Annotated in this window: 50 protein-coding genes and 1 pseudogene (1 of these 51 cut by a window edge); 32 read left to right on the top strand and 19 right to left on the bottom strand. The window is 71.3% G+C overall.

What is annotated here, in order from left to right; genetic code table 11:
- Nucleotides 1-556: the end of a hypothetical protein gene (locus ABZW18_RS17280; protein ID WP_356188105.1), read on the top strand. 602 nt of this gene lie to the left of the window's left edge; 556 of the gene's 1158 nt are visible here — the last part of the coding sequence; its start codon lies off the left edge, out of view; it ends in the stop codon at nucleotides 554-556.
- Nucleotides 557-652: 96 nt separating this feature from the next.
- On the opposite strand, the gene ABZW18_RS17275 is transcribed toward ABZW18_RS17280, so the two are convergent.
- Nucleotides 653-1795: an NADH-quinone oxidoreductase subunit D gene (locus ABZW18_RS17275; protein ID WP_356188103.1), complete on the bottom strand. Its 1143-nt coding sequence runs from the start codon at nucleotides 1793-1795 to the stop codon at nucleotides 653-655.
- Nucleotides 1796-1837: 42 nt separating this feature from the next.
- Here ABZW18_RS17275 and ABZW18_RS17270 point away from each other — a divergent pair, with 42 nt between their 5' ends.
- Both ABZW18_RS17270 and ABZW18_RS17265 read left to right on the top strand, forming a co-directional pair.
- A complete protein-coding gene (locus ABZW18_RS17270) occupies nucleotides 1838-2485 on the top strand; it encodes a PH domain-containing protein (RefSeq protein ID WP_356188101.1) in 648 nt (215 codons plus the stop codon).
- A gap of 146 nt (nucleotides 2486-2631) precedes the next feature.
- Nucleotides 2632-3945: a PH domain-containing protein gene (locus tag ABZW18_RS17265; protein ID WP_356188142.1), complete on the top strand. Its 1314-nt coding sequence runs from the start codon at nucleotides 2632-2634 to the stop codon at nucleotides 3943-3945.
- Nucleotides 3946-3988: 43 nt separating this feature from the next.
- On the opposite strand, the gene ABZW18_RS17260 is transcribed toward ABZW18_RS17265, so the two are convergent.
- Nucleotides 3989-5002 (bottom strand): SAM-dependent methyltransferase, encoded by a 1014-nt coding sequence (locus tag ABZW18_RS17260; RefSeq protein WP_356188140.1) that lies wholly within the window; start codon nucleotides 5000-5002, stop codon nucleotides 3989-3991.
- A 318-nt stretch (nucleotides 5003-5320) separates the two neighbouring features.
- Nucleotides 5321-5578, bottom strand: a pseudogene (locus ABZW18_RS17255) (hypothetical protein); the annotation flags it as partial.
- A 122-nt stretch (nucleotides 5579-5700) separates the two neighbouring features.
- On the opposite strand from ABZW18_RS17255, the gene ABZW18_RS17250 reads away from it, so the two are divergent.
- The gene (locus ABZW18_RS17250; protein ID WP_356188099.1) at nucleotides 5701-6897 is read left to right on the top strand and encodes a sensor histidine kinase; all 1197 of its coding nucleotides are present in this window, start codon (nucleotides 5701-5703) and stop codon (nucleotides 6895-6897) included.
- A gap of 77 nt (nucleotides 6898-6974) precedes the next feature.
- Nucleotides 6975-7649: a response regulator transcription factor gene (locus ABZW18_RS17245; protein WP_356188097.1), complete on the top strand. Its 675-nt coding sequence runs from the start codon at nucleotides 6975-6977 to the stop codon at nucleotides 7647-7649.
- Nucleotides 7650-7695: 46 nt separating this feature from the next.
- Here ABZW18_RS17245 and ABZW18_RS17240 read toward each other — a convergent pair whose 3' ends face one another.
- Entirely contained in the window at nucleotides 7696-8847 is a 1152-nt protein-coding gene (locus ABZW18_RS17240) for a beta-eliminating lyase-related protein (protein WP_356188095.1), read from the bottom strand.
- A gap of 448 nt (nucleotides 8848-9295) precedes the next feature.
- Between ABZW18_RS17240 and ABZW18_RS17235 the strand changes: the two genes are divergently transcribed.
- The 12 genes from ABZW18_RS17235 to ABZW18_RS17180 all read left to right on the top strand — a co-directional run bounded on the left by ABZW18_RS17235 (nucleotide 9296) and on the right by ABZW18_RS17180 (nucleotide 19743).
- Complete coding sequence (locus ABZW18_RS17235; protein ID WP_356188093.1) at nucleotides 9296-10204, top strand: DUF2520 domain-containing protein; 909 nt, start codon at nucleotides 9296-9298, stop codon at nucleotides 10202-10204.
- A 2-nt stretch (nucleotides 10205-10206) separates the two neighbouring features.
- Entirely contained in the window at nucleotides 10207-11415 is a 1209-nt protein-coding gene (panC, locus tag ABZW18_RS17230; protein ID WP_356188091.1) for a pantoate--beta-alanine ligase, read from the top strand.
- Entirely contained in the window at nucleotides 11412-11627 is a 216-nt protein-coding gene (locus tag ABZW18_RS17225; RefSeq protein WP_356188089.1) for a hypothetical protein, read from the top strand. Before panC ends, ABZW18_RS17225 begins: the two co-directional genes overlap by 4 nt.
- Entirely contained in the window at nucleotides 11624-13546 is a 1923-nt protein-coding gene (locus ABZW18_RS17220) for an L-aspartate oxidase (RefSeq protein WP_356188087.1), read from the top strand. Before ABZW18_RS17225 ends, ABZW18_RS17220 begins: the two co-directional genes overlap by 4 nt.
- A complete protein-coding gene (nadC, locus tag ABZW18_RS17215) occupies nucleotides 13543-14595 on the top strand; it encodes a carboxylating nicotinate-nucleotide diphosphorylase (protein WP_356188085.1) in 1053 nt (350 codons plus the stop codon). The genes ABZW18_RS17220 and nadC overlap by 4 nt, the downstream gene beginning before the upstream one ends.
- Nucleotides 14595-15392: a type III pantothenate kinase gene (locus ABZW18_RS17210; RefSeq protein ID WP_356188083.1), complete on the top strand. Its 798-nt coding sequence runs from the start codon at nucleotides 14595-14597 to the stop codon at nucleotides 15390-15392. Before nadC ends, ABZW18_RS17210 begins: the two co-directional genes overlap by 1 nt.
- A gap of 117 nt (nucleotides 15393-15509) precedes the next feature.
- Nucleotides 15510-17129, top strand: a complete 1620-nt coding sequence (locus tag ABZW18_RS17205) for a hypothetical protein (protein ID WP_356188081.1) — start codon at nucleotides 15510-15512, stop codon at nucleotides 17127-17129.
- Between the two features lie 104 nt (nucleotides 17130-17233).
- The gene (locus ABZW18_RS17200) at nucleotides 17234-17977 is read left to right on the top strand and encodes a hypothetical protein (RefSeq protein ID WP_356188079.1); all 744 of its coding nucleotides are present in this window, start codon (nucleotides 17234-17236) and stop codon (nucleotides 17975-17977) included.
- Nucleotides 17978-17994: 17 nt separating this feature from the next.
- On the top strand, nucleotides 17995-18195 hold the full coding sequence (locus ABZW18_RS17195; RefSeq protein WP_356188077.1) for a hypothetical protein: 201 nt from the start codon (nucleotides 17995-17997) through the stop codon (nucleotides 18193-18195).
- Nucleotides 18196-18346: 151 nt separating this feature from the next.
- Entirely contained in the window at nucleotides 18347-18742 is a 396-nt protein-coding gene (locus tag ABZW18_RS17190; RefSeq protein ID WP_356188075.1) for a BlaI/MecI/CopY family transcriptional regulator, read from the top strand.
- Nucleotides 18743-18751: 9 nt separating this feature from the next.
- Nucleotides 18752-19270 (top strand): amino-acid N-acetyltransferase, encoded by a 519-nt coding sequence (locus ABZW18_RS17185; protein ID WP_356188073.1) that lies wholly within the window; start codon nucleotides 18752-18754, stop codon nucleotides 19268-19270.
- A 134-nt stretch (nucleotides 19271-19404) separates the two neighbouring features.
- Nucleotides 19405-19743 (top strand): Lsr2 family protein, encoded by a 339-nt coding sequence (locus tag ABZW18_RS17180; protein ID WP_356188071.1) that lies wholly within the window; start codon nucleotides 19405-19407, stop codon nucleotides 19741-19743.
- Here the strand turns inward: ABZW18_RS17180 and ABZW18_RS17175 are convergent.
- Nucleotides 19674-20312 carry an SCO3374 family protein gene (locus ABZW18_RS17175; RefSeq protein ID WP_356188069.1) on the bottom strand — a complete coding sequence of 213 codons (639 nt, stop codon included), beginning with the start codon at nucleotides 20310-20312 and terminating at the stop codon, nucleotides 19674-19676. The genes ABZW18_RS17180 and ABZW18_RS17175 overlap by 70 nt on opposite strands.
- A gap of 433 nt (nucleotides 20313-20745) precedes the next feature.
- On the opposite strand from ABZW18_RS17175, the gene ABZW18_RS17170 reads away from it, so the two are divergent.
- Nucleotides 20746-23271, top strand: coding sequence for an ATP-dependent Clp protease ATP-binding subunit (locus tag ABZW18_RS17170; protein ID WP_356188067.1), 2526 nt, complete (start codon nucleotides 20746-20748; stop codon nucleotides 23269-23271).
- 90 nt (nucleotides 23272-23361) lie between these two features.
- On the opposite strand, the gene ABZW18_RS17165 is transcribed toward ABZW18_RS17170, so the two are convergent.
- Nucleotides 23362-23961 (bottom strand): hypothetical protein, encoded by a 600-nt coding sequence (locus ABZW18_RS17165; RefSeq protein ID WP_356188065.1) that lies wholly within the window; start codon nucleotides 23959-23961, stop codon nucleotides 23362-23364.
- A gap of 206 nt (nucleotides 23962-24167) precedes the next feature.
- Nucleotides 24168-27404 (bottom strand): NACHT domain-containing protein, encoded by a 3237-nt coding sequence (locus tag ABZW18_RS17160; protein WP_356188063.1) that lies wholly within the window; start codon nucleotides 27402-27404, stop codon nucleotides 24168-24170.
- A gap of 536 nt (nucleotides 27405-27940) precedes the next feature.
- Here ABZW18_RS17160 and ABZW18_RS17155 point away from each other — a divergent pair.
- Entirely contained in the window at nucleotides 27941-28666 is a 726-nt protein-coding gene (locus ABZW18_RS17155) for a M23 family metallopeptidase (protein ID WP_356188061.1), read from the top strand.
- Nucleotides 28667-28690: 24 nt separating this feature from the next.
- On the opposite strand, the gene ABZW18_RS17150 is transcribed toward ABZW18_RS17155, so the two are convergent.
- Nucleotides 28691-29275, bottom strand: coding sequence for a helix-turn-helix domain-containing protein (locus ABZW18_RS17150; RefSeq protein WP_356188059.1), 585 nt, complete (start codon nucleotides 29273-29275; stop codon nucleotides 28691-28693).
- A 139-nt stretch (nucleotides 29276-29414) separates the two neighbouring features.
- Here ABZW18_RS17150 and ABZW18_RS17145 point away from each other — a divergent pair, with 139 nt between their 5' ends.
- Nucleotides 29415-31013: an MDR family MFS transporter gene (locus ABZW18_RS17145; RefSeq protein WP_356188057.1), complete on the top strand. Its 1599-nt coding sequence runs from the start codon at nucleotides 29415-29417 to the stop codon at nucleotides 31011-31013.
- Nucleotides 31014-31151: 138 nt separating this feature from the next.
- Here the strand turns inward: ABZW18_RS17145 and cseC are convergent, their stop codons facing one another.
- The 5 genes from cseC to ABZW18_RS17120 all read right to left on the bottom strand — a co-directional run bounded on the left by cseC (nucleotide 31152) and on the right by ABZW18_RS17120 (nucleotide 35616).
- Complete coding sequence (gene cseC, locus ABZW18_RS17140) at nucleotides 31152-32513, bottom strand: two-component system sensor histidine kinase CseC (RefSeq protein WP_356188055.1); 1362 nt, start codon at nucleotides 32511-32513, stop codon at nucleotides 31152-31154.
- A gap of 5 nt (nucleotides 32514-32518) precedes the next feature.
- A complete protein-coding gene (gene cseB / locus ABZW18_RS17135) occupies nucleotides 32519-33229 on the bottom strand; it encodes a two-component system response regulator CseB (RefSeq protein WP_356188053.1) in 711 nt (236 codons plus the stop codon).
- Nucleotides 33230-33238: 9 nt separating this feature from the next.
- On the bottom strand, nucleotides 33239-33976 hold the full coding sequence (locus ABZW18_RS17130; protein WP_356188051.1) for a hypothetical protein: 738 nt from the start codon (nucleotides 33974-33976) through the stop codon (nucleotides 33239-33241).
- Nucleotides 33964-34518 (bottom strand): SigE family RNA polymerase sigma factor, encoded by a 555-nt coding sequence (locus ABZW18_RS17125; protein ID WP_356188139.1) that lies wholly within the window; start codon nucleotides 34516-34518, stop codon nucleotides 33964-33966. The genes ABZW18_RS17130 and ABZW18_RS17125 overlap by 13 nt, the downstream gene beginning before the upstream one ends.
- Before the next feature lie 192 nt (nucleotides 34519-34710).
- Nucleotides 34711-35616 carry an A/G-specific adenine glycosylase gene (locus ABZW18_RS17120; protein WP_356188049.1) on the bottom strand — a complete coding sequence of 302 codons (906 nt, stop codon included), beginning with the start codon at nucleotides 35614-35616 and terminating at the stop codon, nucleotides 34711-34713.
- A gap of 486 nt (nucleotides 35617-36102) precedes the next feature.
- On the opposite strand from ABZW18_RS17120, the gene ABZW18_RS17115 reads away from it, so the two are divergent.
- Complete coding sequence (locus ABZW18_RS17115) at nucleotides 36103-36930, top strand: hypothetical protein (RefSeq protein ID WP_356188047.1); 828 nt, start codon at nucleotides 36103-36105, stop codon at nucleotides 36928-36930.
- 76 nt (nucleotides 36931-37006) lie between these two features.
- On the opposite strand, the gene disA is transcribed toward ABZW18_RS17115, so the two are convergent.
- Both disA and radA read right to left on the bottom strand, forming a co-directional pair.
- Nucleotides 37007-38131 (bottom strand): DNA integrity scanning diadenylate cyclase DisA, encoded by a 1125-nt coding sequence (gene disA, locus ABZW18_RS17110; protein WP_356188045.1) that lies wholly within the window; start codon nucleotides 38129-38131, stop codon nucleotides 37007-37009.
- A 66-nt stretch (nucleotides 38132-38197) separates the two neighbouring features.
- Complete coding sequence (gene radA / locus ABZW18_RS17105; protein ID WP_356188043.1) at nucleotides 38198-39634, bottom strand: DNA repair protein RadA; 1437 nt, start codon at nucleotides 39632-39634, stop codon at nucleotides 38198-38200.
- A 364-nt stretch (nucleotides 39635-39998) separates the two neighbouring features.
- On the opposite strand from radA, the gene ABZW18_RS17100 reads away from it, so the two are divergent.
- Complete coding sequence (locus ABZW18_RS17100; RefSeq protein WP_356188041.1) at nucleotides 39999-41714, top strand: sigma-70 family RNA polymerase sigma factor; 1716 nt, start codon at nucleotides 39999-40001, stop codon at nucleotides 41712-41714.
- Nucleotides 41715-41775: 61 nt separating this feature from the next.
- On the opposite strand, the gene ABZW18_RS17095 is transcribed toward ABZW18_RS17100, so the two are convergent.
- Nucleotides 41776-42576, bottom strand: a complete 801-nt coding sequence (locus ABZW18_RS17095; protein WP_356188039.1) for a hypothetical protein — start codon at nucleotides 42574-42576, stop codon at nucleotides 41776-41778.
- 65 nt (nucleotides 42577-42641) lie between these two features.
- Here ABZW18_RS17095 and ABZW18_RS17090 point away from each other — a divergent pair, with 65 nt between their 5' ends.
- From ABZW18_RS17090 to ilvD, 4 genes are all read left to right on the top strand, one after another.
- Nucleotides 42642-43574 (top strand): Ppx/GppA phosphatase family protein, encoded by a 933-nt coding sequence (locus ABZW18_RS17090; protein WP_356188037.1) that lies wholly within the window; start codon nucleotides 42642-42644, stop codon nucleotides 43572-43574.
- Between the two features lie 82 nt (nucleotides 43575-43656).
- Nucleotides 43657-44466: a sugar phosphate isomerase/epimerase gene (locus tag ABZW18_RS17085; protein ID WP_356188137.1), complete on the top strand. Its 810-nt coding sequence runs from the start codon at nucleotides 43657-43659 to the stop codon at nucleotides 44464-44466.
- Nucleotides 44463-45077 carry a TetR family transcriptional regulator gene (locus ABZW18_RS17080; RefSeq protein WP_356188035.1) on the top strand — a complete coding sequence of 205 codons (615 nt, stop codon included), beginning with the start codon at nucleotides 44463-44465 and terminating at the stop codon, nucleotides 45075-45077. The genes ABZW18_RS17085 and ABZW18_RS17080 overlap by 4 nt, the downstream gene beginning before the upstream one ends.
- 418 nt (nucleotides 45078-45495) lie before the next feature.
- Nucleotides 45496-47346: a dihydroxy-acid dehydratase gene (gene ilvD / locus ABZW18_RS17075; RefSeq protein WP_356188033.1), complete on the top strand. Its 1851-nt coding sequence runs from the start codon at nucleotides 45496-45498 to the stop codon at nucleotides 47344-47346.
- 115 nt (nucleotides 47347-47461) lie between these two features.
- Here the strand turns inward: ilvD and ABZW18_RS17070 are convergent, their stop codons facing one another.
- Both ABZW18_RS17070 and ABZW18_RS17065 read right to left on the bottom strand, forming a co-directional pair.
- Nucleotides 47462-48238, bottom strand: coding sequence for a VOC family protein (locus ABZW18_RS17070; RefSeq protein ID WP_356188031.1), 777 nt, complete (start codon nucleotides 48236-48238; stop codon nucleotides 47462-47464).
- A 258-nt stretch (nucleotides 48239-48496) separates the two neighbouring features.
- Nucleotides 48497-51229, bottom strand: a complete 2733-nt coding sequence (locus tag ABZW18_RS17065; RefSeq protein ID WP_356188029.1) for a PQQ-binding-like beta-propeller repeat protein — start codon at nucleotides 51227-51229, stop codon at nucleotides 48497-48499.
- A gap of 142 nt (nucleotides 51230-51371) precedes the next feature.
- Here ABZW18_RS17065 and ABZW18_RS17060 point away from each other — a divergent pair, with 142 nt between their 5' ends.
- From ABZW18_RS17060 to ABZW18_RS17050, 3 genes are read left to right on the top strand one after another with little or no spacing between them, the layout of a single operon-like run.
- Nucleotides 51372-51698 (top strand): hypothetical protein, encoded by a 327-nt coding sequence (locus tag ABZW18_RS17060; RefSeq protein ID WP_356188027.1) that lies wholly within the window; start codon nucleotides 51372-51374, stop codon nucleotides 51696-51698.
- 38 nt (nucleotides 51699-51736) lie between these two features.
- On the top strand, nucleotides 51737-52273 hold the full coding sequence (locus ABZW18_RS17055) for a hypothetical protein (protein ID WP_356188025.1): 537 nt from the start codon (nucleotides 51737-51739) through the stop codon (nucleotides 52271-52273).
- Nucleotides 52242-52553: a hypothetical protein gene (locus tag ABZW18_RS17050; protein ID WP_356188023.1), complete on the top strand. Its 312-nt coding sequence runs from the start codon at nucleotides 52242-52244 to the stop codon at nucleotides 52551-52553. The genes ABZW18_RS17055 and ABZW18_RS17050 overlap by 32 nt, the downstream gene beginning before the upstream one ends.
- Nucleotides 52554-52647: 94 nt before the next feature.
- Here ABZW18_RS17050 and ABZW18_RS17045 read toward each other — a convergent pair whose 3' ends face one another.
- A complete protein-coding gene (locus ABZW18_RS17045; protein ID WP_356188021.1) occupies nucleotides 52648-54057 on the bottom strand; it encodes a M1 family metallopeptidase in 1410 nt (469 codons plus the stop codon).
- A 105-nt stretch (nucleotides 54058-54162) separates the two neighbouring features.
- Here ABZW18_RS17045 and ABZW18_RS17040 point away from each other — a divergent pair, with 105 nt between their 5' ends.
- The 3 genes from ABZW18_RS17040 to proC all read left to right on the top strand — a co-directional run bounded on the left by ABZW18_RS17040 (nucleotide 54163) and on the right by proC (nucleotide 56751).
- Entirely contained in the window at nucleotides 54163-55029 is an 867-nt protein-coding gene (locus tag ABZW18_RS17040) for an ABC transporter ATP-binding protein (RefSeq protein WP_356188019.1), read from the top strand.
- A complete protein-coding gene (locus tag ABZW18_RS17035; RefSeq protein WP_356188017.1) occupies nucleotides 55026-55763 on the top strand; it encodes an ABC transporter permease in 738 nt (245 codons plus the stop codon). Before ABZW18_RS17040 ends, ABZW18_RS17035 begins: the two co-directional genes overlap by 4 nt.
- Before the next feature lie 178 nt (nucleotides 55764-55941).
- Entirely contained in the window at nucleotides 55942-56751 is an 810-nt protein-coding gene (gene proC / locus ABZW18_RS17030) for a pyrroline-5-carboxylate reductase (protein WP_356188015.1), read from the top strand.
- Nucleotides 56752-57001: the final 250 nt, after the last annotated feature.

Raw genomic sequence — 57001 nt, 5'->3', positions numbered from 1 at the left:
CGCCCGTCGCCGCGATCTCGCGGAACGGGAGGCGGAGCAGCCGCAGGGGAAGCACAAGGCGGCCGCCGAGAAGGGTGCCCCCTCTCGAACGGTCGCCACCGACGACGCAACGACGGGGAGCGCGACGGGCAGCACGGCCGGGAGCGCATCCGGCAGCGCGGCCGGGACGGGGAAGCGCACCCCGCCGCCTGCCAACGAGCACCACTCCGTGCCGATTGCCGCCGCCGTCGTGCCGTACACGCCGACGCGCCGCTCCCTCTCCCGGCACGAGGGACGCTTCGACTTCTTCGGCACGCAGGCTGCGGGGGCGGGCGGCCCCGAGTCGTCCGCGTCCGGCCCGGGCGCGGACGACGACTCGCCTGACCACTCGGCTGCTACGGACGCGGCGGTTACGGACGCGGCTGTGACGGACGAGGACGAGGACCTGGCCGATGTCGTCGGGCCTGAAGTCCTCGCCGAGCACGAGGCGGACGTGACGGGTGAGGTCATCGACCTCACCGCACACGACGAGACGGAGCAGATCGACGTCCGGGAGCTGCGGGCCCACTCCTCGTAGGACCCGTAGCGCCCGTGCGCGTATGTCCGTGGGATGCGGGGCGAGGAGCCCATGGCGGGCCGGGCTCCCGACGAAATACCGTTCGGCTACTTGTCGCTATTTGTCGATGTCCCCGACGACGAAGAACAGCGAGCCGAGGATCGCGACCATGTCCGCGACCAGTGTGCCCGGCAGCAGCACCGTCAGCGCCTGGATGTTGTTGTACGAGGCCGAGCGCAGTTTCAGCCGGTACGGAGTCTTCTCGCCCTTGGACACCAGGTAGTAGCCGTTGATGCCGAGCGGGTTCTCGGTCCACGCGTAGGTGTGGCCCTCCGGCGCCTTCAGCACCTTCGGCAGCCGCTGGTTGATCGGCCCCTGCGGCAGCTCCGCGATCCGGTCCAGGCAGGCGTCCGCGAGGTCCAGGGCGTTGTGCGCCTGGTCCAGCAGGCACTCGAAGCGGGCCAGGCAGTCGCCCTCGGTCCGGGTGACCACCTGGAGTACGTCCTGCAGTTCCCCGTACGCGAGGTAGGGCTCGTCGCGCCGCAGGTCGAAGTCGACGCCCGAGGCGCGGGCGATCGGGCCGCTCACGCCGTAGGCGTGCACGGCCTCCGGCGACAGCACGCCGACCCCGCGCGTCCGCCCCCGGAAGATCTCGTTGCCGAGGACCAGCCGGTCGTACACGTCCATCCGGGTCCGGACCTCGGACACCGCTTCCCGCGCCCGGCCGAGCCAGCCCGCCGGAAGGTCCTCCTTCAGCCCGCCGACCCGGTTGAACATGTAATGCATCCGGCCGCCGGAGACCTCCTCCATGATGTGCTGGAGCTTCTCGCGCTCGGTGAACGCATGGAAGATCGGGGTGATTCCGCCCAGTTCGAGCGGGTATGAGCCGAGGAACATCAGGTGGTTGAGCACCCGGTTCAGCTCGGCGAGCAGCGTGCGCGTCCATACGGCGCGCTCCGGGACCTCCATGCCGAGCATCCGCTCGACGGCGAGCACGACGCCGAGTTCGTTGGAGAAGGCCGACAGCCAGTCGTGGCGGTTGGCGAGCATGATGATCTGCCGGTAGTCGCGCGCCTCGAACAGCTTCTCCGCGCCCCGGTGCATATAGCCGATCACTGGCTCGGCGTGCTGGATCCGCTCGCCGTCGAGCACGAGCCGCAGTCGCAGCACACCATGCGTGGAGGGGTGCTGCGGGCCGATGTTGAGCACCATGTCCGTGCTCTCCGCCGCACCGCCGACCCCGACCGTCGTCTCCGTCATAGGGACAGTCTCGCAGCTGCCGCGTCCGCATACGCTGGGGGCATGGATACGGGGACGGGGCCTGAGCCGGAGACGGACAGAGACACGGACAGAGACGCGGTGGGGGACACCGGCGGGCAAGCGGACAGGGACACGGACACTGCCACGGATACCGGTCCGGCCACGGCCACAGCTACGGCTACGGCCACGGCCACAGCCACAGCTACGGCTATCGATGCCGATTCCGATACGGGCTGGACCGGGCTGCCCGGGGGGCTGCTGCGGATGCGGCGGCTGATCCTCGTGAGCACGCTGCCGACGCTCGCGGCGGTGGCAGTGGCGGTGCTGTGGCCCTTGGCCGGGCCGGTTTGGGCCGCGCTCGCCGCCGCCCCGCTGCTGGGGCTCACCGGCTGGGGCTGGCGGCTGCTGGAGCGGAACTGGCGTTCCTGGCGGTACGCAGAGCGCGCCGACGACCTGCTGCTCAGCCGCGGGGTGCTGTGGCGGGAGCAGACCGTGGTGCCGTACGGGCGGATGCAACTCGTCGAGGTCACCTCCGGACCGTTGGAGCGGCGCTTCGGCCTCGCGAGCCTCCAACTGCACACCGCGGCCGCGGCGAGCGACGCCCGGATCCCGGGCCTGCCTCCCGAGGAGGCGGCGCGGCTGCGTGAACGCCTCACGGAGCTCGGCCAGGCCCGATCGGCGGGACTGTGAGCGAGGCGCGGGACGCGGCGGAGGCGCTGGAGGCGGCAGACGCTCGGGACGGGGCAGACGCTCGGGACGGGGCGGACGCGCCGGATGCGGCGGACGCGACGCGGGATGCTGGAGCTGCGCGGGATGTCACGGAGGTACCGGACGGGGTGGAGCGGCGGCTTCACCCCGTCACCCCACTGCGCCGCGCCTGGGCGCCGATCGCCGTAACCGCCGGCGTCGCGGCCCACGACCTGGACCGGGCGCGGCGGTGGGCCACGGAACTGACCGTGGAGGTCGCGCTGCTGGGCCTCGCCGCGCTCGTCCCGGTTGCCTGCGCGTACGGCTTTCTGTCCTGGTGGTTCACTCACTACGCGGTCACCGACACCGAACTGCGCATTCGTACCGGGCTGATCTTCCGGCGCGCAGCGCACATCCGGCTGGACCGCATCCAGGCCGTGGACGTCACCCAGCCGCTGCTGGCCCGCTTCCTCGGCGTCGCCAAGCTCAAGCTCGATGTCATCGGCGCGGACGCCAAGGACGAGCTGGCCTTCCTGAGCGAGGGGGAGGCGCGGGCGCTGCGCGCGGAGCTGCTGGCGCGAGCCGCGGGCATCGCGCCGCAGGCGGTGCGGGAGGCGGGAGAGGCGCCCGTACGGCAGTTGGTGCGGGTCGACCCCAAGACCCTTGCCCTGTCGCTGCTCCTGATGACGAGCTCTTGGCTGGCTCTGGTGGCGGCGGTCGTCGCCCCGCCGGTGGTGTGGTGGCTGAGCGACAGCCTGTGGGCGGCGATCGCGACGGCGCTGCCCTTCCTCGGCGGGGTATGGGCGAACAGCGGCGGCCGTTACATCTCGGAGTACGACTGGACGGTCGGGGAGTCCCCGGACGGGCTGCGGCTCGACCATGGGCTGCTCGACCGCGAGCACGAGACCGTCCCGCCGGGGCGGGTGCAGACCGTACGGATCGTCGAGCCGCTGCTGTGGCGGCGGCGCGGCTGGGTCCGTGTCGAGCTGGACGTGGCCGGTTCCGAGAACAGCGTGCTGCTGCCGGTCGCCGAACGGGCCGTCGCGGAAGAGGTCATCGGCCGGGTCCTGCCGGGCGTCGACCTGCGCGCGGTGACGGCGGCGCTGGAAGCATCGCCGCGGCGGGCCCGCTGGTGCGTGCCGCTGTGGTGGCGGAGCTACGGGTTCACGGCGGACGACCAGGTCTTCGCCGCGGGCCAAGGGGTGTTCTGCCGCTCCCTGGCCCTCGTTCCGCACGCGAAGGTGCAGAGCATTCGGCGGTCGCAGGGCCCTTGGGAGCGACGACGGGGCGTCGCGGACGTCCATGTGGACACCGGGGCCAACAAAACGGTCACAGCCCGCCTCCGCGATGTGTCCGAAGCCGTGACGATCACCAGGGCTCAGGCGGACCGCTCCCGTACGGGCCGCAGGGACGCGCTTCCGGACCGCTGGCTGACGGGCGGTCAGGGCGGTCAGGGCGGTTAGGACGGTTGGCCCGCGTCCTCGGGGGCTCGCTCCAGGGCCGCTCCTACTCCCCGAGTGCGGTGCCGAGGCCGGGGAGGCCGGTCGGCTGTATGCCCTTCGGCTGGAGCAACCAGCCGAAGGCGCCCAGCCCGGCTGGGTCGGTCAGTTCGGCCGCCTCGCCCGCCGAGCCCAGCGCACGCACATACGCAGCCGGGTCGCTCGACGCCAGGGCGAGTGCGGGACGGCGGCCGGTCACGCCGAGGGCGCGGAGCGCGTCCCGCTGGGTCAGGAGAGCCGGTGCCAGGCGATGGGGCGTCTCGTACGGCCCGCAGGCGCGTGCGTCCCCGGGCTGACCGGCCGTTCCGGATCTGCCTGTATCGGTGGGGCCGCCCGGTCGGGACCCGCTTGCTCCGGACCTGTCTGCGCACGCGCGCGTGCCGCTGATGTGATCGGCTGTTCCGGACCTGTCTGCCTGCCGCCCGTCCGTCAGGGACCCGACCGCGTCGAACCCGGCGCCTGCGTCCGCGTCCGCGTCGAACCCTGCGCCTGCTTCCGCGTCGAGCCCCGCGTCCGCCTCCGCGCCCGCGGCCGCGCACGCGTCCAGTGCCACGTGCGCGGTGATGTCGCAGGACCCGTCCGGCGACGGCCGTACCTCCCGCCCGTCCCGGAAGCCGGCCAGCGTGCCGAACGGCGGCCGGTCCGAGCATCCGTGTGCGTAGTCGACGGCCACCGCGAGGCCGCGGTCGAGGGACCGTACGGCTCGCGCCCAGGCGGCGTCCCGCGGGTGGCCGATCTCCGCGCGCAGGCCCGGCTCGCCGCCCAGCGGCCACCACCGGTCGAGCCAGTCCGCGTCGGCGCCGTTCACGCGGTCGCCGAGCCGCTCCGTCCCGTCCGCGGCGACCAGGACCTCGCGCGGCTCGCCCGCAGCGTCGGTCTCGGCCACGGCCACCGGTACGTTGTCCAGCCACTCGTTGGCGAAGACCAGTCCTGTGACCGACCCCGGCTCCGGCAGCGAGGGGAGCCACTCGATGCGCTCGTCGAGTCCTTCGGGACGTGCCGCGCGCTCGACGGCGTACACCTGCAGCCGCTCGATGAGGGCGGGGCGGACGTGTCCGGGATGATCCTGCCCGGAGCCGGAGCCGGAGCCGGAGCCGGAGCCGGAGCCGGAGCCGGAGCCGGAGCGACCAAGCACTGGGCCTGATTCCGGGGATGGGCCACCGGCGGGCGGACCTGCGACCCGGGACAGACCGGCTTCAGGTGGCTGGACCGCGCCCGGGGACGGGCCGGCGGCAGGCACCGGGCCCCCGCCCGGAGACGGACCCGCGGCCGGGGACGGGCCGGCGCCGGCGGACGGGCCCGCCCCGGGGCACGGGTCCGCGCCCGGGGGCGGATCCGCCAGTGCGGCGAGGACACCCGTCAGCAGTTCGCCGCGCCCCGCGCCCACGTCCACCAGCGCCAGCCGTTCCGGACGCCCCAGGGCGTCGTCCACCCGCCGCAGCAGCTCGGCGACGGCCGAGGCGAAGAGCGGGGAAGCATGCACCGACGTGCGGAAATGGCTCGCGGGGCGCTCCCGTACGAAGAAGCCGTCCGGTCCGTACAGCGCCTCTTCCGCGGCCGCCCGCCACCCGCGCCACTGCCCTGCTTCGCTCACCACGCCACCACGGTACGGGCGGGTCCTTGTGCCGCCCCCATCCACCTTGCGGAGTACGCGGAAGCCGCAAGGTTCGACCCTCCGGTTGACCCCGGCACGTACTCCACCTGCTTACGCTGGGTTACGTGCAGCGCCTCTATGATTTTCTCCGCAGGCACCCGACAGGGGTCGACAGCTTCTGGGCCGTCATGCTCCTCGGGTTCAGCGGCTTGTGGCTCGTCTCGGACACCCTCATCCGCGAGGAGCGGATCTGGGCGGTCTTCGTCACGCTCGCGCTGTGCACCGTGCTCGCCCTGCGCCGCCGCGCTCCGGAGAAGATGCTGCTGCTGGCGGCCGGCGTGGGCCTGCTTCAGCTGGTCACGAACGTTCCGCAGAACCCTGCCGACTTCGCCATGCTGGTGATCATCTACACCGCGGCGGCGAACGGCGCCCTGTGGTCCTCCCGGTTCGCGCTGGCCGGCGGCCTCGCCGCTCCCGCCATCGCCAATATCCGCTGGTCGGACAATTACCAGACGGGCTGGCAGAACTTCGTCGTCACGGTCTTCATGACCGTGCCCTTCGCCCTGGCGTGGGTGCTCGGCGACTCGCTCCGTACCCGCCGCGCCTACTACGCCCAGCTGGAGGAGCGCGCCGCCCGTCTGGAGAAGGAGCGCGAGGCGCAGTCCAAGATGGCGGTCGCCGCGGAGCGGGCGCGGATAGCGCGCGAGCTGCACGACGTGGTCGCGCACAACGTGTCGGTGATGGTCGTGCAGGCGGACGGCGCCGCGTACGTTCTGGACGCCGCCCCGGACCAGGCCAAGCAGGCCCTGGAGACGATCTCCGGCACCGGTCGCCAGGCCCTCGCCGAGATGCGCCGGCTGCTCGGCGTGCTGCGCACCGGCGAACCCGGGGAAGGCAGCGACTATGTGCCGCAGCCGGATGTCGGCCAGCTCGACGACCTCATCGAGCAGGTGCGCGGGGCGGGCCTCACCGTGGACTTCAAAGTCCAGGGCAGCCCGCGCCCGCTGCCCAGCGGCGTGGAGCTGACGGCGTACCGCATCGTGCAGGAGGCGCTCACCAACACCCGTAAGCACGGCGGCCCGGAGGCCGGCGCGACCGTCCGTCTCACCTACGGCGACGCCGAGCTCGATCTGCTCGTCGAGGACGACGGGCGCGGGGCGCAGCACGAGCTGTACGAGGACGGCGGCGCGGACGGCCTCGGCCACGGACTGATCGGTATGCGCGAGCGGGTGGGTATGGTCGGCGGCCGGCTCGCCACGGGGCCGCGGCCCGGCGGCGGCTTCCGGATCAGCGCGGTGCTGCCGCTCAGACCGGTCGGCTGAACCCCTGCCGAGGACCCGCCCCGGATCGGCGCCGGCGGCCGTACCATCCAGCACAGCGACGAAAGGGAACACCGCAGATGTCGATCCGCGTGATGCTCGTCGACGACCAGGTGCTGCTCCGCACCGGGTTCCGCATGGTGCTGCAGGCGCAGCCGGACATGGAGGTCGTGGCGGAGGCCGGGGAGGGCGTGGAGGCCCTTGAGGTGTTGCGCACGACAGATGTCGATGTGGTCCTCATGGACGTGCGGATGCCGCGGATGGACGGGGTGGAGACGACCCGCCGCATATGCGAGAGGGAAGAGGCCCCGAGGGTACTGATCCTGACGACCTTCGACCTCGACGAGTACGCCTTCTCCGCGCTGAAGGTCGGCGCGAGCGGCTTCATGCTCAAGGACGTGCCGCCGGCCGAGCTGCTGACCGCGATCCGCGCCGTGCACAGTGGTGACGCGGTCGTCGCGCCGAGCACCACCCGCCGCCTCCTGGACCGCTTCGGCCCGATGCTGCCGAGCGCCGGCACCGAACCGGGGCACACCGAGCTGAAGCGGCTGACCGACCGGGAACGTGAGGTTCTGCTGCTGGTCGCGCAGGGCCTGTCGAACGGCGAGATCGCGGCGAAGCTCGTCCTCTCCGAGGCCACGGTCAAGACGCATGTGGGCCGCATCCTGACCAAGCTGAACCTGAGGGACCGGGTGCAGGCGGTGGTGCTGGCGTACGAGACGGGGCTCGTACGGGCGGGCAGCGGGGGCGCGTAGCAGGCGCTCGCACGGCTTCGCCCGGCTCGGCGGGGGGAAGGGCGGGTCAGCCGCCCGACTTCGGCTCCACTGGTTCGGCGCCTTCGGGCACTTCGGGCCGCTCGCGTTCGGCCCGTTCTGCCCTTGCGGCTCGTTCGACCCGTTCGACTCGCTCCAGGAACCCCGCGACCGCCTCCGCGACATCCGCTTCCGTCCACTCCAGACCGGGCGCGGCGACCGTCAGTTCGGTCTTCGCCAGGCCGGGCACGCCCGCGTCCTCCCAGGTCCGGAAGAGCGTCGTCCGGGTCTCCTCCGCCTGCCGGACCCCGGCCTCGTTCAGGACCTCGGCCGGGTGAGGCAGCCACACCTGGAACTGATGCGTGTGCGGTACGGCCGGGCACTCCGGCAGGCGCGGCAGTTCCCGATCCAGCCCGGCCAGTGCCGCCAGTGCCGCGGGCCACTGCTGGAAGCCCGCCGTAGCGGTGCCGCCAGGCCTTCGACTCGTCGACCAGGCTCTGCGGACCGGCCAGCGCGGCCCCGGACAGACCGCCGAGCGACTTGTAGAACGAGACGTACACGCGCTGTCCGCGAGGGCGGCGATCTCCGGGAGCGCGCGCCTGAAGTGCGGGGCGCACTCCCACAGTCGCGCGCCGTCGATGTGCACCACTGCCTCACGTTCCCGCGCCGCCACCACGACGGCGGTCAACTCCTCCCACGAGGGCAGCACGAAGCCCGCGTCCCGTAGCGGAAGCTCCAGCATCAGCGTGCCGAACGGCTCGTCCAGATCCCGTACCTCCGCGGCCGTCGGCAGCCGCGGTTCGGTCGTCGGATGAACCGTGCGCAGCCCGCTGACCATGGAGAGCGCATCCCGTTCCCACACCTCGGGGTGCGCCAGAGGATGGATCGCCACCGTCGGACTGCCGGTCCGCCCGGCCCAGCAGCGCAGTGCGACCTGCTGCGCCATGGTCCCGGTGGGGAAGAACGCGGCGGCTTCGGTGCCGAGCAGCCCGGCGACCCGGCGCTCCAGCCCGGAGACGACGCCGTTGCCGTAGATGTCGGTCCAGTCGATCAGGTCGTACGAGTCCGGGGCGTGCGCCACCAGCTGCTCCAGCCGCTGGGCGATGGTCTCGCCCGAGGGCCCGCCCGCGAGTATTCGGTCCGACCTGTTCCATGCCGTGAGCCTGCGGGCCGGCTTCTCATCGGCGCTCGTGTCCGTCATGGGCCGATGATGTCGCAGGGGGTCTCCCGCGGGCCCGAGGTTTGTCGGGGTACGGATGCGGGGGCTTCTCGCGGGGGTGTGCCGCCGGGCTGCTGGGACGGAGCGAGCGGGCGGAGTGGGAGCCACCGGAGGAAGTCGGAGGAAGTGGAGGCCGCCGGCGGAAGTGGGACCCGGCCGGAGGGAACGCGAGCCCGCCGAAGGGAGTGGGAGCCCGCTGGAGGGAGCTGGAGCCCGTCGGTGTACGGGACGGGGCTCCGCGGCCGGTTCCGCTGCCTGGCAGACGGGACCCGGCCCCGGCGCCGGGCAACGAGACGGGGCGCGGAGCCGTCTCCGCCCTCCCGCTTGTCCACAGCGCGTGGACAGTTCGGAAGCTCTCGGAAACACTCGCGTAGCATGGCGGGGGAACGTCCGGTACCCCTGGCGGACTGGAACGGAAGGCCGTCCCCGCGTGAACGCACCTCATCACCCAGAGCCCAAGGACCGCCCGGCCCGGCTCACTGTCGGCGTTGTCGGCGCGGGCCGTGTCGGCCCCACCCTCGCCGCGTCCCTCGAGCTCGCCGGGCACCGTCCGGTCGCCGTCTCCGGGGTCTCCGACGCCTCCGTACGGCGAGCGGCCGCCGTCCTCCCCGACGTGCCCGTCGTATCGCCCGCCCAGGTCCTCGAAGCCGCCGACCTGGTCCTCCTCACCGTGCCCGACGACGCCCTCCCCGGTCTCGTCGAGGGACTCGCCGAGACCGGATCCGTACGCCCGGGCCAGCTGCTGGTGCACACCTCCGGCCGCTACGGCGTGGGCGTCCTCGAACCCGCCCGGCGCGCCGGCGGTCTGCCGCTCGCCCTGCACCCGGCCATGACGTTCACCGGCACGGCCGTGGACGTACAGCGGCTGGCCGGCTGCTCCTTCGGCGTCACCGCACCCGAGGAGCTGCGGCTGGCCGCCGAGGCGCTGGTCATCGAGATGGGCGGCGAGCCCGAGTGGATCGAGGAGGCGTCCCGCCCGCTCTACCACGCTGCCCTCGCCCTCGGCGCGAACCATCTGGTCACCCTGGTCGCCCAGTCGATGGACCTGCTGCGCGCCGCGGGGGTGGAGGCCCCCGACCGGATGCTCGGCCCGCTCCTGGGCGCCGCACTGGACAACGCCCTGCGCTCCGGGGACGCCGCACTGACCGGCCCGGTCGCCCGCGGCGACGCGGGTACGGTCGCGGCCCACGTCGCCGAGCTGCGCAAGCACGCGCCGCACGCCGTCGCCGGTTATCTGGCGATGGCCCGTACGACCGCGGACCGGGCGCTCGCGCACGGGCTGCTGAAGCCGGAACTGGCGGAGGACCTGCTGGGGGTCCTCTCGGACGGAGGTCGCTGACGATGTTCGGCAAGCGCGCCGCGGTGAAGGAGCGCCAGGTCCATCTGGCGCGCACCCGCCGGGAACTCGAGGACGTCGAGGACGACTACTTCGAGGACAACACCCGCACCGTCGTGGTGATGACGATGGGCGCCCTCCACGAGGGGCACGCCACGCTGATCCGGCACGCGCGCAAGCGAGCGGGGCGCGGCGGCATGGTGGTCGTCACGGTCTTCGTCAACCCGCTGCAGTTCGGTCCTCACGAGGATTTCGACCGCTACCCGCGCACGCTCGACACGGACGTGGACGTCTGCCGTGAAGCGGGCGCGGACGTGGTGTTCGCCCCGACCGTCGAGACGGTCTACCCGCACGGGCAGCCGCAAGTGCGGCTCGGCGCGGGCCCGATGGGTGAGCGCTGGGAGGGCGCGTCGCGCCCCGGCCACTTCGACGGCATGCTGACCGTCGTCCACCGCCTGCTGCGCATCACCGGAGCCGACTGCGCCGTCTTCGGTGAGAAGGACGCCCAGCAACTGGCCCTGATCCGCCGCATGGTGCTCGATCTGGAGCTGGACGAGGACGTGGAGATCGTAGGTGTCCCGACGGTGCGCGAGGCGGACGGCCTCGCGCTCTCCAGCCGCAACCGCTACCTCTCGGCGGAGCAGCGGGGTACGGCGCTGGCGCTGTCACGGGCGCTCTTCGCGGGGCGTGACGCGGGGCGGCGCGCCGCCGGAGCCGCTGCCGTACAGGGAGCGTCGTACGGGCGCGAGGCGTCCGCACCCGACGGCAGGACGGCCGTCAGCGCCGCGGCGCAGACGCCCGGTGGGGCGGGTGCGCCCAGCGGGGCCGGCCGGTCCGTTGCGCCCGGTGCGGAAGAGCCGGCCGGGGGCCCCGCCGGCGGACGGACACCTGATGCGTCCGCTGCCGACGGGGCGGGCGCCGGTGCCGCTCCCATCGCTGCCGCCGCGTCTGCCGACCCGGACCGCTCCGACTCCGGCGGCCCGGCACCGGTCGCCGAGCCCATAGCCGTACGCGGCGCCGCTCGGGCGGTCCTCGACGAGGCCGCCCGCCTCGACCCGCCGCTCCAACTCGACTATCTGGCGCTGGTCGACGCCGCCGACTTCTCGGAAATCCAGCAGGACTTCCACGGCGAGGCAGTCCTCGCGGTGGCCGCCAGGGTCGGTACGACGCGCCTGATCGACAACGTCCGCCTCCAGTTCGGAGCCGCCCGATGACGCCTCACACCACCCGGCAGCGAGCCCTGGCGGTGGCCGCCGTCTGGGCGGGCGTCCTGCTCTTCGCCGCGGGAAGCCCGTACTTCTGGGCACCGCTCGCCCTGGTGGTCCTCCCGCTCGCGGCGGACGCCGCCCTCCCGGCCGCCGTGACCGCCCGTCCGCGCAGGACGCCGGGCCGGCGGTCCGGCATGCGCCCGGGGAGCGATCGATGACCTCGGCCGAGATAGCCCCGTCGCACGGTGGCGCCGGCTCCGACGGCGCGTCAGCGCCGGAGGCGCAGGCACTCACGCTCCATGCCCCCGCGCCCGGTTGGGCCATCGAGGCCGATGTGGTCGTCGTCGGCTCGGGTGTCGCCGGACTGACCGCCGCCCTTCGCTGCGCCGCCGCCGGGCGGAGGACCGTCGTGGTCACCAAGGCCCGGCTCGACGACGGCTCCACCCGCTGGGCGCAGGGCGGTATCGCCGCCGCGCTCGGCGAGGGCGACACCCCCGAGCAGCACCTCGACGACACCCTCGTCGCGGGCGCCGGACTCTGCGACGAGCAGGCCGTGCGCACACTGGTCACCGAGGGACCCGACGCCGTGTGGCGGCTGATCGGGACCGGCGCGCAGTTCGACGTCTCCGCCGAGACGGGCGACATAGAACTGACCCGCGAAGGCGGCCACCACCGCCGTCGGATTGCGCACGCGGGCGGTGACGCGACCGGCGCGGAGATCTCACGGGCCCTGGTCGAGGCGGTGCACGAGGCCGCGGTCCCGCGCACCGGGAGCGAGGGGAGCATCGAGACCGTCGAGAACGCCCTCGTGCTCGATCTGATCACCGACGCCGAGGGCCGTACCGCCGGAGTCACCCTGCACGTCATGGGCGAGGGGCAGCGGGACGGCGTCGGCGCCGTGCACGCCCGCGCCGTCGTCCTCGCCACCGGCGGCATGGGCCAGGTGTTCTCCGCGACGACCAACCCCGCCGTGTCCACCGGCGACGGCGTCGCTCTCGCGCTGCGCGCCGGCGCCGAGGTGAGCGACCTGGAATTCGTCCAATTCCACCCCACCGTCCTCTACTTGGGGCGGGGTGCGGAAGGCCAGCAGCCGCTGGTCTCCGAGGCGGTCCGGGGCGAGGGCGCGTACCTCGTCGACGCCGACGGCGTCCGCTTCATGCAGGGACAGCACGAGCTGGCCGAACTGGCTCCGCGCGACATCGTCGCCAAGGGCATCATGCGGCGCATGCAGGAGCTGGGCGCCGAGCACATGTACCTCGACGCCCGCCACTTCGGCGCCGACATGTGGGCCGCCCGCTTCCCGACCATCCTGGCCGCCTGCCGCGCGCACGGCATCGACCCGGTGACCGAGCCGATCCCGGTTGCGCCCGCCGCCCACTACGCGTCCGGCGGCGTACGGACGGATCTCCTGGGCCGCACGACCGTGCCCGGGCTGTACGCCTGCGGCGAGGTCGCCTGCACCGGTGTCCACGGCGCGAACCGGCTCGCCTCCAACTCGCTCCTCGAAGGCCTCGTCTTCGCCGAACGCATCGCGGCGGACATCACCTCCGGTGCGCAGGACGGTTCAGCGGAGGCTCGTTCAGCGGAGGCCCGTTCCGTGCAGGCCCGTTCCGTGCAGGACGGTTCGGCGAAGCACGCGTCAGCGAAGGCCCGTTCGGACGGGGAGAAGGCCACGCCACTGCTTCCCCCCGAGTCCCGCTTCGTCATCCAGCGGATCATGACCTCCGGCGCCGGTGTCCTCCGCAGCGCGGAGAGCCTCGCGGCGGCGGCCCTCGCTCTGGAGTCCCTGCACACCGAGGCCGTGGCGGACCTGGACCGGGACGGGAAGACCGCCGAGCCGTGCGTCGAGACCTGGGAGGCCACCAACCTCCTGCTCGTCTCGCGGGTTCTGGTCGCCATGGCCCGCGAGCGCGAGGAGACCCGGGGCTGCCACTGGCGCGAGGACCGCCCCGAACGGGACGACGACAGCTGGCGCCGCCACCTCGTCGCCCGGCTCACACCGGACCGCTCCCTCCTGCTCCGCCCCACCGCCACAGCGCAGCTCCCGCCCGTACGGCCTGCAGCCCACGCCCAGGAACCGAACGCCGCCCCGGCCGCCGACCCCATCTCCCCCACCGCTCCCGAGGAGTGCTCGTGAACATCTCCGACGACCGTCCACCGTCCGTCGACCTCCCGCTGCTCCAGATCGGCGGCCCTCCCGCCGCCGCTGCGGACGCAGGCGGCTGCGGCGACGCGTGCGGCTGCGGGGGCGACGACGAGGGTTACGAGCTCGACCCCATGGAGTGCGGTCTCGATCCGGCGCTCGCGCAGCTGCTCGTCGACGCCGGCCTGGACCCGGTCCAGGTCGAGGACATCGCCCATATGGCGATCGAGGAGGACCTCGACCACGGTGTGGACGTGACGACGGTCGCGACCATCCCCGAGGACGCCGTCGCCACCGGCGACTTCACCGCCCGCGAGGCCGGTACGGTGGCGGGCCTGCGCATCGCCGAGGCGGTCCTCTCCGTCGTCTGCACCGACGCGTTCGAGGTCGAACGGCACGTCGAGGACGGGGACCGGGTGGAGCCCGGCCAACGGCTGCTCTCGGTCCGCACCCGGACCCGCGACCTCCTCACCGGCGAGCGCAGCGCCCTCAACCTGCTCTGCCGCCTCTCCGGCATCGCCACTGCCACGCGCGCGTGGGCCGACACCCTGGAGGGAACCGGCGCCGCGGTCCGCGACACCCGCAAGACCACCCCGGGACTCCGCTCCCTGGAGAAGTACGCGGTCCGCTGCGGCGGTGGCAGCAACCACCGCATGTCGCTCTCGGACGCCGCGCTCATCAAGGACAACCACGTCGTCGCGGCGGGCGGTGTCGCAGCCGCCTTCAAGGCCGTACGGAGCGAGTTCCCCGGCGTGCCGATCGAGATCGAGGTGGACCGCCTCGACCAGATCGAGCCCGTGCTCACCGAGGGCGCGGACCTGATCCTGCTGGACAACTTCACCCCCGAGCTGACCCGCGAGGCCGTCGCCCTCGTCGCCGGCCGCGCCCGTCTGGAGTCCTCCGGCCGCCTCACCCTCGCAGGCGCCCGTACGTACGCCGAGACGGGTGTCGACTACCTCGCCGTGGGCGCGCTCACCCACTCCTCCCCGATCCTCGACATCGGCCTGGACCTCCGCGAGGGCTCCCGGGAGGAGCAGGTCTGATGCTGCTCACCATCGATGTCGGCAACACCCACACCGTCCTCGGGCTGTTCGACGGCCAGGACATCGTCGAGCACTGGCGCATCTCCACCGAAGCCCGCCGCACCGCAGACGAACTCGCGGTCCTCCTCAACGGCCTGATGGGAATGCACCCGCTCCTCGGCGAGGAGCTGGGTGACGGCATCGACGGCATCTCCATCTGCTCGACCGTCCCCTCCGTGCTCCACGAGCTGCGCGAGGTCACCCGCCGCTACTACGGCGACGTCCCCGCAGTCCTCGTCGAGCCGGGTGTCAAAACGGGCGTCCCGATCCTCATGGACAACCCGAAGGAGGTCGGCGCCGACCGGATCATCAACGCGCTGGCCGCCGTCGAGCTCTACGGCGGCCCGTGCATCGTCGTCGACTTCGGTACGGCCACGACCTTCGACGCGATCTCGGCGCGCGGCGAGTACGTCGGCGGTGTGATCGCCCCGGGCATCGAGATCTCCGTGGACGCGCTGGGTGTCCGCGGCGCGCAGCTCCGCAAGATCGAACTGGCCCGGCCTCGCAGCGTGATCGGCAAGAACACGGTCGAGGCCATGCAGTCCGGCATCCTCTACGGCTTCGCCGGCCAGGTCGACGGCGTGGTGGAGCGGATGACGCGGGAACTCGCCGACGACCCCGACGAGGTGACCGTCATCGCCACCGGCGGTCTGGCACCCATGGTGCTCGGCGAGTCCTCGGTCATCGACGAGCACGAGCCGTGGCTCACCCTCATCGGTCTCCGGCTGGTCTACGAGCGCAATATCTCGCGGGGCTGACACCGCCGGTTCGCCCCGGATGCCGCGCCGCCCCCCGTTCACGCGGACGCAACCTTTCCGTCGTCTCACCTGTCTTGGCAGTGACGGGACTTGAGATGACGGGGCGGACGTGGGCGTATGGGTCACCAATGGACGATCCTGCGAGCGGCGACAGCCGTGTCCGCGTTCGCGGCGGCGACCTGCCTCGGGACGGCGCAGGCCAGGGCGGCCGACCCGGCCCTGGTGATCCAGGCCCCCGCCCGGTACTACACGTACCCGGCCGGAGAGGGCCCGCAAGGCGGCGACCTCTTCCTCCTCCACCTCAACCTCGAACGGGCCGAGGGCGAAGAGCCGCTCGCCGAGGATGTCGAGCTGACCATCGACGCCTCCGCCCTCAAGGGCAAGGCCGTCCTGAAGCCCACGAACGGCTCGTGCAAGGACCCGGAGAAGGATCTGGTCTTCAGCTGCTCCTACGGCTCGATCGACGGGAAGACCAGCGTCCAGCCCTTCCACATCCAGGGCGCGGAGGGAGTGAAACCCGGATACGCAGGCCTGATCGAGTACACCGCCACCGCCTCCAACGCGCCGTCGGCCAAGGCGAAGACGAAAGTTTTCATCGACGGACCCAGGCTCGCCGAGCGCAAGCACGCCCCGCTGAAGGTCACCGCCCCCGGCTCGACGGTCGAGGTGACCCCGGGCGTCGCCAACCACGGCCAGCTGGCCGCCGACCAGGGCATCGGCATCAAGCTGTACGGCGTCGACGGCGTCGAAGTGGCCCGCGAGCACAGCAACTGCCACTACAAGACCTGGGCCGGCACCTCCGCGTACTGCCTGTTCGAGACCCCGCTCGAGCCGGGCGCCGCGTACGAGTTCAGCGAGCCCTTCCGCTTCAAGGTCTCGCCCGCGCTGATGTACGGCTCGATCGGCTACAGCACCTGGGCCATCGGAAGCGGTGACCCGTGGGAGTACGAGCAGCCGGAGGACTTCGCCGAGACCGGGTCCCGCGCCCCGCTCACCCTGAAACTCGTGGACGACAAGGGCTTCGAGGACTTCGGCGGCCATACCGAGCTCACCACCACCCAGCACGCGGACTTCCGGGCGGTCACGGGCACCCTCGAGGGCAGGGTCGGCGAAACGGTTCCGCTCACCCTCGGCGCCCGCAACGAAGGCCCGGGCTCCATGGACCTGACCGGCTACAGCAGCCACGGAACCGGCACATACGAGGTCACTCCGCCCGAGGGCACCACGATCACCTCCATCCCCTTCCCGGGCGAGGAGGACGACTGGGCCTGCTCGCCGAAGAAGAAGGGCAGCAGGACGCATGTCTGCGGCATCGACGAGCGCTTCGAGAGCGGCGAACAGGACACTCTCGTGTTCAACGTGCGCCTCGACAGGAAGGTGAAGGGCGCCGAGGGGAGGATCACGGTGACCGACCGTGCCGACTACCCGACGCGTGACACGGAGCCGGGCAACAACACGGCTGCGATCCCCGTGAAGATCACCGGTAGCGACGGGACGGGCGGGGGCCCGGCGGCCGGCGGGAAGAGCGGCGGTCCGGCCTCCGGGGCCTCCGCCGATACGTCCGGCACGTCGGGCGCGGACGCCGGGGCCACCAGCGGCGGCACCGGCACCGGTGGCGGCTCCATGGCCGGTACGGGCGCCGGCGGCATCGGCTCCGTTCTCGGTGCCTCGGCCGTGCTCGCCGTCGCGGGAGCCACCGCCCTGGCGCTCGCGCGGCGCCGACAGGCCCGCTCCTGAACCATCTCTCCGTCGGCCCGTTCCGCCCCCTCCCCGGAACGGGCCGACACCCCCGGTACATACCGCTGAGCAAAATTTGTCCGCTTAGCACTTAAAGTCGGTTCATGCCCACGCCATACGGTTCCCGCGGCGCCATGGCGTTCAGCGCCGATGAGCTGCGCGTCCTGCGCCGCGCCCTTGCCATCGCCCTGCAGCCCGCCCCCGGCCCTCCCGCCTCCGGCCGGGAGGAGGAGGTCCAGGAGCTGTTCCGCCTGACCGAGGCCGTGGACGAGGCGGTCCGCGAAGGCGGCCGACTGCGTGCCTTCCTCCTCGCCGACCTCGCCCGCTACCGCGCCGCTCTGCCCGGGGCCGCCATCGGCTATCTGAAGCGGCTCCAGGGCGCCCTGTCCGACGGCCACCTCCCCGGTGCGGACGACCTCGCCGCACTCCGTACGCTCTGCTCCGGCCAGGCCGGCGGGGCGGAGGCCGAGCGTCGGCGTGTGCTGTTGCACCGCTGCGAAGTGCTGGCCGAGCAGTCCGTGCGGGACCGGCTTGCGCGGCGGGCGCGGGCGTCCGGGCCGGCCCGGACGCAGCCCGCTCCGGCCCGGCTGGTCGCGCTGCCGGGCGGCCGTGCCGCCGACGAGCCGGCGAAGCCGAAGCCGAAGCCCAAGCCGAAAGCAGAGCCGAAGTCCGAGCCCGAGAAGGAGCCCGAGGACGAGCCCCGGACCAAGCCGGAGAAGTCCCCTGGTCCGCCGTCCCCGGCCGAGCATCCGGGCCGCCCGGTGCCCACTCCGGCCGAGGTCTTTCCGCCGCGGCGCCGCACCACGGGCCCGCCGGAGCGCCGCCCCGAGCAATTGGTCGCGGGCTGACTGGCTATTCTGGGCCCATGGAATACGTCTCCGCGCTGCTGCCCCCCGTGGTCATGGCCATTGCCTTCACCGCGCTGGTCGTGACGATCGTGAAGAGCCAGGGCGGCGCCAACAAGGCCAAGGAGGACGCCGCGGTCGACGCGGTGCTCGCGGATGCCGAGAATGCGCACGTGCGGGTGCCGCGACAGGTTCCGACGAGCGGCGACGCCCGGGCCTGAGTGGCGTTCGAGGGCGGCCCAAAACGGGCCGCGTCAGTGAGCGCCGGCTGAGCGTACGAAGGCGCACGACCGGGAACAACCGTCCCGGCCGTGCGCCTTTTTGTCATGCAAATCAACCGGCATTGTGGACATCTCCCACTATTATTCCAATGTGGTTCGACGATTGGGTGACCTCGAAGACGCGGTGATGACACGGGTGTGGCAGTGGAACCGGCCGGTCACCGTTCGAGAAGTCCTGGAAGACCTTCAGCAGGAACGCTCCATCGCTTACACGACGGTCATGACCGTAATGGACAACCTGCATCAGAAGGGCTGGGTCCGCCGGGAAGCGGAAGGCCGCGCCTATCGATATGAGGCCGTCTCCACCCGTGCCGCGTACTCCGCCGCACTCATGAACGAGGCGTGGTCCACCAGTGACAACCCCGCAGCCGCGCTAGTCGCCTTCTTCGGCATGATGTCGGCGGAACAGCGGGAGGCGCTCCGGGACGCGATGCGAGTCGTACAACTCGACGATCCCGATGAGAGTCCGCCGGACGCGGGGCGATAGCGTCCGCACATGTCTCCGGTATCAAAAGAGGTCACAGTACGGCGCGCGAGGACGAGCGATGTGACCGCGGTGCGCGGGCTCATCGACGGGTACGTGAGCGCCGGGATCCTGCTCGACAAAGCGACGGTGACTCTTTACGAGGACATCCAGGAGTTTTGGGTCGCCGAGCGCGACGAGGACGCCGAAGTCGTGGGCTGCGGCGCTCTCCACGTGATGTGGGAAGACCTGGCCGAGGTACGCACGCTGGCCGTGGATCCGCGGCTGAAGGGCACCGGCGTCGGCCACCAGGTACTGGCCAAGCTGCTGCAGACCGCACGCTGGCTCGGTGTTCGGCGAATTTTCTGCCTCACCTTCGAACTCGACTTCTTCATGAAGCATGGTTTCGTCGAGATCGGGGAGACGCCGGTGGACGGGGATGTCTACAGCGAGCTGCTGCGTTCCTATGACGAGGGAGTCGCCGAGTTCCTGGGCCTCGAACGGGTGAAGCCGAACACTCTGGGCAACAGCCGGATGCTTCTGAACCTGTGATCCACAGATCCCTATGTCCGAAACGCGCACGTTTCCCGCGCTGATGCGCTGCTGAACCTCACCCGGGGGTTTGTGTTTTTCCCGGAAAGGCGGTTTCCTTTCCGCGTACTGCTTTTTCGATGAAAGGGAATCCAGTGGCACAGAAGGTTCAGGTCCTTCTTGTCGATGACCTCGACGGTGGCGAGGCGGACGAGACTGTGACGTTCGCGCTGGACGGCAAGACCTTCGAGATCGACCTCACCACCTCCAATGCGGACAAGCTCCGCGGGCTGCTCGAGCCGTACGCCAAGAGCGGTCGTCGCACCGGTGGCCGTGCCGCCGCCGGTCGGAGCAAGGTGCGTTCGGCTTCCGGAGGCAGCGGCCAGGACACCGCGAAGATCCGTGCGTGGGCGAAGGAGAACGGCTACAGCGTCAACGACCGCGGCCGCGTCCCGGCCGAGATCCGCGAGGCATACGAGAAGGCGAACGGCTGAGCGCACGAAGCGCGCAGCAACCGGGCCCGGTGGACCTCTGTTGCCACCGCGCCCAGGAGCCGTACGAGATCGGGGGCGAGCTCCGTGCCGCCCCCGCCGCCCGGGGACCCGCCCCACAGGGTCGCCGTCGGAAGCGTCGGCTCCACCTCGCAACCCGGTTCGGGAGGCCGCAGCCACACCGGCTGCGTCCGGCCGTGAGCGGCCTCCCGCGAGCCCGTCGGCCGGGGTGCGGGCATCCGGTCCCCGCGGCCGAGTGCGACCAGGTCCAGGGCGACTCCGCCCCATTCCAGCCAGTCGAGCAGCTCCGGCAGCTGCTCCGCGCTGCCCGCGGCCACCAGCAGCTGCATTCGCCGTCCGTCGATCGCGACCGGGCCGGTCCGCGGGAATCTGCGAAGTACGGCGAATCCGGCGTTCGCAGGCAGCTCCAGGACGTCGAAGCGCGCCCCGGTGAGCAACTCCACCGGCTGTCCGCCGCCGCCTGCGACGGCCCAGCCGAGCTCGCGCTCGTACCACCGCCGTACGGCGTCGGGGTCGAGCGGCGGTCGGGGGCGCGGGAATGCAAGGGCCATGCCTGGAGCAACTACCGAACCCCGTGAGGGTTACGCACAGTTGGACAATGGGTACGGAGAGTGGTAGGGGGCGGGGGCGCACAGAAGCAGGGCGGGGGCGTAAGGATGTTCGCCCGTAGCGGAGGGAAATTGCCCGCGCCGCATGGAGTGTCAGCGCTTGCGGGTAAAGACTTTCCTAGTGGGAGGGGCGACGCGCGCGTCGGCCGTGGATGGCGTTCGCCATCGGCGTAGTGGTATCGAGGGTATACGCCTGGCCTGCGGGAACATCGTCTCGCACCATCGGGTTGGAGCTGTTGTCGGCTGTTCGGGGCAGGAGGCCTGGGACGGGTGTCGGCAGTTGGAATGAGCTGTCCCGTGTTGCGGGACTAGCATGCGGAAGGACAGGGAGGGGACCGTCCCCGATCTGCCTGACCGCTCTGAGGAGCGATTAACGATGTTCGAGAGGTTCACCGACCGTGCGCGGCGGGTTGTCGTCCTGGCTCAGGAAGAAGCCCGGATGCTCAACCACAACTACATCGGCACCGAGCACATCCTCCTGGGCCTGATCCACGAGGGTGAGGGTGTCGCCGCTAAGGCCCTGGAGAGCCTCGGGATTTCGCTCGAGGCGGTCCGCCAGCAGGTGGAGGAGATCATCGGTCAGGGCCAGCAGGCCCCGTCCGGGCACATCCCCTTCACCCCTCGTGCCAAGAAGGTCCTGGAGCTTTCGCTCCGCGAGGCCCTCCAGCTCGGCCACAACTACATCGGCACTGAGCACATTCTGCTCGGCCTGATCCGCGAGGGCGAGGGCGTCGCCGCCCAGGTCCTCGTGAAGCTGGGCGCCGATCTGAACCGGGTGCGGCAGCAGGTCATCCAGCTGCTCTCCGGCTACCAGGGCAAGGAGGCCGCCACGGCAGGCGGCCCGGCCGAGGGCACCCCCTCGACCTCCCTTGTGCTGGACCAGTTCGGCCGCAACCTGACTCAGGCCGCCCGCGAATCCAAGCTCGACCCGGTCATCGGGCGCGAGAAGGAGATCGAGCGGGTCATGCAGGTGCTTTCGCGCCGTACCAAGAACAACCCGGTTCTCATCGGCGAGCCCGGCGTCGGCAAGACGGCGGTCGTCGAGGGCCTGGCCCAGGCCATCGTCAAGGGCGAGGTGCCGGAGACCCTCAAGGAGAAGCACCTCTACACCCTGGATCTGGGCGCCCTGGTCGCCGGCTCCCGTTACCGCGGTGACTTCGAGGAGCGCCTGAAGAAGGTGCTCAAGGAGATCCGCACCCGCGGCGACATCATCCTGTTCATCGACGAGCTCCATACCCTGGTGGGTGCGGGCGCCGCCGAGGGCGCGATCGACGCCGCCAGCATCCTGAAGCCGATGCTGGCCCGCGGTGAGCTGCAGACCATTGGTGCGACGACGCTCGAGGAGTACCGCAAGTACCTCGAGAAGGACGCCGCCCTGGAGCGCCGCTTCCAGCCGATCCAGGTCGCGGAGCCGTCGCTGCCGCACACCATCGAGATCCTCAAGGGGCTCCGGGACCGTTACGAGGCGCACCACCGCGTCTCGATCACGGACTCGGCCCTGGTCGCGGCCGCCACTCTTGCCGACCGGTACATCTCGGACCGCTTCCTGCCGGACAAGGCGATCGACCTGATCGACGAGGCCGGTTCCCGGATGCGTATCCGCCGGATGACCGCTCCGCCGGACCTGCGCGAGTTCGACGAGAAGATCGCCGACGTGCGCCGGGACAAGGAGTCGGCCATCGACTCCCAGGACTTCGAGAAGGCCGCGTCCCTCCGGGACAAGGAGAAGCAGCTTCTCGCGGCCAAGGCGAAGCGGGAGAAGGAGTGGAAGGCCGGCGACATGGATGTCGTCGCCGAGGTGGACGAGGAGCTGATCGCCGAGGTTCTGGCGACGGCCACGGGCATCCCGGTCTTCAAGCTCACCGAGGAGGAGTCCTCGCGGCTGCTGCGTATGGAGGACGAGCTCCACAAGCGCGTCATCGGCCAGAAGGACGCCATCAAGGCGCTCTCTCAGGCGATCCGCCGTACCCGTGCCGGCCTGAAGGACCCGAAGCGCCCCGGCGGTTCGTTCATCTTCGCGGGCCCGTCGGGTGTCGGTAAGACGGAGCTCTCCAAGACCCTGGCGGAGTTCCTCTTCGGCGACGAGGACGCGCTCATCCAGCTCGACATGTCGGAGTTCAGCGAGAAGCACACCGTCTCGCGGCTCTTCGGCTCGCCTCCCGGCTATGTCGGCTACGAGGAGGGCGGCCAGCTCACCGAGAAGGTGCGCCGCAAGCCGTTCTCCGTGGTCCTCTTCGACGAGGTCGAGAAGGCCCACCCGGACATCTTCAACTCCCTGTTGCAGATCCTGGAGGACGGTCGTCTGACCGACTCCCAGGGCCGGGTCGTGGACTTCAAGAACACGGTCATCATCATGACGACCAACCTCGGTACCCGGGACATCTCCAAGGGCTTCAACCTGGGCTTCGCGGCCGTGGGCGACGTCAAGACCGGCTACGAGCGGATGAAGAACAAGGTCAACGACGAGCTCAAGCAGCACTTCCGGCCGGAGTTCCTCAACCGTGTCGACGACACCGTCGTCTTCCACCAGCTGACCGAGGAAGACATCATTCAGATCGTCGACCTCATGCTCGGCAAGGTGGACGAGCGGCTCAAGGACCGCGACATGGGCATCGAGCTCAGCGCCGAGGCCAAGAAGCTGCTGGCGGACAAGGGTTACGACCCGGTGCTCGGCGCCCGTCCGCTGCGCCGGACGATCCAGCGTCAGATCGAGGACGTGCTCTCGGAGAAGATCCTCTTCGGCGAGCTGCGCCCCGGTCACATCGTGGTCGTCGACACCGAGGGCGAGGGTGAGGAGAAGAAGTTCACCTTCCGCGGCGAGGAGAAGTCGGCGCTGCCGGACGTGCCTCCGATCGAGTCGGCGGCGGGTGGTTCGGGCCCCAACCTGAGCAAGGACGCGTGATCGCTGCGCGCTGAGCGGTCAGTGAGCGAAGGGGTCTGCCCGGAACCGTGCGACGGTTCCGGGCAGACCCCTTTGAGCTCCGGTACCGCTCTATGACCTCGGGTTCGCCCCGAGTTGTCCGGTCCCGTTTGCGGTCCCGGTCCCGTTCGCGGCCGCGGTCCCGGTCCCGTTTGCGACCGCGGTCCCGGTCCCGTTCATGGTTCCGCTCGAGTTCTGGTTCTGGCCCTGGTTCTGGCCCTGGCCCTGCGCCTGATTCTGGCCCTGCCCCTGGTTCTGGTTCTGGCCCTGCCCCTGGTTCTGGCCCTGCCCCTGGTTCTGGTTCTGGCCCTGCGCCTGGTTCTGGCCCTGCCCCTGGGCGTTGTTCATGCCGTTGTTGTGGCCGTTGTTGTTGTTGTGGTTGTTGTTGTGGTTGTTGTGGCCGTTGTCGTGGTCGTTGTCACGGCCGTTCTCCCGGAAGTCGTCACGGCGTTCGTCACGGCGTTCGTCACGGAAGTCGTCACGGCGTTCGTCACCGTCACCGCCCCCGCCGCCTCCGCCCTGGTCCCCGGTGTTTCCGGAGACGGCAAGGCCGGCACTGGCACCACTCTGCTCCTCGGGGTGACCGGAGGAGGCGCTGGCGGGGAAGGCCAGCGAAGCCAAGACAGTCGCGCAGCCTATGGTGGCCGCCGCGGCACGAGTGAAGGCACGCATACAGTGCTCCATCCTTGAGGGGGGAGTCGGCACGGTTGACCTCGTGGTGCGCCGCTCCCGAGGAATCGATCCGAGTCCGACGCTAAGCCCGCACCAATCGATACGCATCCATAGCGGGCATTAGGTGGACAGGGCCGCACAGAGCGCCGTGTACACCGCACAGCCCACGGGTCAACGACCCCATGGGCCGACGCCGATGGCCCGGTTCACCCGCGTGGGCGAGGGTGCACGCCGATGTCCACGTGAGCGAGGCCGCCGGTTCCCGTAGCCGGGAGTACGCGGTGGAGGCTCAGGTGCCGAAGTTCCGGCAAGGCCGCCAGCGGCGACAGATCGGGCCTCGGCAGGGGATCCATCAGGCTGCCCAGGCTGAGCGTGCGCAGTCCGGGGAAGGCCGAAACGATCGTGGAGAGCGTGTGGTTGAGAACGTCGTCCGGAATGCCGATGTTGGTCAGGTAAAGACCGCGCAGATGAGGCATTGCGAAATTCTCGGGGAGCCGGAGCGGTGCGGCCGCGGGAGTGAGACCGAAGCCGAGAGTCTCCAGCGCGGGCAGCCGCGCCAGCTCCGCCCAGTGTGCGGGTCCGAAGCCTTCCGTCATGTTCACCCCCAGATCCCTGAGTTCCCGCCGGCCACTGACACCGATGATCTGGTCATCGAGAGGGTGCTCGAGGAAGAGGAACGTCAGAGGCGCACTCGCCGGGAGAGCCGCCAGCCCTTGCTCCGGCAGCGGGTCGCAGAGAAGCAACGACTCGAGTCCGGACAGCTCCGACAGACCGGTGAGTGCCGACGACGCCCCCGTTCCCTCGACTGTCAGAGAGCGGAGCGGAAGGCCGGCGGGTAGCGACAGATCGGAGACCTCCGGGCATTGGCGAAGGGCGAGCGATTCGAGCGCGGAGAATCCCCTCAGCAGATCGAGATCGCGGAGCTCCGGATTGCCCTCGATACGGAGATGGGTGAGCCGTTCCGAATCCAGCCCGTCCAGCAGTTGCCGCGAGCTGAAAGGACCCACGGCCTGAAGACGGGAAGAGCGGTCGAGCGCCCTCAGTGTGCGCAATTCCTCGGGCGACGTGGCCACGAAGTCCAGTCCCTCGGAGGGCAGATGGCGCAGGACGTCATGCGCGTAGCGATCTGTGTCGAATCGCTGCCAGGTCCAGGCGAGTTGGGACCGTACTCCGATCGAAGGGTGCCGGCGGAACCGTTTCAGAACGGGGATCGCGGCGTCCGTTCCGATGAATGAGGCCGTATTCACCACATTCACCGCTTCGTCGTCCAGCAGTCCTTCGGGGCCGGGGAGCACTTCGAGAACGACGGGCCCGGCGGCGGCGAGGGCCCGTGCCTCCTCGGTCGACCTCGGCGGAATGAGCGCCGCCGCCCGCTCCTCCACCGCACCGCGTACGCGGGGGTCCAGTTCCGTGGCGTGCTCCAGGCAGGCCATGGCCAGGAGGTGGACACGGTTACGGGCCGTCCGGTCCTCGGTCCCGTCGCCGTGGGTGACCAACTGATCGAGGAGTTCGGCCCGTTCGCGCGGGCGGGCGTGGGCGACGGCCATGCGCAGCACGTCCTCCCACTGCGCGTCGGCGGCGTTCTTGATCAGCAGCCCGATGTCCCAGGCCTCCACGGCTGCTTTGGCACCGAGGTAGTCCTGGAAGGTCCGGTGCACGAAGTCCACGGCGCCCGCCGTCGGTTCACGCAGCAAGCCGCTGCGCAGCAGCAGATGGCGGAAGACCTGGTCCGCATCGCCTTGGGACGCTGCGGACGGAACGGACGGCAGAGCCTCGGCGATGATCCGCTCGGCGTGGCCGCGGTCCAGTTCGGTGCGGCCGTTGCGGATGAGCCAGTAGGCGAGGCGCTGGAGAAGCTGGATCTGTGGCTCGTCGCCCAGCTCGATGCCGTCCGGGCCGCACATGTCGCGCTCGCGGTCCCGGCGGCTGAGGAGCATGGAGAGCGCCGCGTCGTAGAGCTCTTTGCGGCCGTGGGGCAGATAGCCCCGGCGGTCGCGGTGGAGGGCGCAGATCAGACCGCACATCAGGGGGTTGGTGGCGAGGCGGCTGAGATCCTGCTTGGTCCGTACGGCGTCCAGCAGGGACTGCTCGTAGCCGCCGAGACGGTCCGTATCGGCGCTGTCGGGGCGCGCTGCCGCGTGCCATCGCTGGATGAAGGCCGCCACGTCGTCGCGGCGCATCGGGGAGAGCGTCAGCTCGGTGAAGCCGTCGGAGGTGAGCCAGTCCCCGCGTACGGCGGAGGGCCGGGACGTGACCAGCCACGCGTTGCCGGGAAAGGCGCCGAGCACATCACGGAGCCAGCGGCGTGTCGGCTCGCGGTCGCGCTCCGGAATCTCGTCGATGCCGTCGACGAGCAGCAGGCCGCGGCCGGCGGACAGCACGCGATCGGTCCAGCCCGACGGCTGCGCTCCGGCGATCGGGCAGTTCACGGCGGCGAGGAACCGGTCCGGCGTGGGCAGCCCCGCGCTGTTGCGGATCAGCGTGCGCAGCGGGAGGACGAAGGGGATGCGGTCGCGGAGGTGGGCGGGCCGGTCGTCGGGGGACTGCTTGGCGGCGGACACGGCCAGCCACTGGACGAGGGTGGTCTTGCCGGAGCCCGCGACGCCGCGCAGGAGCACCCGCTCGCGCCCGGCGAGCGCCTGCTCGGCGGGGAGCGGCGCGCTCATGGCGGAGACGAGCTCATACGAACCGTCGTCCCGCGGAAACGCTGTCGAGCCCTTCGGCTCGGTGGCCGGGGTGGCCTCCAGGCTCAGATACGCCGAGTCCAGCGGCCAGCGGTCCGGGGAGTCGGACAGGTCGATGCCGTAGATGGTGAGCCGGCCGTGCTTCTGCGTGATGTGGGCGAGATAGCGGGCCTCGAAGGCGGCGTCGGCCCCGTCCGGCCGGGGCGTACGGGCGATGAGCTCGTCGATCTTGGCGATCATCTCCGCCTGGCGCCTGGACTGGTCGACGAGGGTGCGGGCGACGAAGGTCGAACGCTGGGTGAAGAAGTGCAGCATGTGCAGGCACGCGGTGACGAGGACGCTCGCGCAGAGTGCCTCGGCGTCCGCGGAGAGGTGCTGGTCGGGGTTCCCGGCGGCACGTCGTAACCGGTCGGCGAGGGCCGTGTGGCCGAGCTGGACCGCCTGGACGTCGTCCAGGTCCAGGTCGCCGAGCGCGTGCAGGGTGCGGGTGACGGCGTCGGTCACGGCCTCCCGCTCGCCGTCCGGCGGCCGGTCGTGCGGTCCGGCCGCCTCGCAGGTCCGGACGACGAGCTTCGCGGCGAGACGGTGTACGTCCGTCTCCGTCAGCGTGCGCTTTTCACCTCTGAAAGCAACGAGACGGGAGATTCGTACCGGTTTGTCCACCAGCCCCGCGCCCGGTCCCTCCGCTACGAACAACTTCCTGACCAGCGGTTTTACGGCGCTCGAAGCGAGTCGAGCGCCTATGACTGCGGGATCCACGTCCCTGGCCCCCCGGCGGCGATACGGCGATCAGTGGCGACTGCGTGAACAGCGTAGAGCGGGGCCGGGGCGGGCGCAGCGGGCGTCGGCCCCGTTCCTTCCGGGAACCTGCGCAAAGCCGCGTGAGGGCTCCCCGCAAGCCTTTGGATCTTGAATATGGGTGACGTGCCGCACGTGGGCTGGATCACTTACTACTGGAAATAGGAGAATTTCAGGACATACGGCTCCGGTCTCTGCGTCGCTGCTTGCCGGATCTCGGCGGCGGGCGAGGCGAATCGCTTGCGGAAGTTGGGAAAGTGCCGCGGTGAATGTGCTGGTCAGCAGGATTGGCACAGATTCCGGCGCGCTGATCAATGCATTCGCAGGCCTCCCGGGACGGTGCGCGGATCTGTGCGGGACGCTCGAATTCCGTGGTCCTTTCTACGGCATTCGCTAGTAGGAAGGGCATTTGTCGGGCCAAGAACTCGCGGGTTACCAAGGTCGAGCGCTTCCCGGAACTCCGCCGGGATTCATTCACTTCTTGGAGGAGAGCCCGTATGTCGATGCACACCCAGACCCGCACCCCGAGCAAGCCCGTCCTGCGCCGTCGTGCCGCCGTTCTGGCAGTCGGCATGGGGGCCTCGGTCGCGCTGGGGTCCGGCGTGGCGCTCGCTGCGGCCGGCGGCCCCGCTCCCCAGGGCGATGCCTTTGCCGTCCAGACGGCCGGATCCCTCTCCCAGGCGGTGAAGGCTCAGGCCGAGGGCCAGAAGAAGGCAGCCGCCACCAAGGCTGCCGCGAAGGCCGCCGCCGAGAAGCGGGCGGCCGACAAGGCCGCCGCCGACCGTAAGAAGCGCGCGGCTCTCAAGCCCGCGACCCCGGCCTCCTGGGTGAAGCCGGTGAGCCAGTACACCAAGGGATCGACGTTCGGCCTCGGCGGCAGCCACTGGGCCAACAAGCACTCCGGCCAGGACTTCGTCGTGCCGACCGGCACCTCCGTCAAGGCTGTTCACGGCGGCACCGTCGTGGAGTCCGGGTGGGGCGGCTCGTACGGCAACAACGTCGTGATCAAGCACGGTGACCGCACGTTCACCCAGTACGGCCACCTCTCGACGCTCGGCGTGGGCGTCGGCCAGACCGTGAAGACCGGCCAGGAGCTCGGCAAGTCCGGCAGCACCGGCAACTCGACCGGCCCGCACCTGCACTTCGAGGCCCGTACCGCCCCGGTTTACGGCTACGCGGTCGACCCGATCCAGTTCCTGAAGGGTCACGGCGTCAACCCGTAACACCGGGCGCCGGGCAGGCAGGCCCTAGCCCTGGCTCTCCGTGTGATGCGCTGACGTCATCAGCTCCAAGGCGACCTCGAGGACAGCTTTCCGCTTGTCCTCGGGGTCGCCTTCGATCTCACGCAACGCGAACATCCCCGCGTGGATGCTGAACAGTGCGTTGATGCAGCGGACCTGGTCGGTGAGGGCCGCGTCGGGCTCCTTGATGAGTCTGAGCATCGTGAACATCCGGTCCCTGAAGGTGTCGCCGATGCTCAGCTCGCGGACCGCGGCCTGGTTCTCCTGGAGAAAGCGGAAGAGCGGTGCGGCGTCGTTGAGGGCCGCGCTGTAGCGCCGCAGCAGCTCCTGCTTGGTCTCCAGCGTGCGCGGCTCCTGCTCCGCCCACTCGATCAGCTCGTCGAGGGGCCTGCTCAGGTCCTCGAAGATGCTGATGACGATGTCTTCCTTGCTCTTGAAGTGGTAGTACAGCGCCGCCTTGGTGACCTGAAGATTCTCGGCGATCTCGCGCAGCGAGGTCTTCTCGTATCCCCGCTCGGCGAAGAGCTCGAGGGCGACGTCCTGGATGCGCTGCCGGGTGTCCCCGCGGCGCGGCTGACTGGTGCTGCCCATGGTCTTCTCCTGCGCTCGCCCCGGGCCCGCGGCCCGTCGGTCAAACTTACTTGACGCCCGGCTAGTTGGCGGGCTACCTTCCCCAGTGTAGTCAACTTGCCGGTCGGCAAGTAAGTCTGTCTCAGGGGGAGTGGAGCACATGTCCGAGGTCCGGAATGGCAGCGAGGCGAAGCCGGAGGCGCCGGAGGGGCGGAAGCCCCGAAGTATCCGCGTCGTGCTCTTCGCGTTGATGATCGCGATCCTGCTCGCCATGCTCGACAACATGATCGTCGGCACCGCGATGCCCACGATCGTCGGCGAGCTCGGCGGCCTCGAGCACCTCTCCTGGGTGGTCACCGCGTACACCCTCGCCACGGCCGCCTCGACCCCCATCTGGGGAAAGCTCGGCGACATGTACGGCAGGAAGGGCATCTTCCTCACCTCGATCGTGATCTTCCTGGCCGGGTCGGTGCTCTCCGGGATGGCCGGGACGATGGGGCAGCTGATCGGCTTCCGGGCGATACAGGGCCTGGGCGCCGGCGGTCTGATGGTCGGCGTCATGGCGATCATCGGTGAGCTGATCCCGCCGCGGGAGCGCGGCAGGTACCAGGGGATGATGGTGAGCGTGATGGCGGTCGCCACGATCGGTGGACCGCTGGTCGGCGGCACCGTCACCGACCACCTGGGCTGGCGCTGGAGCTTCTACCTCAATCTGCCGCTCGGGGTGGTGGCCTTCGCCATGGTCACGGCGGTGCTGCACCTGCCGAAGAAGAAGGCGGAGGGGCGGATCGACTATCTGGGCGCCGCGCTGCTGACCGTCGGCATCACCTCGCTGGTCCTCATCACCACCTGGGGCGGCAGCGAGTACCCGTGGGTGTCGGCCGAGATCGTCGGACTCGGCGGAACGGCCGTGGCCGCGATCCTCGCCTTCCTCGTCGTCGAGCGGCGGGTGGCGCAGCCGGTGCTGCCGCTGCATATCTTCCGCAACCGCAACTTCACGCTGATCACCGTGGTCGGCTTCCTGGCCGGTTTCGTGATGTTCGGCGCGATCATCTTCCTGCCGCTCTTCCAGCAGACCGTTCAGGGCGCCTCGGCCACCAACTCCGGGCTTCTGCTGCTCCCGATGCTGCTCGCGATGACGGTTGTCTCGCTCTTCGCGGGCCGGGCCACCACGAAGACCGGCAAATACAAGATCTACCCCATCGTGGGCGGCGCGCTGATGACCCTCGGGCTCTTCCTGCTGGCGCAGATGGACACCGAGACCTCCCGCCTCACCTCGGGTGTCTACATGGCGGTGCTCGGCGCCGGTATGGGCTTCCTGATGCAGATCACCATGCTGGTCGCGCAGAACAGCGTCGAGATGAAGGACATGGGAGTCGGCTCTTCGTCCGCCACCCTGTTCCGTACCCTCGGTGGCTCCTTCGGCGTGGCGATCTTCGGCGCGATCTTCAACAACCAAGTGTCGGCGACGATGTCCGCACGGGCCGGTGAGCACGGGGCACAGGCCACCGCGGGCACCGCGCAGCTCGACCCGAAGAGCCTCGCCCAGCTCCCGGCCGGGATCAAGGACGCCTATCTGCACGCGGTGGCGAACGGTACGCAGCACATCTTCCTGTGGGGCGCGGCGATCAGCGTGATCGCCGTGGCCGCGGCCTGGTTCGTCGAGGAGGTCCCGCTGCGCGGGGCCGCCAAGCCGGCCGAGCGCCCGGAGGGCGGGGACGCTCCGGCGGGCGAGGTCGCGGTGTCGGAAACCGTCTGACCTGTCCGTACGTTCTCGGCCGACGGCCTCCGGTGTGCGCACCGGTGGCCGTTTTCGGTGCGCCGGGTGCCGGGTGCCGGGTGCCCAGTGCGGGTGCGGGTTCCGGGGCGGGTGCGGGCGAGTGTGCCGAGCGGGGCGCTATCCGGGGAGGGTGATGACCGGGATGCTGCCCGTATCCGTCGGCGCGGACTCCGGCAGCCACAGCACGGCGATGGCGCCGGTGCCCGTGGTCCCGCCGTCCGGCGCCTCGCCGTCCCCGGCACCGCCGTGGTCGGCACCCGCCCCCGTCGCGCCGCCCTCCGGCCCGGCGTTCCGGAACGTCAGCCGCGCGCCGAGCACACGTGCCTGACCGGCGGCTATGGTCAGCCCCAGCCCGTGGCCGTTGCCGGCCCGGTCGGTGCTCCCGGTACGGAACCGGCTCGGCCCGTCGGCCAGCAGCTCCTCCGGGAAACCCGGCCCGTGGTCCCGCACCCGCAGCATCCGCCCGTCGATCGTGACCTCCACCGGCGCCCGGCCGTGCCTGGCGGCATTGGCGAGCAGATTGCCGATGATGCGTTCGAGACGCCGCGGGTCGGTGTGTGCGTAGGCGTCCTGGACGACCAGCACGGTGGCGTCCGGGGCGATGGTCCGCACCCGGCGGCTGACGAACTCGCCGAGCGAGACCTCCTGCAGTTCGGCCCGCTCGGCCGCGCTGTCCAGCCGGGACACCTCCAGGACGTCCTCGACCAGGGTGCGCATGGCCTGCGCCCGGTTCCGTACGAGCTCGGTGGGGCGGCCGGGCGGCAGCAGCTCCGCCGCCGTGAGCAGCCCCGTCACCGGCGTGCGCAGCTCGTGCGCGATGTCCGCGGTGACCCGCCGCTCGGCCTCCAGCCGCCGTTGCAGGGCGTCGGCCATGGCGTCCACGGCACGGGCGAGATCGTCGGTCTCGTCCCGTACCCGTCCGCCGATCGCGTCCCGGATCCGGATGCCCGTATCGCCCTCGGTGATCTTTCCGGCCGCGGTGGCGGCCTTGCGCAGCCGCCGGGAGAGCTGCCCGCCGATGAGCACACCCAGCGCGCAGCCCACGGGTACGACCGAGGCCGAGCTGACGACCAGCGCGCGGTCGAGGGCGGTGAGCACGGCGTAGCGGTCCTCGAACCGCGCGTGGATGGACAGCACCTTCCCGTTCGACAGCGGGACCGCCGCCCACACGTCCGGCGCGCCGCCGTTGTCGTCGTCCAGATACGTGGCGCGCTGTCCGGTCAGCACCACCTTCTTCAGCTTCGGCGGCAGCCTCGGGTCGCCGATCTTCGCCTCGAACGGCGGCCGCTTCGTGGCCTCGTAGAAGCGCTGGGCGTACTTGACCCGGTCGTCCAGCACGTCCCGGCTGGTGTCGAGCATCGAGATACGTGCCGCGTTGTGCACCACCAGGCTGAGCACGATGGCGACGAGGGTGCTCACCGCGGCGATGGCGATGCTCAGCTTCCACCGGATGCCGGTGCGCATGACAAGTCTTCGCACCGGCGTCAGCCCTTGAGCTTGTAGCCGAAGCCGCGGACCGTCTCGATCCGGTCCTGGCCGACCTTGGCCCGCAGCCGCTGCACATGGACGTCGACGACCCGGGTGTCACCGCCCCAGCCGTAGTCCCAGACCCGCTCCAGCAGCCGGTCGCGGGAGAGCACGGTCCCGGGCGCGGCCGAGAACTCCAGCAGCAGCCGCATCTCCGTCGGGGTCAGGGCGACCGGTTCGCCGTCCTTGCGGACCTCCATGCCCTCCCTGTCGACCTCCAGATCGCCGAAGCGCAGTTCGGACTCGCCGCTCCCGTCGTCTCCCGAGCCGTCGTTCGCGCCGTTCGGCCGGTATCCGGCGTGGCCGAACCGGCGCAGTACGGCCCTGATGCGGGCCACCAGCACGGCCCCGTCGAAGGGCTTGGTCACGTAGTCGTCGGCACCGGCCTCCAGGCCGAGGACGACATCGATGGAGTCGGCCCGCGCGGAGAGCATGATCACGGGAACGGTCGACCCGTCACGGATCCGGCGGCACAGGCTCACCCCGTCCAGGCCCGGCACCATGACGTCCAGCAGCGCGATGTCCGGCCGGTCGGCGCGGAACCTCTCCAGTCCCGTCAGCCCGTCGGCCACGGCGGTGACACAGAATCCGTCACGCTCCAGCGCGAGCTGGGTCGCCTCACGGATCACATCGTCGTCCTCGACGAAGAGCACATGGGTCTCAGGCATCTGCTGCTCTCACTGCTCCGGGGCCGCGGTCGGTTCGGCGCCGTTCACCGACTTGCTGAAGTCGCTGTGCACCCGCCCGTGCACGGTGAATCCGTCACCGGCCCAGCGGTAGGTGAGGACATCCTCGCCGGACGGGCAGCACCGGTCGTCGCCGGGGCCGTAGACCTGCCGGGTGACCTCCAGATCGCCCTTGGAGATCTCGGCGTAGACCGGCTGCTCCTCGTTCACGAAGACATTCTCGTATCGCTTGCGGTCCGCGCTCTCGCGGTAGACATAGCTGCCGACACCGATCGCGTCGCCGCAGCTGAGGACGTTGACGACCACATCGTTGGCACGGCCCCCGGTGATCTTGCCGTAGCTGACGTCGACCGGGTACTCACCCACGCAGCGGTTGAGGCTCTCGCGGATCTTGACGCTGACCTTGCGGTCCTTCTTCACCAACGCGACGGCCTCGTCCTTGGTGGGGGCCGCCGAGGACGCCAACGCCGGGTCGGTGGGGGTCACTTTGGTCGCCGCGCCGGGCCGCGCCGGGCCCTCCGTGCGTACGCCCTCGCCGCCCGTGCCGCAGCCGGCGAGCAACAGGCCGACGGCGGCCGCGCCTGCGGCCGCCGTACCGGTCCGGATCAGATGGACCGCCGTACCTCTCGCTTCGCATGCTTCGAGTTCTGCGAGTTCTGCCAGTCCTGCGAGTTCTTCGGGTGCTTCGTCGTCTTCGTTCGGGGATTCAGCCGTGGTCAGGCCGCGCAACGCTCCCGCCCCCGCTCCGTGCGTTCCAGGTCGTGCGCGTCCAGTTCGCGCCGCTCCAGCTCCTGCCGCAGCCGGGCCAGCGCCCGGTGCAGTGTGCTCTTCACGGTACCGGTCGACATGCCCAGGGCGGCCGCCGTTTCCTCCGTGCTCATCTGCTCCCAGTGTCGCAGGACGACGACGCTGCGCTGCTTCGGGGCGAGAACTCCGAGTATGTCCATCAGCAGGGCGCGGTCGGCGCGCTGCTCGCTGCCGTCATCGACGCTGGCGTCCGGCAGTTGCTCGGTGGGGACCTCGTCGAGCTTCCTGGCGCGCCACCACTCGGTGCGCGTATTGATCATCACGCGGCGGAGGTAGGCGTCCGCGAGGGACTTGTCGGCGATGCCGTCCCAGCGGCCGTACGTACGGACGAGAGCGGTCTGGAGCAGGTCCTGGGCGTCGATCGGGTCGGGGACGAGTCGCCGGGCACTGCGCAGCAGCGCATCCTGCCTTGTCCGGACGTACTCCTCGAACTCCAGGACCTCGCCGACCTCGCTGCTCGCCATCTCGACCGCCTCCATTCCGCTGTTCCTGCCCCGTGTCAGCACCGGTTTCCGGCACAGGCATGAAGCTACGGAGGCGCTGTAACGGAGCCGTCCGCTCCGCCCCTCGGCGGGCGCACGGATACCCCTCGGTTGTGTAACAGCGCGGAGTTTGCGGGGCGAATGGGGCGAGCGGGCCGGTTCCGGCGGGTCGGCTCAGCTCAGCGGGAGCCGGTACGCGCCCCCGTCGAGCGGCTCGACCAGACCGTCCGCGACGAGGCCGTCCAGCGCGCGGGCTCGCTGCACCGGCTCGTCCCACACCGCGTCGAGAGCCTCCTGCGGCACCGGGACGGCCGACTCCCGCAGTACGGCCAGGAGCTTGCCGCGGACCTGGCGGTCGGTGCCCGCGTAGGTCTGGCCGCGGCGCGGCGGGCCGTCGTGCGCGGGCGAACCGGCGAGCCGCCAGCTGCACCGGTCGGCGATCGGGCAGCGGGCGCAGTCCGGGGTACGGGCGGTGCAGACCAGCGCGCCGAGTTCCATGGTGGCCGCGGCCCAGGCCGCGGCGGTCTGTTCGTCGTCCGGCAACAGGTCGCGGGCGAGGCGACGCTCGGCCGCGGTGGTCGCGGTCGGCGGGTACTGGGTGCCGGCCACCGCGCGGGCGAAGACACGGCGCACATTGGTGTCGAGCACGGCGTGCCGCTGGCCGTACGCGAACGAGGCCACTGCCGCTGCCGTGTACTCGCCGACGCCGGGCAGGGCGAGGAGCTTGGTGTGGTCGCGCGGTACATCGCCGCCGTGCCGCTCCGCTATCGCCGAGGCGGCGGAGTGCAGCCGCAGCGCGCGGCGGGGGTAGCCCAGCCGCCCCCAGGCGCGGACCGCCTCGCCCGGCGCTTCGACGGCGAGATCGGCGGGCCGGGGCCAGCGGGAGATCCAGTGCTCGTACACGGGGAGGACACGGGCGACCGGGGTCTGCTGGAGCATGAACTCGCTGACCATCACGCCCCAGGGGCCTGCCTCGGGGCGGCGCCAGGGGAGGTCGCGGGCGTGTGTCCCGAACCAGTCGATGACGGGGGAGTGGAGGGCGGGCCGGCCGGTGGTGGTGCTCGTGCTGGATGTAGTCATGGCAGTTCCGATCCTGGCACGGGTCGCGGCCCAGCGGTGGCAACCCCGGCACTGGACCCGACTTTCGGCTCCGGCCCGCCGGTGTCGCCGCCGGTCGGGGGCGACCGCACGGCCGACGCGCCGACCCACGGTTCCCTCGCGGATTCACGGGCGGTGCCGCCCGCCCCCGGGTCCGTCGGCGGGGTGGACGGCGGAGACGGCGGCGAGGGGGACGGAGTCCTGTTGCCGCTGCCGAATCCGGTCAGGAAGCGAAACCAGCCGGGCATGTCGTGGGCGAAGTTGGTGATGCCTCGACAGCGAGTCGACAGGGACCTGCTTCCTTCGTGGTCACGGAACGTACGAATGGGGCCGGAATCGTCACAGTGAGCGATGGGCGGCGGCTTGACCCGACGAAAGTCGGGCTCCGTGATGATGATCGGGAAAAGAAGGGGCGGATGGCGGCGGGTAGTGGCCTGACAGTGGACCGATCTCTCGTAAGGTTTGCGCGTGGGATCTCTGCGCAATCCGGTCGGGCCGCTTCCCTCCTCCATCTACTGGCGTCGGAGGGCGGTTGCGCTGTCCCTGGTCGCATTGCTCTCCCTGCTGATCGTCTGGGCGGTCAACTCCGGTGGCTCCGGCGGGGGTGACGGCCAGGGCAAGGGTCCGGACGCCGACGGGCCCGCGAGCTCCATCACGCCCGGCCCCTCCTCGTCCGGCCCCGCGGTCAGTGAACGGCCGGGCGGGCGCGACGAGTCGGAGGGCGGGGGCAGCGGCGGCGGTACGGGTGGCGGAACCGGCGGTGGCCCGGGCGGCGGCACGGGTGGTGGCGCAGGTGACGACGGTGAAGGCGGCGACGGCGGAGCGACGGGCGGGGCCGACGGCTCCGGCGGCTCAGGAAGCGGCGGCGGAATCGGCGTCCCGGCCGGTTCGAGCCTCCCCGACTGCACATCCGGAGCAACGAAGTTGACCGTGCGCAGCGTCAAGAACTCCTACGCCCCCGGCGACAAGCCGAAGTTCGAGATCGTCGCGAAGAACTCCTCCGGCAAGAGCTGCAAGCTGGACTTCGGGGACAAGGCCGCGGTGCTGACCATCACGCTCGCGGACGACGACGATCCGATGTGGGCGTCGGACGACTGCCCGAAGCACAGCCGCATGCTGCTCCAAGTCCCGGCCGAGGGGGAGTCCAGCCGGACCGTGGAGTGGGACCGCAAGCCGAGTGAGCCGGAGTGCGCGACGCCTTCGGCCGGTTCGGCGAAGCCGGGTACGTATCTGGTCGAGGTGAAGCCGGCCGGTCTGCCGACGGCGCGCGTCTCCTTCTCGCTCGCCAAGGACTGACCGCCCTGCCGGGCGCGGACCCGCCCGCCCGGCACGCATGGCCGGACAGGCCGCGCAGGGCAGCAGGGCCGGAGAGCTACACGTAGCGCTCGAGGATCGAGGACTCGGCCAGCCGCGACAGCCCCTCGCGTACGGACCGGGCCCGGGCCTCGCCCACGCCTTCGACCGTCTGCAGATCGTCGACACTCGCCGCGAGAAGCTTCTGCAGCCCGCCGAAGTGCTCGACGAGCCGCTCGATGATGGCGTTCGGAAGCCGCGGCACCTTGGCGAGCAGCCGGTAACCGCGCGGGGAGACCGCGGAGTCGAGCGTCTCGGGAGAGCCGCTGTAGCCCAGCGCCCGCGCCACCGTGGGGAGTTCCAGCAGTTCGGCGTGGCTGAGCGCGTCCAGTTCGCGCAGCGCGTCGGCGACCGTACGGGTCCGCCGCGCGGTCGGCTCCGGCACGTAGTCACGGACCACCAGCTCGCGCTCCGGCTCGACGCCGGCGATCAACTCGTCCAGCTGGAGCGAGAGAAGCCGCCCGTCGGTGCCGAGCTCCACCACGTACTCGGCGATCTCGGTGGCGATGCGGCGGACCATCTCCAACCGCTGCGCCACGGCCGACACATCCCGGACCGTGACCAGGTCCTCGATCTCCAGAGCGGAGAGCGTGCCCGCCACCTCGTCGAGACGGAGCTTGTAGCGCTCCAGCGTCGCCAGGGCCTGGTTGGCCCGGGACAGGATCGCCGCGGAGTCCTCGAGGACCCGGCGCTGCCCGCCCACGTACAGCGCGATCAGCCGCATCGACTGGCTCACGGACACGACGGGGAAGCCTGCCTGGATGGAGACGCGCTGAGCGGTGCGGTGCCGCGTGCCGGTCTCCTCGGTGGGGATCGACGCGTCCGGAACGAGCTGTACGCCCGCCCGCACGATCTTGGTGATGTCCTTGTCCAGGATCAGCGCGCCGTCCAGCTTGCACAGCTCGCGCAGCCGGGTCGCGCTGAATTCGACATCGAGGATGAAACCGCCCGAACACATCGTTTCGACGGTCTTGTCCATACCGAGGACGAGGAGACCGCCGGTATTGCCGCGGAGCACCCGCTCCAGTCCGTCGCGCAGGGCCGTGCCGGGCGCGACAGCGCTCAGCGATGCGCGCATCAGGCCTTCGGTACCGGAGCTCCCGCCGGACTTGCCGGGAGCTGCCGTCCGGTCGCTGGCTGCCACTCCACTCCTCCGGTCGTCACGATTGGGGGGCCCGGGGCGTACGTACGGGCGAGACCAGGGCAAAGTCTACCGGCGGCCGGGCTGCTTATGTGGGGCGTCCTCCGGCAGCGCCTCACGGCGTGTGCGCCGGGGCAGCATCCGCAGGGCGTCGCCCATGTCGGCCACTTCCGTGACCTTCATCCCGGACGGGACCTTGCCGGGGTCCGTGGGGACAAGTGCGTGGGTGAAACCGAGCCGGGCCGCCTCGGCCAGCCGGCGCTGCACTCCGGTGACCCGCCGCACCTCTCCGGCCAGCCCCACCTCGCCGATGGCGACGAGGTTCTTCGGCAGCGGTGTGTCGCTCGCGGCGCTGGCCAGAGCGAGGGCCACGGCGAGGTCCGCGGCCGGCTCGGTCAGCTTCACACCGCCGACCGTGGCGCTGTAGATGTCGCGCTTGCCGAGCTGCGAGATCTTTCCGCGCTGCTCCAGGACGGCCAGCATCATCGAGACCCGCGAGGTCTCCAGGCCCGAGGTGGTGCGGCGCGGGGAGGGGATCTGCGAATCGACGGTGAGCGCCTGGACCTCGGCGACGAGGGGGCGGCGGCCCTCCAGGGTGACGGTCAGGCAGGTGCCGGGAACGGGCTCGTCGCGGTGGGTCAGGAAAAGGCCCGAGGGGTCGGCGAGCCCGGTGATGCCCTCGTCGTGCAGCTCGAAGCAGCCGACCTCGTCGGTCGCCCCGTAGCGGTTCTTCACCCCGCGCACCAGGCGGAGGCGGGCGTGCCGGTCGCCCTCGAAATGCAGCACGACATCGACCAGATGTTCCAGCAGCCGGGGGCCCGCGATGGCGCCGTCCTTGGTGACATGGCCCACCAGGATGGTGGACATCCCCCGCTCCTTGGACGCGCGGATGAGGGCTCCCGCGACCTCGCGGACCTGGGCCATGCCGCCCGGTGCGCCGTCGATCTCGGGTGAGGCGACGGTCTGCACGGAGTCGAGGACCAGCAGCGACGGCTTGACGGAGTCGAGGTGGCCGAGGACAGCGGACAGATCGGTCTCGGCGGCGAGGTAGAGGTGGTCGTTGAGCGCGCCGATGCGGTCGGCGCGGAGCCGGACCTGGCCGGCGGACTCCTCGCCGGTGACGTAGAGGGTGCGTTCCTGCTCGGACGCCGCCTTCGCCGCGACATCGAGGAGCAGCGTGGACTTGCCCACGCCGGGCTCCCCGGCGAGCAGCGCGACGGCGCCGGGGATGATGCCGCCGCCGAGCACCCGGTCGAGCTCCGCCACTCCCGTGCTGCGGGCGGTGGCCTGGCGGCCGTCCACCTGGCCGATGGGGAGGGCGGCGGAGGTGACCCGGCCGGGCGCGGTCGTACGGACCGCGGGCGCGCCGCCGAACTCCTCGACCGTGCCCCACGCCTGGCACTCCGGGCAGCGGCCGAGCCACTTGGCGGTGGTCCAGCCGCACTCGGTGCAGCGGTAGGAAGGGCGGTCCTTGGCGGAGGAGCGGGACGTACGGGCGACAGCCATGCCGTCACCGTAGCGGTGGGCTCCGACAACCGGTCCCGGCCCCCAGTCGCGGAACGTCCCCGTCCACCGGCTCGTTGAGCCCGGACCCGCACGGGCGGAGACGCCGGGGCGCCCTGAGATTCCTGTGCATTGCCCCGCGGATCCCCGGACCTCCACGAGGAGGGCAGGGGAGGGGAGGAGGACGAGGAATGGGGCGAGGGCGGCCAGAGTTCGAGTGCCTCACGACGTCGAGTGCCTTATAGCAGAACACCGTCATGGCAAGGGGAATGCGTGTCCTCTTTTGAGTGGTCTAATCACCCGTTGGGGTTAAATCAGCTAAAGCGCCGCGAACGGCCAGGCATCATCCGCCTACCGTCGGCGGGTGATGAGCAGCAGGCGCGAGCACTCCACGCACTCCACCGGGTCCACGGCGGGAACACACCGGGCGAACCACCGCGCGCAGAGCTCCTCGCGGAGCCGCCCGGATCCGTCCGCCTCGCCGCAGCGGCCGCCCGACCGCTACGAGCCGTATCTGGACGGCCTGTTCACGTACTGCCTGTCGGTCCTCTGCGAGCACGACGCCGCGACCGCCGTGCTCGGAGAAGTCCTCGCGATCGCCGAGCGGCAGCGCGGCCGCCGTCCCGCCGACGACGCGCAGCGCCGTCCCTGGCTGTACGCGATCGCCCGCTGGGCCTGCCTCCAGCAGCTCGCCGAGAAGCGGCGCAGCCGCGAAGCGCAGCCGCCGGCGCAGCAGGAGGCTCCCGCGCTCTCCGAGGCCGTCACCGCGGACCGTCGCCGCGAACTCGCCGCGCTCGCCTGGCCGGAGGCCGCCGGGACCACACCCGAGCAGCGCGAGGCCCTGGAACTCGCCGTCCGGCACCAGCTTCGGCCCGAGGAGGTCGCGGCCGTCCTGGGTATGGAGCGCGACGCGGCCCGGGCCCTGCTCTCCAGTGCCGCCTGCGAGGTGGAGCGCACCCGCGCCGCCCTCGTCGTCGTCGAGCGCGGCAGTTGCCCGGTCGTCGCCCGGCTCACCGGTGACAACCAGGTGCTGCTGAGTACCGCGCTCCGCCGCGAGCTCGTACGGCACGTCGACGACTGTCCCGAGTGCCGTCGCGCCGCGGAGCGCGCAACCGCCGGCGGCCCCTGGCCCGGCAGTACCGCGGTGCCCGGCACGCTTCCCGTGCTCCAGGCGCCGCCGGCCGCCGCACACGCCGCGATGACGCGTGCCCTGACGCGCCCCGGCGGCGCGCGGACCGGTCCGCGCTACGACCGCAGCGGCTTCCCCATGGACCCCAAGGACCGGGCGGCCATGCGCCGCCGGATGCGCAGCCGCGCCGTGACGACGACGGTGGTCGCGACGGTGATCGCGGCGCCGGTGCTCGCGCTGTGGGCGGCGTACCGGGGCGCGCCGTTGACCGGCGAGGGGCCGGACGTGGGTTCGGTCTCGGCCGTCGAGGAGGACGCTTCGGACGGGCTCGGCGGCCGCCCGTACGAGAAGGCGGGCAACGCGGAGGTCGGCCCCCACCCGGGCTTCTCCGCGGGAAAGCGTTCTCCCGATGTGTCGGTGGAGGTCGTCGACGCGGACGGCGCCGGGCGTCCGCGGCACGGCGGCGACAGCAGGCGTACGCCGTCCGACCGGGCCATGGACAGAGGCGGGCCGAGCGGGGCTGCCGGACCGTCGGGGCCCGGCAGGCCGGGCGCCGGGCAGGGGCCGGGGCGGCTGACGGTGGACGCCCAGCCGGGCGGCGATGCGACGCTCATCACACTGTCCGCGTCGGGCGGTTCGCCGGTGCGGTGGTCTGCGTACGCGGATCAGCCGTGGCTGCGGCTGAGTATGACCTCGGGCGTGCTGCGGCCGGGGGAGTCGGTGACGATCACTGTGTCCGTGGACTCGGCGCAGGAGCCCCGGGGGCGGTGGACCGCGCGGGTGGCGATCGACCCGTCGGGCTCGGTGATCACGATCCAGGGCCGCGGAACGCCCCCGGAGCCCACGCCGACCCCGACTCCGACCCCGTCGCCGAGCGACCCGGAGCCCAGCCCGACGCCGTCGGACGGCACGACGTCACCCAGCGGCAGCGGGAGTCCCAGTCAGTCCGGCTGACGCCGCACCGAGGGGCGGCCGGGGCGGTCCCGCGGACGGCGGACAGATCCCCGCGGAACCGTTACGCCGGGTCCGCGGGGTGCGGGGCCATCGGGAGCAGCGACGCCACGCGCTGCTCGCACAGCTCCGCCAGCTTGTCGTACGCGGCCTTGCCCATCAGCTCCGTGAGCTCCGGCCGGTACGAGACATAGACCGGCTCCCCCGCTCCGTGCGCGGAGCGCGCGCTGGTGCACCACCAGTGCAGATCGTGGCCGCCGGGCCCCCAGCCGCGCCGTTCGTACTCGCCGATCGAGACCACCAGCACCCGGGTGTCGTCCGGCCGGTCCACCCAGTCGTACGTCCGCCGGATCGGCAGCTGCCAGCACACGTCCGGCTTGGTCTCGAGCGGCTCGCGCCCCTCGCGCAGCGCCAGGATGTGCAGCGAGCAGCCGGCCCCGCCCGCGAAGCCCGGCCTGTTCTGGAAGATGCACGAGCCCTCGTGGCGCCGGGTCTGCCGCTCGCCGTCCTCGTCCACGTCGACCCAGCCGGTCTCCGTGCCCACATCGTGGAACTGCCAGATCTCCGGTGTCAGCCGGGCCGCGTGCTCGGCGACCCGCTTCTCGTCGTCCTCGTCGGAGAAGTGCGCGCCCAGCGTGCAGCAGCCGTCGTCGGCCCGTCCCGCCTGGATGCCCTGGCAGCCCTGGCCGAAGATGCACGACCAGCGGGAGGTGAGCCAGGTCAGGTCACAGCGGAAGACCTGTTCCTCGTCCGCGGGGTCGGGGAACTCGACCCACGCACGCGTGAAGTCCGTCCCCACCTCGTCGGACGACTGGGACGGCTTCTTGGCTGCTTTGCCCCGCTTGGCCTTTTTCGTCTTTGCCACGTGTCCAGCGTAAGCGGGCGAAGGTCCGTACGTGACCGCTCACCCGCCGCAGTAGCGTGCTCCGTATGAGACTCGGTGTCCTCGACGTGGGTTCGAATACGGTTCATCTGTTGGTGGTGGACGCGCACCCGGGCGCCCGCCCGCTCCCCGCCCACTCCCACAAGGCGGATCTGCGACTGGCGGAACTCCTCGACGACGACGGCGCGATCGGTGGGGAGGGCGTCGACCGGCTCGTCAGCACCATCAACGAGGCACTCCAGGCCGCCGAGGACAAGGGTGTCGAGGACGTCCTGCCGTTCGCGACCTCCGCCATCCGCGAGGCCGTCAACGCGGCGGATGTGCTGGTCCGGGTCGCCGAGGAGACCGGCGTAACCCTGAATGTGCTGACCGGCGACGAGGAGGCGCGGCTCACATTTCTCGCCGCCCGCCGCTGGTTCGGCTGGTCGGCCGGGCGCCTGCTGGTGATCGACATCGGCGGGGGCTCGCTGGAGATCGCGTACGGGCTCGACGAGGAGCCGGACAGGGCGGTGTCGCTGCCGCTCGGCGCGGGACGGCTGACCAGCGCCTGGCTGCCCGGGGACCCGCCCGAGGCGGCGGACGTGAAGCTGCTGCGCCGCCACGTACGCGCCGTGATCGCCCGCATAGTCGGGGAGTTCACCCGCTTCGGCCCGCCCGACCATGTCGTCGCCACGTCGAAAACCTTCAAACAGCTGGCCAGGATCGCGGGCGCGGCGCGCTCCGCCGAGGGCCTGTACGTCCAGCGCGGACTCACCCGGAAGGCCCTGGAGGAATGGGTGCCGCGGCTCGCCGGAATGACGGCCGCGGACCGCTGCGCGCTGCCCGGCGTATCGGAGGGGCGGGCGTCACAGCTGCTCGCCGGGGCGCTGGTGGCGGAGGCCGCGATGGACCTGTTCGGGGTGGAGGAACTGGAGATCTGTCCCTGGGCGCTGCGCGAGGGAGTCATCCTCCGCCGCCTGGACCACCTCCCGTCCTCCTGACCGGCGGACCGGCCCCGTCCGCGGGCCGCCCCCTCCGTCGCCCGGCGCGACACGCCGTACGCTGTCTCCCGTGGCTCAACCAGTGCGCATCCCGGACGCGAAGGTCGCCCTGTCCACCGCCTCCGTGTATCCGGAGTCGACGGCGACGGCCTTCGAGATCGCTGGGCGCCTGGGTTACGACGGCATCGAAGTCATGGTCTGGACCGATCCGGTCAGCCAGGACATCGAGGCGCTGCGGCGCCTTTCCGATTACCACGGGGTGCCGGTCCTGGCTGTCCACGCGCCTTGTCTGCTGATCACCCAACGGGTGTGGTCCACCGACCCGTGGGTCAAGCTCCAACGGGCCAAGGCGGCGGCGGAGAAGCTGGGAGCCACCACGGTCGTCGTCCATCCGCCCTTCCGCTGGCAACGCAATTACGCCCGGGACTTCGTCAGCGGAATCTGGCGTATGGCGGACGAGACCGACGTACGGTTCGCCGTCGAGAACATGTATCCGTGGCGCTACCGCGACCGCGAGATGCTCGCGTACGCCCCCGACTGGGATGTCACCAAGGACGATTACCGGCACTTCACGGTCGATCTGTCCCACACGGCGACGGCCCGCGCCGACGCGCTGGCCATGGTCGACCGGATGGGCGACCGGCTGGCCCATCTCCACCTCGCCGACGGCAGCGGCTCCAACAAGGACGAGCATCTGGTGCCGGGGCGCGGCATCCAGCCCTGCGCCGACCTGTTGGAGCGCTTGGCCAGGACCGGCTTCTCCGGCCATGTGGTGGTGGAGGTCAACACCCGCCGCGCCATGTCCGCCGCCGAACGCGAAGCCGACCTCGCGGAAGCGCTGGCCTTCACCCGGCTGCACCTGGCGTCCTCGTCGAGGGCCGGCCGGCCGTGAGTGCCACCCGCTCGCCGCGCAAACGCGGCCGTCCGTCGCGTACGGACGCCGCCGACGGCCCGGCGACGCGCGACCGGATCCTCTCCGCCGCCCGTACGGAATTCGCGGAGCGCGGCTACGACAAGACCACGGTCCGCGGCATCGCCAGGGCCGCGGACGTCGACCCGGCCCTGGTCCACCATTACTTCGGAACCAAGGAACAGGTCTTCGCCGCCGCCATCGAGGTGGCCCTCGAGCCGGCGCTGAGCGTCCCCGAAGTCCTGGCACAGGGGACCGAGGACGTCGGCGAGCGGCTGGCGCGCTTCTTCATCGGCGTGTGGGAGAACCCGGCCACCCGCGCGCCGCTGCTCGCCGTCATCCGCTCCGCGGTGACACACGAGACGGCTGCTTCGGTGCTGCGCAACTTCGTGCTGCGCCGGATGCTGGGGCGTGTGGCGGGGGAGCTCGACGTGCCGGATCCGACGTTCCGGGCCGAGCTGGCCGCGTCGCAGCTGGTCGGCATCGCCATGCTGCGGTACGTCGTCAAGGTCGAGCCGATGGCCACGGCGGACGCCGAGGAGATCATCGCGATGGTGGCGCCCACGCTGCAGCGGTATCTGACCGAGCCGTGACGGGCCCGTGCCGTACCGGATCGGGCCGTACCGAATCGTGCCGAGCCGTGACGGGCCCGCTGTAGGGAGCGGAGCGGCCGCCCGCAGCGCAGGGGCACGTACGTACGGCAGGAGGTGTCACGGCCGCCCTCCATGGCCCACCGGCTCGCGGCCGCCGCCGGGACTACCCGGCTGAACAGGGCGTACGCAGGCTACCCGGTACAGAGCCGTCGACAGACGCCCGCACTACTCGGTACGGAGCCGTCGACAGTGCCCCGGTCTGTGAGACATTCGTCCCGCATTCCGGACGAGCTGTCCGGATCCTGGCATCGAGGCGTAGGCTCGTAAGATCCTGGCAGCTGCTCGGCAGCGTGGCCGGGGAGGCCGGACGCCCGGTGTCCGGAGAGCCGCAACCGGAGAACCCAAGGGAGTGACCCCCGTGCCAGAGCTGAGGTCCCGCACCGTCACCCACGGACGCAACATGGCGGGCGCCCGTGCCCTTCTTCGCGCCGCCGGCGTAGAGCGCGAGGACTTCGGCAAGCCGATCATCGCGGTCGCCAACAGCTTCACGGAGTTCGTGCCGGGGCACACCCACCTCCAGCCGGTCGGCCGGATCGTCTCCGACGCGATCAAGGCGGCGGGCGGAATCCCGCGCGAGTTCAACACGATCGCGGTCGACGACGGCATCGCCATGGGCCACGCCGGGATGCTCTACTCCCTGCCCTCCCGCGATCTGATCGCGGACTCCGTCGAGTACATGACCGAGGCGCACTGCGCCGACGCGCTGATCTGCATCTCCAACTGCGACAAGATCACGCCCGGCATGCTGATGGCCGCGCTGCGCCTCAACATCCCCACCGTGTTCGTCTCCGGCGGCCCGATGGAGGCCGGGAAGACCGTCCTCGTCGACGGCACCGTCCGCTCCAACCTCGACCTGGTCCACGCCATGTCCGAGGCGGTCTCCGACAAGGTCTCCGACCAGGACCTCGAGCGCATCGAGGAAGCGGCCTGCCCGACCTGCGGATCCTGTTCCGGCATGTTCACGGCGAACTCGATGAACTGCCTGGTCGAGGCGCTGGGTCTGGGCCTCCCGGGCAATGGCTCGGTGCTCGCCACCCACACCGCCCGCAAGGAGCTGTACGAGGCCGCGGGGCACACGCTCGTCGAGATCACCAAGCGCTACTACGAGCAGGACGACGCGTCCGTCCTGCCGCGCTCCATCGCGAGCCGTTCCGCCTTCGAGAACGCGATGGCCCTGGACGTCGCCATGGGCGGCTCCACCAACACGATCCTCCACCTGCTGGCCGCCGCCCAGGAAGCCGAGTTGGACTTCGACATGGCGGACATCGACGGCGTCTCGCGCCGTGTCCCCTGTCTGTCCAAGCTCGCTCCCAACGGTGATTACCACATGGAGGATGTCCACCGGGCCGGCGGCATCCCCGCCATCCTCGGCGAACTCCAGCGAGGCGGGCACCTCCACGAGGACGTGAAGTCCGTCCACGCCGACTCGCTCGCCGAGTGGCTCAAGACCTGGGACATCAGGGGCGGTTCGCCGTCCCCGGAGGCCGTGGAGATGTTCCACGCGGCCCCCGGCTGCCGACGCTCCGCGACCGCGTTCTCCCAGTCCGAGCGGTGGGATTCCCTGGACACCAACGCCGAGGCCGGCTGCATCCGCGACGTGGCCCACGCGTACTCGGCCGACGGCGGCCTCGCCGTCCTGTACGGCAACCTCGCCCAGGACGGCTGTGTCGTGAAGACCGCGGGCGTCGACGAGTCGATCTGGACCTTCACCGGTCCCGCCGTGGTCGTGGAGTCCCAGGAGGACGCGGTCGACGCGATCCTCAACAAGCGGGTGAAGGAGGGCGACGTCGTCGTCGTCCGCTACGAGGGCCCCAAGGGCGGCCCCGGTATGCAGGAGATGCTCTACCCGACGGCGTTCCTCAAGGGCCGCGGCCTGGGCGCCAAGTGCGCGCTGGTCACCGACGGCCGCTTCTCCGGCGGCACTTCGGGTCTGTCGATCGGCCACGCCTCCCCCGAGGCGGCGTCGGGCGGCACGATCGCCCTCGTCGAGGACGGCGACCTGATCCGTATCGACATCCCCGGCCGCGCGATCGAGCTCGAGGTGAGCGACGAGGAGCTGGCGGCGCGGCGCACCGCACTGTTGGAGAAGCTGGGCGGCTACCGCCCGGCCAACCGCGACCGTACGGTCTCGCAGGCGCTGCGCGCGTACGCGGCGATGGCCACCAGCGCGGACAAGGGCGCGGTGCGGGACGTCTCCAAGCTGGGCTGACGCCGAACCGCTCCGCCGAACCGCTCCGAACGCACGCGGACGGAGCGGGCGGTGGGGCCGTCACGGCCGCCACCCGCTCGGCCGGAGCGGCGTCGGCGCGAGCCGCGGCGCGACGTCAGCTCTGCTGCTCCGGGGGCCTCGCGATGACTGAGAACCCGGTGCCGAAGGGGTCGGTGATCTCCGCCGACCGCCCGTACGGGGTGTCCATGAGATTTCCGGACGTGCCCCCGGCCGCGCCGGCCCGTTCCACCAGCGCATCGGTGTCCGCGACCTCGAACGTGGTCTGCCAGGCGGAGAACGGGACGTCCGGGGTGCCGAAGATCCCGCCGATCTCGTGGCCGTCCGGGCGGCGCAGGAAGGTGAAGTCGAAGTCCGGGAGGTCCTCGTTGAGGTCCAGCGTGTAGCCGAACACGGCTGCGTAGAACTTCCGGGCCGGTTCGGGGTCCGGGGTGGCCAGATCGTTCCGGACCAGGGAGCCGGGCTCGTTCACGATCTCGCATCCGATGTGCGCGTGGCCCTGCCAGAGGCCGAACCTGGCCCCGACGGGGTCGTTGGCGATGGCCATGCGGCCCTGGTCCATGACGTCCATCGGGGCCTGGATCAGGGTGCCGCCCGCGTCGGTGATGCGCTTGGCGGTGCCGTCGCAGTCGTTGGTGGCCATGTACATGTTCCACCAGCGGTCGGTGGCGTCCGGATCGGGATGCGGCATGATCCCCGCGACAGGTCGGCCGCGCAGCAGGCACATCGTGTAGCGCCCGGACTCCGCCGGCCCCACCTCGTACTCCCAGCCGAACAGTGCACGGTAGAAGTCCATCGCGCGCTCGAGGTCGGGGACGCCGAGGTCGATCCAGGTCGGGGTGCCGTGCGGTTGGTTGCCGGTGACGTAGGACATTGCGTGCTCCTTCGGTGCGAAGCCGGGTGTCCGACGTTAGACCGCATAGAGGCCGGTCCACGTCCCACATGCCGGGGCTCGGACTCGACCGTGGCGTTCGGGCCCGACCGGATCGCCTCGGACGCCGACCGGGCGCCCGTGGTGGACGCCGGGGCGCTGCCTTGTCGCGGGGACTGTCAGTCGGCCGCTCCGGCCTCAGGGCCCGGGGGCACGCGTGTACGCGCGCGATAGGCGCGGCGTCGCGTGGCGGCGCGATCGTCACCAGCGTGACGGAGCGTCCGCCCCCACACCGAAGATGGTGCCGTCCGGCGCTGCCGCGAAGACCTTCCCGCCCGCAACCACCGGTGCGGGCACATCGGCCGTGTAGTCGCGGTTCGCCGCGTTCATCCGGGGCGGTGTCTGGCCGATGAGCACACCCCGGCGGGTGTCGACGGCCAGCAGCCGGCCGTCGGCAGCGGTGAAGTAGAGCCGGCCGTCGGTGACGGTCAGCTGCGACGCGTTGCTGACGGAGGTCTCCATCCGCCAGAGCTCGGCGCTCCCCGCATCGGTTCGGCGCGTGTCGACGGCCATCAACGTGCCGCCGTAGGCGAGCAGATGGACCGTGTCGCCGTGCGCCGCGGCAGCGGCCGAGGGCAGCGGCAGCGCGAGCGGGATACGGCGCTCGCGGCGGCGCTCGGGGTCGTAGCGGACGATGGCGTCGGTGCGCTGTTCGAGGTCGGAGGAGGTCAGCAGGAGGGCACCGTCGTTGCCGGTGGCGAGTGGGGTGAGGGTGCCGGACAGCCGGTGCTCCCACCGGAGTTCGCCCGTGGCCGTGTCAACAGCGCTCACCAGCGTGCGCGAGCCGTCCCCATGCGTGGACACGGCGTACGCGGTGCGCTCGTCCGCGTACGGGGAGAACACCGGCGCCGCGTGTGCGGAGAACCGCTGCCGCCAGTCCTCCCTGCCCGTCGCGCCCCGCAGCGCGCGGACCGTCCCGTCGCCGGAGACCAGCAGCACCTTGTCGCCCGCGTGGTACACGCGGCCTGCGTACGAGGAGACGGCCTTGCTCCAGCGCGTCCTGCCGGAAGCCGGGTCCAGAGCCTCCAGCCGTGTGCCGTCCGCCGACATGACATGGAGCAGGCCGTCGCAGGGCACCGGAGCGGTGGGTATCGACCCGTCGGGGGGTGGCGGCGCCTGTCCGCGCGACCAGACCCGGCGGCCGGAGGAGGGGTCGAGGCGCGCCGACTTCACCCCCACTGTGGCGCAGTGCAGGGCGCCGCCCGCGTACGTACAGAAGGGCGCGCGCATGCCGGACTTGGGGGCGCCCGCCGTGGCGAGGGTGGTCTTCCAGGGCCGGAACGGCGCCGCGCTGCTCTTCCTCTCCCGGTCGTGGTCGCCGGGCGGGGCGGGGTCTCGTACGGCACCGGCGATGCTCGCGCCGAGCACTACGGCTACGACCGCCGCCCCGGCGGCGATCCACCGCAGACGCCGGGTGCGCCACCGCGCGGCAGTGGGGCGGGCACCGACTGGCGGCGGTCCGGCCGCCGACGCTGTTCCGTCTCCGAGGACCTCCGCCGGGTGCCCACTCCGGTTCCCGCCGTCGGCCCTCGATGCCTGACGGGCCGCACCGTCCGCCGGCTGGACAGCTCGCGGGCTGCCCTCGGATTCCGCGGACTCCCGCAGCACCGCGCCGCTGATGGGCTCCGTGGGTCCCGTGTGCACCGCGGGTTCCGCACGTCTGCCGCTGCCGGTGGTGGTCTCCGGATCCGTCCGGGCCGCGCGCCTTGACCGCCCGGCATGAGTCTCATCGGTCCCGTCAGCCGCTCGCTCCGCCTGCCGCCGGTCGTCGGCATCGGCCCCCGGCTGCCACACCGTGTCCGGCCAGGCCACATCGTCCGCGGTTCCCGACCTCGCCGACGGGTCCGGCGTCGCATCGACGTCCAGCCGGCTGTTCGGGTACTCGGTGATGCCGCGGGAACCCCATGACCCGTCCGCACTCGGCCAGTCCGCTGCCGCCGCCCCGCTCTCCAGGGCGCTGGGGCGGCGCGGCTGCGGCACTCGACCGGCAGCTGTCCCGCCCGCGCGCGGGCCGGGAACGGGACGGGGACCGGGACCCGCGCCTGTGCCCGTACCCGCGCCCGGGCGCAGGGCGGCCCACGACGCGCCTGCCTCTCCCGCCTCCGCCGACGCCAGCCCGCGCAGCATCGCCATCACCGCGTCCGGGGTCGGCCGGTCCTCCGGGTCCTTCGCCAGACAGCTGCTGATCAGCGGCGCCAGACCCTCCGGAACCCCCGCCAAGTCGGCCTCGTCGTGGACCACTTGATACGCCACGATGTACGGGCTCTCCGAGTCGAACGGCCCCCGCCCCGTCGCCGCGTGCACCAGCACCGAGCCCAGCGCGAACACATCCGCCGCCGGCCCCACCGAACGCGGCCGCTGGAACTGCTCCGGGGCCATGAACGGCGGCGTGCCGATCAGCTTCCCCGTCTCCGTCCGCAGATCGCTGTCCGACGGGCGCGAGATCCCGAAGTCGATGACCTTCGGCCCGTCCTCCGCCAGCAGCACATTGCCCGGCTTCAGATCCCGGTGCACCACACCGGCCCGGTGGATGTCACGCAGCGCCTCGGCCAGCCCGGCCGCGAGCCGCCGCACCTCCGGAGGTGCCAGCGGCCCGTTCCGCTTCACATGCTGGGCGAGTGTGGGACCGGGGATGTAGAGGGTGGCCATCCAGGGCCGTACGGCGTCGGGGTCGGCATCCACGACCGGTGCCGTGAAGGCCCCGCTCACCCGCCGGGCCGCCGCCACTTCCTGCCGGAACCGTGCCCGGAACTCGTCGTCGCCGGCGAAGTCCGCGTGCACCACCTTCACCGCGAGCCGGAGCCCCGAGGTGGATCTGGCCAGATGGACGACTCCCATACCGCCCGAGCCGAGGCGCGCCTCGAGCCGGTACTGCCCGGCGTATTCCGGATCCTCCGCTTCCGGGCCGGCCCCGGTACCGCGCAGCGGCGGCATTCCCCACCCCCGTGAAGTTCGGCCGCAGTTGGCGGCTCACGGAGCCTAGTCGATGGCGCGTACGAGCCGGTCGGCGGTTGCTAGCCTGCGCATGTCGTCGGCCGGAAACACCCGGTCGGGCCACTCAACGGGGGAGGGCCGTATGGCCATTGAAGAGATCGAAAAACCCGCAGAGAGCGCCGGTGCCGACGGGACTGCCGAAACGGCGGCGGCGTCGGGGGGGAACAGGTATCCCGTCGCGCCGGGCTACCGCGTCAATGTGCGCAGCGGGCCCAGCACCACGAGCCGCCTGGTGAGGGTGCTCGGGTACGGCGCGCATGTGGTGATCAGCTGCCAGCGGCGCGGTCAGCGGGTCAGCGGCCCGTACGGCAGTTCCGATATCTGGGACAAGATCGGTCCGGGGCAGTACGTGGCGGACGCCTATGTGAAGACGGGCCACGACGGCTATGTGGCCCCGCGCTGCTCCTGAGCGACGGGCCGCGGAAGCCGGGAGCGATAATCGTCGGCATGAGTGATGCGCAGCAGCCCGCAGGACCTCGGCCGGAACCGATCCGGTTCTTCGGCACGACATGGGTGAACCACGACGGGAACTACGGGCTGCGGCGCGCCGCGGTGGCCGCCGGCTCGCTGCTGGCCGCCGCGGCCGGTGCCCTCGTGCTGCGCTTCGGCTACGAGGGGCTGGGCATCGCCCGCGTCGGCAGCCTGGTCAGCATGCTGGTGGTCGTGATGTTCGCGGCATGCAGCGCGCTCGCCTTCCGCCGCACGTGGGAGGACTTCACCCGCCGTCCGGACGGGGGCAAGGACGCTGCTCAGGGCTCCGGCAGGAGCGACCCGGGCGTCGAGCGGTCCATGCAGAGCATCCGGGTGATCGGCTTCATCGGTGTGCTGCTCGCCTGGTTCTTCCGTGCCCTGGCAGAGGCCCCGGGCGAGAAACTCCACCGTGCCGAGTACGAGCGCGAGTGCGAACTCCATGAGCGTCGGCGCGCCACCCGCGCGGGCAACCCCGCCGCCCGTGCGCCGGGAAGGAAGCGCAAAAGGCGCTGACCGACGACCGTCCGCGCAGGCCGCTGCCGCGATCGTCGCCGAGGCGCGCGGGGAGGAGCCGCGGCAGCTGCGCTTCGGCTACCTCGTCCAGTGCGTGAGCCTGGGCCGCCGGGACAGCCTGATCCAGTCCGTACGCCACGACGACTCCCCGCGCGAGCGTTCCCTGACCGGCCGCCCGGCGGCGCGGGCCAAGGAGGAGGCGGCCCGCTCGACCATCCGCCTGCTCCACCTGGCGCGGCGTCACCCCGGCGCGCTCCGCCTGGCACCCGGCATCGTGTGAGCGGAAAGCGAGCGGGTGTGAGGGGAAGCACCAGCGGGTGTGTGGTGGAAGCACCAGCGGGTGTGTGGTGGAAGTATGCGCGGGCGGGCCGCGGCTACTTCTCGTACTCCCAGTCGGGTCGGCCGTCCTTGTAGAGCCAGGTGTCGAACAGCTCGCCCAGGTCCTCGTCCGCCTTCTTCTCGCAGAAGGCGATGAAGTCGTCGGCGTCGGCATTGCCGTGCCGGTACTCGGCGGGCCACTCCTTCAGGATCTCGAAGAAGGTCCTGTCACCGACCGCGAGCCGCAACTGCTGCAGCACCATCGCGCCGCGTTCGTACACCGGGTCGCCCGAGATGTTCTCCGCGCTGCCCGGATCGCCCGGCGGGAATTCCCACAGAGCATCGTCCTCGTCCTTGGCGTACAACTCGTCGAAGGTCTCCTGCGCCGGCTTCCCGCCGTGCTGCTCCTGCCACAGCCACTCGGCGTAGGTCGCGAAGCCCTCGTTGAGCCACATGTCCTGCCAGGTCTCCGGCGTCACCGAATTGCCGAACCACTGGTGCGCCAGCTCGTGCAGCACCGTGGCGTGATCGGGGGCTTCCGGGTAGACCGGCTTCGTCTGCACTTCCAGGGCGTAGTCGACACCCTTCGGCTCGTGGTCCACGATCGCGCCGGCGGAGGAGAAGGGGTACGGGCCGAACAACGTGGTCTCCCACTTCAGGATCTCCTCGATCCTGTCCAGCGGCTTCGCACTGTCCGCGGCCTCGCGCGGGTCCACAGCCACGTACAGCGGAAGCCCGCTCCTGGTCTCCGACCGCCTCAGCTCGAACTTCCCGATGGTGGCGGTGGCGAGGTAGGAGGCCATCGGCTCGCCGCTGTGCCAGCTGAAGGTGGTCCGCCCGCCCCTCGTCCGCTCGCCGCGCAACTCGCCGCCCGCGAGGGCGGTCCAGCCCTTGGGCACGGTGACCGCGATGTCGTACGAGGCCTTGTCGCTGGGGTGGTTGTTGCCGGGGAACCAGGTCATGGACCCGGCCGGCTCACCGACGACGAGCGCACCGTCGTCCGTCGGCACCCAGCCCTCGGTCGAGCCGTCGGGGTCGGTCAGCTTCTTCGGCCGTCCGCCGTAGTCGACGGTCGTACGGAAGGTGGCGCCTTTCGCGACGATACGCGCGGGCCGGACAACCAACTTGTCGCCTTTCCGCCGGGCTTGGGCCTTCTTCCCGTCCACGGTCACCCGGCGCACGGTCAGCCCGGCCAGATCGAGGCTGAAGCTGCTCAGGGCGTGCGTGGCCTCGGCGGTGACGACGGCGGTCCCGTCGAGCCGCCGGCGCTGCAGGTCGTAGTCGATCCGGAGGCCGTAGTGCCCGACGTCGTACCCGCCGTTTCCCAGCCGGGGGAACAACGGGTCCCCGGCCGAGTCCGCCCCGGCCTTGCCGCCGCCGGACGTGTCGGCCGTGCAGGAGGCGAGTAACAGGGCGGCTGCGAGCGCGGCCGGAACGTGCCGGGCGCGGGACGGACGGACTGTCACGGATCTCCTGTCATACACGGATACGAACCGATCAGACCCTACGGGCCAATCCGCGCGGCGCCCCCGCCTTGACTCGGGCGAGGGGCCGGGAGCATTATTCACCGCATGATGAATAAATCCGGGGAGCCCGCCATCCGGGCCCGCGGCCTCAGCGTCATCCGCGGTGGCCGCACCGTCCTCGACACCCTCGACTTCGACATCCCCCGCGGCCAGGTCACCGGCCTCCTCGGCCCCAGCGGCTGCGGCAAATCGACACTGATGCGCGCCATCGCAGGCACCCAGGCCAAGGTCACCGGCACCCTCGACGTCCTCGGCCGACCGGCCGGCAGCGCCCCGCTGCGCTCCCTGGTCGGCTACGTCACCCAGGCGCCCTCCGTCTACGCCGACCTCACCGCTCGGCAGAACCTCGACTACTACGCAGCCGTCCTCGACCCACGGCTCGGCCGGGGCGACCGGCGCGCGCAGGTGGAGCGGGCCCTGGCCGAGGTCGACCTCGCCGACCACGCCGAGGCCCTGGCCGGAACCCTCTCCGGCGGCCAGCTCTCCCGTGTCTCGCTCGCCGTAGCGCTGCTCGGCACGCCCGAACTCCTCGTCCTCGACGAGCCGACGGTCGGGCTCGACCCCGTGCTCCGCCGCGACCTGTGGAACCTCTTCCACCGCCTCGCCGCCGAGCGCGGCACGACGCTCCTCATCTCCTCCCACGTCATGGACGAGGCCGAACGCTGCCAACGGCTGCTGCTCATGCGGGCGGGCCGGATCCTCGCTGGGGGCACCTCCCGGCCGGAGGCCGGCGGAGACACACCGGCGGCGCTCCGGGACCGTACGGGCAGCGAAACGGTCGAGGAAGCCTTCCTGCACCTGGTCGACGCGGCGAAGCGCAGGGACGCGGCCGCCGGAGCGGACGGGCTCCCGCAGACCGCCGGCCACCGGCTCCCCTCCGTCGAAGCAACCTCAGGAAGTGAACCCCGGTGAACCTCTCCCGCACACTCGCCACCACCCGCCGCGTGCTGCGGCAGCTCAGCCACGACCCGCGCACCATCGCCCTGTTGCTGTTCGTCCCCTGCGCGCTGCTGGTGCTCCTCTACTACGTCTTCGACGCCAGTCCGAGGTCCTTCGACGGCATCGGCTCCTCGCTGCTCGGCATCTTCCCGCTGGTGACGATGTTCCTGGTCACCTCCATCGCCACCCTGCGCGAACGCACCTCCGGCACGCTGGAACGTCTGCTCTCCATGCCTCTGGGCAAGGGCGACCTGATCATCGGCTACGCCCTCGCCTTCGGCCTGCTCGCCGTGGTCCAGGCGGCCCTCGCCACCGGCCTCGCGGTCTGGGCCCTGGACCTCGACATCGCCGGGTCCCCGTGGCTCCTGCTGCTCGTCGCGCTCCTGGACGCCCTGCTCGGCACGGCACTGGGGCTGTTCGTCAGCGCCTTCGCGGCCAGCGAGTTCCAGGCGGTGCAGTTCATGCCGGCCGTGATCTTCCCGCAGATCCTGCTGTGCGGACTGTTCGCCCCGCGCGACACCATGCAGCCCGTGCTGGAGGCGGTCTCCGACGTCCTGCCCATGTCGTACGCCGTCGACGGGATGAACGAGGTGCTGCGCAACACCTCGGTGACGGGCGACTTCGTCCGCGACGCGGTGGTCGTCGCCGGCTGCGCCCTGCTGGTCCTCTCCCTCGGCGCGGCAACACTCCACCGCCGCACCTCGTAGCGTTCCGCCCTCGGTCCGGGCGGGGACCGGGGCGGGGACCGTCCTGGCCGGCGGTCCCCCTTCCGCCACGTGGACGCCCCCGCCTCCCCACGCGCGCCGGTGCCAGGATGGACCTCTGTACTACGTCACGCGCGCGCGTACACGCGTGACACCGCACCCCGACGAGGTGAGCGACACCATGACGCAGAAGGTCGCCGTTCTCGGCACCGGCAAAATCGGCGAAGCACTGCTCAGCGGCATGATCCGCGGCGGCAGGCCACCCGCCGAGCTGCTGGTCACCACCCGGCGCGCGGAGCGCGCCCAAGAACTCCGCAGCCGGTACGGCGTCGAGGCCGTCTCCAACGCAGAGGCCGCCAAGAGCGCCGACACCCTCATCCTCACGGTCAAGCCCCAGGACATGGGCGCGCTGCTCGACGAGCTCGCTCCGCACGTGCCTTCCGACCGCCTGGTCATCAGCGGCGCCGCCGGCATCCCGACCGCCTTCCTCGAGCAGCGGCTCGCGGCCGGTACCCCGGTCGTCCGTGTCATGACCAACACCCCGGCCCTCGTGGACGAGGCCATGTCCGTCATCTCGGCGGGCAGCCACGCCACCGCCGAACACCTTGCCCATGCCGAGGAGATCTTCGCCGTCGTAGGGAAGACGCTGCGCGTCCCCGAAGCCCAGCAGGACGCCACCACCGCCCTCTCCGGCTCCGGCCCCGCGTACTTCTACTTCCTGGTCGAGGCGATGACCGACGCCGGGATCCTCCTCGGCCTGCCCCGCGACAAGGCGCATGACCTGATCGTCCAGGCCGCCATCGGCGCCGCCGTCATGCTCCGCGACAGCGGCGAGCACCCGGTCACGCTCCGCGAGGCCGTCACCTCCCCGGCGGGCACCACCATCAACGCCATCCGGGAACTGGAGCGCCACGGCGTACGGGCAGCCCTCCTGGCGGCCCTGGAGGCGGCCCGCGACCGCAGCCGTGAGCTGGCCTCGGGCAACGGCTGACCGCCTCGGACAAGCGCGGGCCGGACCCTCGGCCCGCGCCAACTCCCGGGCCGACTCGGGCACTGTTGAGGCATCGGCCCGGCACCCGGGCCCGGGTTTGTAGCACTGCTGGGTGTCGTGTACTGTCCTTCGAGTTGTCACGGAGTCATACAGACTCTGCGGCGGCCACTTGAGCCGCACCGGCGGCACACCACCTCTTGCAGGACCTCCCATCGGGAACGATTTCGGCATGCCGGAATTCGATTCGGTC

The sequence above is a fragment of the Streptomyces sp. NPDC004647 genome (genome assembly GCF_040609575.1).
Taxonomy (GTDB): Bacteria; Actinomycetota; Actinomycetes; order Streptomycetales; family Streptomycetaceae; genus Streptomyces.
Note: the sequence above shows the minus strand (reverse complement) of the source record. Positions and strands in the feature narration are given on the sequence as shown.

Excerpts from the sequence above, each read along its gene's own strand:
- panC (WP_356188091.1), top strand. The coding sequence starts at position 10,207 with ATGTTCGGCAAGCGCGCCGCGGTGAAGGAGCGCCAGGTCCATCTGGCG.
- ABZW18_RS17210 (WP_356188083.1), top strand. The coding sequence starts at position 14,595 with ATGCTGCTCACCATCGATGTCGGCAACACCCACACCGTCCTCGGGCTG.
- ABZW18_RS17055 (WP_356188025.1), top strand. The coding sequence starts at position 51,737 with ATGAGTGATGCGCAGCAGCCCGCAGGACCTCGGCCGGAACCGATCCGG.
- ABZW18_RS17200 (WP_356188079.1), top strand. The coding sequence starts at position 17,234 with ATGCCCACGCCATACGGTTCCCGCGGCGCCATGGCGTTCAGCGCCGAT.
- ABZW18_RS17185 (WP_356188073.1), top strand. The coding sequence starts at position 18,752 with ATGTCTCCGGTATCAAAAGAGGTCACAGTACGGCGCGCGAGGACGAGC.
- ABZW18_RS17155 (WP_356188061.1), top strand. The coding sequence starts at position 27,941 with ATGTCGATGCACACCCAGACCCGCACCCCGAGCAAGCCCGTCCTGCGC.
- ABZW18_RS17125 (WP_356188139.1), bottom strand. The coding sequence starts at position 34,518 with ATGGCGAGCAGCGAGGTCGGCGAGGTCCTGGAGTTCGAGGAGTACGTC.
- ABZW18_RS17275 (WP_356188103.1), bottom strand. The coding sequence starts at position 1,795 with ATGACGGAGACGACGGTCGGGGTCGGCGGTGCGGCGGAGAGCACGGAC.
- ABZW18_RS17070 (WP_356188031.1), bottom strand. The coding sequence starts at position 48,238 with ATGTCCTACGTCACCGGCAACCAACCGCACGGCACCCCGACCTGGATC.
- ABZW18_RS17145 (WP_356188057.1), top strand. The coding sequence starts at position 29,415 with ATGTCCGAGGTCCGGAATGGCAGCGAGGCGAAGCCGGAGGCGCCGGAG.
- ABZW18_RS17205 (WP_356188081.1), top strand. The coding sequence starts at position 15,510 with ATGGGTCACCAATGGACGATCCTGCGAGCGGCGACAGCCGTGTCCGCG.
- proC (WP_356188015.1), top strand. The coding sequence starts at position 55,942 with ATGACGCAGAAGGTCGCCGTTCTCGGCACCGGCAAAATCGGCGAAGCA.
- ABZW18_RS17120 (WP_356188049.1), bottom strand. The coding sequence starts at position 35,616 with ATGACTACATCCAGCACGAGCACCACCACCGGCCGGCCCGCCCTCCAC.
- ABZW18_RS17150 (WP_356188059.1), bottom strand. The coding sequence starts at position 29,275 with ATGGGCAGCACCAGTCAGCCGCGCCGCGGGGACACCCGGCAGCGCATC.
- ABZW18_RS17245 (WP_356188097.1), top strand. The coding sequence starts at position 6,975 with ATGTCGATCCGCGTGATGCTCGTCGACGACCAGGTGCTGCTCCGCACC.
- cseB (WP_356188053.1), bottom strand. The coding sequence starts at position 33,229 with ATGCCTGAGACCCATGTGCTCTTCGTCGAGGACGACGATGTGATCCGT.
- ABZW18_RS17240 (WP_356188095.1), bottom strand. The coding sequence starts at position 8,847 with ATGACGGACACGAGCGCCGATGAGAAGCCGGCCCGCAGGCTCACGGCA.
- radA (WP_356188043.1), bottom strand. The coding sequence starts at position 39,634 with ATGGCTGTCGCCCGTACGTCCCGCTCCTCCGCCAAGGACCGCCCTTCC.
- ABZW18_RS17195 (WP_356188077.1), top strand. The coding sequence starts at position 17,995 with ATGGAATACGTCTCCGCGCTGCTGCCCCCCGTGGTCATGGCCATTGCC.
- ABZW18_RS17060 (WP_356188027.1), top strand. The coding sequence starts at position 51,372 with ATGGCCATTGAAGAGATCGAAAAACCCGCAGAGAGCGCCGGTGCCGAC.
- ABZW18_RS17170 (WP_356188067.1), top strand. The coding sequence starts at position 20,746 with ATGTTCGAGAGGTTCACCGACCGTGCGCGGCGGGTTGTCGTCCTGGCT.
- ABZW18_RS17165 (WP_356188065.1), bottom strand. The coding sequence starts at position 23,961 with ATGCGTGCCTTCACTCGTGCCGCGGCGGCCACCATAGGCTGCGCGACT.
- ABZW18_RS17225 (WP_356188089.1), top strand. The coding sequence starts at position 11,412 with ATGACGCCTCACACCACCCGGCAGCGAGCCCTGGCGGTGGCCGCCGTC.
- ABZW18_RS17175 (WP_356188069.1), bottom strand. The coding sequence starts at position 20,312 with ATGGCCCTTGCATTCCCGCGCCCCCGACCGCCGCTCGACCCCGACGCC.
- ABZW18_RS17270 (WP_356188101.1), top strand. The coding sequence starts at position 1,838 with ATGGATACGGGGACGGGGCCTGAGCCGGAGACGGACAGAGACACGGAC.
- ABZW18_RS17100 (WP_356188041.1), top strand. The coding sequence starts at position 39,999 with ATGAGCAGCAGGCGCGAGCACTCCACGCACTCCACCGGGTCCACGGCG.
- ABZW18_RS17220 (WP_356188087.1), top strand. The coding sequence starts at position 11,624 with ATGACCTCGGCCGAGATAGCCCCGTCGCACGGTGGCGCCGGCTCCGAC.
- ABZW18_RS17065 (WP_356188029.1), bottom strand. The coding sequence starts at position 51,229 with ATGCCGCCGCTGCGCGGTACCGGGGCCGGCCCGGAAGCGGAGGATCCG.
- ABZW18_RS17040 (WP_356188019.1), top strand. The coding sequence starts at position 54,163 with ATGATGAATAAATCCGGGGAGCCCGCCATCCGGGCCCGCGGCCTCAGC.
- ABZW18_RS17090 (WP_356188037.1), top strand. The coding sequence starts at position 42,642 with ATGAGACTCGGTGTCCTCGACGTGGGTTCGAATACGGTTCATCTGTTG.